A 57,671-nucleotide genomic window follows, 5' to 3' on the forward strand; every position below is an offset into this window, starting at 1 on the left:
TTGGCGTCGGACAGTTCCCGGGTGCGCTCCTCGACCGCCTGTTCGAGCAGGTTCATTTTCAGCGAGGCGTCTTCGGTCATCTGCCATTTGACCGTCAACGCACTGGCTATCTGGCGAATTTCGATCGCATCGAAGGGTTTTTTCAGAATCAGTAGCCGGTCACCGAGGTCCAGGCGCTCGGCGATGTCTTCCCAGGAGTAGTCGGAATACGCCGTGCAGAGCGCGACTTGCAGCCTGGGGTCGACCTGCCAGAGCCGCTTGATGGTTTCCAGCCCGTCCCACCCTGGCGGCATGCGCATATCGATGAAAGCCATGGCGTACGGTGCATCATTGGCCAGTGCCAACTCGACCTTGACCAGTGCTTCGAGCCCCTGAAAGGCCGAATCGAGGACAAAGCTCTGCAGGGGAACCGTCACCGGGGAGCCAAACAAGGCCTCTTCGGCTCGGCTCAGATCATCCTCATCAAGTGTTTGCGGGCTGAGGATTTTGCCAAAATCCTGGTGGATCGAAGCGGTATCATCGACGATCAGGATTCGTCGGTTTACCCGTTCCTGCGATGCTTTCATCGGTGCATACCGAGGAAAACGGCCGTCATGGGCGTTGAATTCATATGGCATCCTTTCCTGAGTGTGGGTCACGCAAATGCGGGTATTGGATCCACGCTGCTTGAGCATAGCCCGGCTCTTGACGATTCGCCGAGTGCTTGACGTCAAATCGCCATCTAACAGTGAAATCGTCTAATCTGTGGTTCAGGCTCAGGGAGTTCCGGACGTTTCCTTGATTTTGCCGGAAGAATCAATGTCCCAGTGTGAGATGAGGTAGTGCCATGGATGAGCAACCTGCGATGATTTCGGACTATAGACCCAAGGTGCTGCTCGTCGACGATGAGGAGTCCATCCTCAACAGCCTGCGCCGCTTGCTGCGCAGCCAGCCCTACGACGTACTGTCGGCCAACAGTGGCGCACAGGCCCTGGAGATGATGGCGCAGCAGTCGATTGACCTGGTCATGACCGATGCGCGCATGGCGGGTATGGATGGCGCCACCTTGCTGACGGAAATTCATCGACGTCATCCCTCGACCACGCGTATTTTGCTGACCGGCTACGCCGATCTGGCGATGATCATCAAAGCGATCAATGAAGGCCAGATCCATCGTTATATCAGCAAGCCCTGGAACGACGAAGAAATGCTGCTGACGTTGCGCCAGTCCCTGGCCCATCAGCATTCCGAGCGTGAACGCCAGCGTCTTGAACAGTTGACCCGGCAGCAGAACGAGCAACTGAAATTGCTCAATACCACGCTGGAGAAGCGCGTCCTCGCGCGAACCGCAGAACTGCAGCAAACGGCCGACATGCTCGACCTGGCCTACGAAGAGCTCAAGCACAGTTACGTCACGGGCACCGAAGTGTTCTCGCTGTTGACCAATCTGCGTTTGCCAAAGGCCAAGCAGACCAATCGGCAGATCATCGAACTGGTGCGCGTCTATTGCCAATCCCATCACCTGGACGAGGCCAGCAGTCGTGATCTGACCATGGCCGCGGCACTCTATAACATCGGCAAACTGAGCTGGAGCGACAGTATGATAACTGCGCCCGCCGACTTGCTGGATCACACCGATCGAGAGCGTTATCGAGACTATCCCAAGCAAAGCGAATCGCTGCTGATGACCCTGGAACCCATGAAGGATGCGGCCCGCTTGATCCTCCACCATCAGGAGCGCTGGGATGGCAGCGGGTTTCCCGATCACCTCAAGGGCGAGGCGATTCCTTTGGGGGCGCGGCTGCTGAAACTGGCGATCGACTTTATCGAATTGCAGCGCGGGCTGATTCTCGAGCGACAGATGAACAGCGATGAAGCGTTGGTGTTCATCCGCAAGTACGCCGGCAAACTGTACGATCCGGAAATGGTGGAGGATTTCGTGCAAGTCTGCGCAGCGTACTTGAGCGATGTCACTGTCGGCGATCCATTGGTCAAGGTCCTGGGCACCCACGATCTGGCGCCTGGAATGGTGCTGGCGCGCAACCTCAATGCCGATAACGGCATGTTGCTGCTCAATGCCGGCAAGACATTGAACGGGCCACTGGTGGATAAGTTGATTGCCTTTGAAGAGATGGAGGGTGCCAAGTACAGCGTTTTTGTGAAAGTGCCGGAGGAGGTGGAGCTTCTGGAATCGGCAAGCTGAAGGATGACAGCGACGAATGGGCACGCTCCCTCAATTGCCGGTGAACGGAAACTCATGGGATCCTTGGGCTTTTGCATTCGAGGCCATTTTCCCTCCATGATTTTTCCATCAGCCGCACCCAACCCCTCCATCATCCGCATCGCTGCCGGGCTGTTGATCGGTCCGGACGGTCGAACCCTGCTGGTGCGTAAACGCGGGACCCAGGCCTTCATGCAGCCCGGTGGCAAGATCGAAACCCATGAGCAGCCGGTCGTGGCGCTGGCTCGAGAGCTGGAAGAAGAACTCGGCTTGCGTATCGACATCGCTCAAGCGAGCTATCTTGGAATTTTCTCGGCCCCGGCCGCCAACGAACCGGGGTTTGTGGTGCAGGCTGAGTTGTTCCAGTTGAACATCGATGCACCGATGGCGCCGGCCGCGGAGATCGAAGAGGTGGTCTGGATCGATCCGGTCAGCGATGGCGGTCTGGTGCTGGCGCCGTTGACACGGGACCTGATCCTGCCGTTTTATCGAGCATCGCAAACAACGATCGCCTGATCTTCAAAGGACAAAGGACTGCTCGATGATACCCGTTCAAGATTTATTGCTGTTCGCCGCCGCCGCACTGCTGATGGTGCTGACGCCAGGGCCGAACATGATCTACCTGATTTCCCGATCGATCTGTCAGGGTCGCAAGGCCGGCGTCACCTCGTTGCTGGGTGTCGTGGCGGGTTTCTTCGTGCATCTGTTCGCCGCCGCAGCGGGTTTGACGGCGGTTTTTCTCGCCGTGCCCATGGCCTATGAAGTGCTCAAATGGGCGGGCGCGCTGTACCTGCTGTGGCTGGCCTGGCAAGCGCTGAAGCCTGGGGCTCGCTCGCCATTCGAGGCTCAACAACTGCCGCCTGACTCTTCCAGAAAACTGATCCTGATGGGCTTTCTCACCAGCGCGCTGAACCCGAAAATCGCGGTGTTTTATCTGTCGGTGTTTCCGCAGTTCATCAACCCCGAACATGGCTCGGTGTTCACCCAGAGCATCCTCCTCGGCCTGACCCAGATCGGCGTGAGCTTTTCAGTCAACCTGCTGATCGCGCTGTTCGCCGCCGGGATTGCTGCGTGGTTCGTGCATAACCCGCTGTGGCTGGCGGTTCAGCGCTATTTCATGGGCTTTGTGCTGGCCGCGCTTGCGGTGCGTCTGATGCTTGAGCAACGTCGTGGTGCTTGATCGAGAAACAGCCCGCATGAGCCATGCGCCAGCTTGAAGACGCTATGACCATTCAACGCCTCAACCCGCACCATGCCAGCCAGTATCGGGCGCTGATGCTTGAAGCCTGCGGGCTGCATCCCGAGGCGTTCACCTCCAGCGTCGCCGAGCGTGCAGGAATGCCGTTGGCCTGGTGGGAGTCACGCTTGGCCAGCCCGCTGGATCTGCTGCTCGGAGCGTTTGAGGGCGACAGCCTGGTGGGCATCGTTGGACTGGCCTTCGAACCCCGCGAAAAAGCCCGGCACAAGGCCACGCTGTTTGGCATGTACGTATCAGCCGGGTCTCGCCATGGGGGGCTGGGTTATCGACTGGTGCAAACCGCCCTCGCCGAGGCGCGGACCCATAAAGGCTTGAAGCTGATCCAGTTGACCGTCACCGCTGGCAATGACGCGGCACTTGCCCTGTATCAACGCTGCGGTTTCGTGCAGTTCGGCCTTGAACCACTGGCAGTAAGGGTAGGGGTGGAGTACCTCGACAAGATCCATATGTGGCGGGAGTTGGGGCTGGAGTAATACACCAATGTGGCGAGGGGGCTTGCCCCCTCGCCACAACTCTTCAGCGCACCGCACTCACCCCATCCAGGGTCGAGAACGAGGTGTCTTTGGCCGTCAGCAGGAAGTCGCGCATGTACGGCGCATCCAGCATGTCGGCGCGAATCCCGGCGTACAGCGTCGCAAACAAACCTTTCTCGCCCAGGCGCTTGGCCTTCACGTAACCCCGTGAACTGTATTCATGCAGCGCCCAGTGGGGCATGCCGCATACGCCACGGCCGCTGGCCACCAGTTGCATCATCATGACCGTCAGTTCCGAGGTGCGCACTTGCGCCGGTTCGATATCCGCCGGTTCCAGGAAGCGGGTGAAGATGTCCAGCCGATCCCGTTCCACCGGGTAGGTGATCAGGGTTTCGCTGAGCAAATCATCCGGCACAATGTATGGCTTGCTCGCCAGTCGATGCTGATTGGCCACCGCAAGCATCGCTTCGTACGTGAACAGCGGCACGTAAGTAATGCCCGCCAGTTCCAGCGGATCGGAGGTCACCACCAGATCCAGATCGCCCCGGGCCAGGGCCGGCAGTGGAGCGAAGGAGAATCCCGAGGCCAGGTCCAGCTCGACCTCCGGCCAGGCATCGCGGAACTGGTCGATGGTCGGCATCAGCCATTGGAAGCAGCTGTGGCACTCAATAGCCATATGCAGACGCCCGGCGGTGCCGCCGGCCAACCGCGTGATATCTCGCTCGGCGCCGCGCAGCAGCGGCAAGGTAGCGTCGGCCAGCTGTAACAGACGCAGCCCGGCGCTGGTAAAGCGCACCGGTTTGGTCTTGCGCACGAACAGTTGCATGCCCATGCGCTCTTCCAGCTCCTTGAACTGGTGGGACAATGCGGACTGGGTCAGGTGCAAGCGCTCGGCGGCTTCCACCAGGCTGTCTGCTTCGCGCAAGGCGTGCAGGGTCTTCAGGTGACGGATTTCCAGCACCGGGGGCCTCCATGAGGAAAACTTGTGATCAACACGAAAAGGTTGAGTTTGTCTCATGTAGCCTGGAGTGTCGACAATAGCGCCATCTTTTATGGAGGAATGTCGTCATGGCCCTGGCCCACAACCTTGGTTTCCCGCGTATCGGCGCCGACCGCGAACTTAAAAAAGCCCTCGAGTCCTACTGGAAAGGCGACCTTGACCAGAGCGCCCTGCAAGCCGTTGGCCGTGAATTGCGAGCCAGACACTGGCAATTGCAGAAAGACGCCGGCATCGATTTGCTGCCAGTCGGCGACTTCGCCTGGTACGACCAGGTGCTGAGCCACTCGCTGACCTTCGGTGTGATCCCCGAGCGTTTCGACAGTGCCAGGGATGCCCGTGGCCTGCCGACTCTCGACACCCTGTTCGCCATGGCTCGCGGCGCCACGGCAACCTGCTGCGGCGGCGAGCATGCCAAGGCGCAATACGCTCAGGAACTGACCAAGTGGTTCGACACCAACTACCACTACCTGGTCCCGGAATTCAGCGTTGATCAGCGATTCAAACTGAGCTGGGAACAGCTGTTCGAGGAGGTCGACGAAGCGCTGGCGCTGGGTCACAAGGTCAAACCGGTGATCATCGGTCCGCTGACCTACTTGTGGCTGGGCAAGGCCAAAGGCAACGACTTCGACAAGCTCGAACTGCTGGAACGGCTGCTGCCGATCTACGGCGAAATCCTCGGTCGCCTCGCGGCCCAAGGCGTGGAGTGGGTGCAGATCGACGAACCGATCCTCAGTCTCGACCTGCCCCAGGAATGGAAAAACGCTTTCGAACGCGCCTACCACATCCTGCAGTACTCGCCGCTGAAGAAACTCGTGGCGACCTATTTCGGCGGTCTGGAAGACAACCTCGGACTGGCTGTCGGCCTGCCGGTGGACGGCTTGCACGTCGACGCGGTGCGTGCTCCGGAGCAGCTGGCTGCGGTACTCGACCGCCTGCCGACCTACAAAGTACTCTCGGTGGGCCTGGTCAACGGCCGCAACGTCTGGCGCTGCGAACTGGAACAGGCGCTGGAACAACTGAAGACTGCGCAAGAGCGCTTCGGCGACAACCTCTGGGTCGCCGGTTCCTGCTCGCTGCTGCACAGCCCGGTGGACCTGGGCCGCGAAGACAAACTCGATGCCGAATTGAAAAGCTGGCTGGCCTTTGCCGTGCAAAAGTGTGGCGAAATCGCCGTGTTGCGTGATGCCTTGAACAATCCGCAAGCTCCAGCAGTGCAGGCGGCATTGGCTCAAAGCCGTGCAATACAGGCCAGCCGCAGCCAGTCGTCGCGGATTCACAAAGCCGATGTCCAGGCACGCATTGCCGCCATCGGCGCCGCCGACAGCCAGCGCCAATCTTCGTTCGCCCACCGCATCGAGGTGCAGCGCGCTCGTCTGCAACTGCCGGCGTTCCCGACCACCACCATCGGTTCGTTCCCGCAGACCGCGTCGATTCGTCTGGCTCGCCAGGCCTTCAAGCAGGGCAAACTGTCGGCCAACGACTACACCGACGCCATGCACAGCGAGATCCGCCACGCCGTGCAAATCCAGGAACGCCTGGGGCTGGACGTGCTGGTGCATGGTGAAGCCGAGCGCAACGACATGGTCGAGTACTTCGCCGAGCAACTCGATGGCTACCTCTTCACCCGTTTCGGCTGGGTCCAGAGTTACGGTTCGCGTTGTGTGAAACCGGCGATTATCTTCGGCGACCTGAGTCGTCCGAACGCCATGACCGTGGACTGGATTCAGTACGCCCAGAGCCTGACCGACAAGATCATGAAAGGCATGCTGACCGGCCCGGTGACCATGCTGATGTGGTCTTTCCCGCGCGAAGATGTCTCGCGCAAAGTTCAGGCGCAACAACTGGCGCTGGCATTGCGTGACGAAGTGGTCGACCTGGAACAGGCCGGAATCAAGATCGTCCAGATCGACGAAGCGGCCTTCCGCGAAGGCCTGCCGCTACGCCGCGCGCAATGGCAGGAGTACCTGGACTGGGCGGTGGAAGCGTTCCGCCTGACCGCGTCCGGGGTGCGTGATGAAACCCAGATCCACACTCACATGTGCTACAGCGAGTTCAACGACGTGATCAAGTCCATCGCGGCCATGGACGCCGATGTGATCACCATCGAAACCTCGCGTTCGGACATGGAACTGCTCGAGGCCTTCGAGGCGTTCGATTACCCGAATGACATCGGCCCGGGGGTCTACGACATCCACTCGCCACGGGTGCCGGACACCGTAGAGATGGTCAAATTGATGACCAAGGCGGTCAAACGCATCCCGGCCGAACGGCTGTGGGTCAACCCGGACTGCGGCCTGAAAACCCGGGGCTGGCCGGAAACCGAGGCGGCACTGGTGAATATGGTGGCGGCGGCGCGACAGTTGCGCAGTCAGTTGGCGTAAAGCAGCCCGAAACAACAAACCCGCCACCTTCGAGAGAGGAGGGCGGGTTTTGTTTTGGGGGCAACAGCAGGATTTGTGTTCGCCGTGATGCCCCCATCGTCGGAACGCCGCCCGGAGCAAGCTCGCGATGAACGAAAACGCGGCTCCGACCTGTTCAGCCAAATTAGCGACCACTCGGCGATCTTCATCAAACTGTCACACAACTGTGGCAGCGCGATTGCTCAAAGTTCATCAGACTCGCGCTCTACTGGGGTTCTGCGTTTCGGTGTTTCTTCATGCGGGTACGATTTTTTTCAACTGCAGTTTTTCTGGTCGTGCTGCTGTTCGGCCAATCGTCGTTTGCGGCATCGCGTTGCGATGTCAACGTGCCGACCCAGCGGGTCGATCTGGAACAGGTGAGCCTGGCTTACCAGAGCATTGGCCGTGCTTCGGACCCGGCGTTACTGCTGGTGATGGGCCTGGGCGGGCAGTTGATCCATTGGCCGGACGAGGTGGTGGTTGCGTTATGTCAGCAGGGCTTTCGGGTCATTCGCTATGACAACCGGGATGTCGGGCTCTCCACCTGGCGTCAGGCGCCCGTCGACGCCAACCTGACCTTTGAGGTGTTGCGCTACAAACTCGGTTTGCCGGTGTCGGCACCCTATACCCTGACGGACATGGCCGATGATGCCCTGGGCTTGATGGATGCCTTGCAGGTGCAACGGTTTCACGTGCTGGGCGCGAGCATGGGCGGGATGATTGCCCAGCACATGGCGGCCATGGCGCCGCAACGGGTGGAAAGCCTGACCTTGATCATGACCAGCTCCGGCGCAGAGGGCTTGCCCGCGCCGAACGCGGCATTGGTGCAATTGCTCTCACGGCGCAGTGCAGCGAATCGCGAGGTGGCGCTTGAACAGCAGGCGGATCTGCTGGCGGCGCTGGGCAGCCCGCAGGTGGTGGATGATCGTCAGGAACTGCTGCGCGAGGCGCAGGTTTCCTATGACCGGGCATTCAACCCCGAAGGCGTGAAGCGCCAGATCATGGCGATCCTCGCCGAACCGAGCCGGGTGACGCTGCTCAATCAGTTACAGGTGCCGACCCTGGTGGTGCATGGCACCGCCGACCCGCTGTTGCCGGTGATGCATGGCGTGCATCTGGCGGCGCATATCCAGGGCAGTCAGTTGAAGCTGATTCCCGGCCTGGCCCATCGCTTTCAGGAGGCGTTCAAGGCGCCGTTGCTCGGGACGGTGTTGCCGTACCTGCAGAGCCATCGCGAAGATGCTTCGCATTGGGCGCAGATTGATCCGGTGGCTGGGCCAAATCTGTTGTAAGGCCTGCGGGGATTTTGTGGCGATAGTTCCAGGTTTGTGTGGGCCTGCTCACTGCACAATCTTGTTCACATGAATCCCCAGCTTCTTCAACCGATACCAGAAGCTGCGCTCGGAGATGCCGATTCGCTGCGCAGCGGCAGCCTGGACGCCATTGCTTTGTTGCAGGGCGGCAAGGATGCAGGCCTTCTCGACTTCGGCCAGTGCGGCGTCGAGGTCCGGCGGAACGTTGCACCCTTCGCTGAGCATCGTGCTGGCGCCGCTGGCGGCGGATTGTGAGGCGAACAGATAGGCCGGCAGGTCGTTGTCTTCGATAATATCGCCAGTGGCCACGATGGTCGCGCGCTCCACGCAGTTTTGCAGTTCGCGGATGTTCCCCGGCCACGTGTAATTTGCCATCGCCTGGAGGGCCTGCGGGGTGAAGCCGGTGATGCGTTTGCCAGCGTTGGCTCCCAAGGTGTGGGCAAAACGTCGGGCCAGCGGCGCGATATCTTCGACCCGTTCACGCAGGGCGGGGAGGGGGATCGGGAACACGTTCAGACGGTAATACAGGTCTTCACGAAACTCCTTGTTGGCCACGGCTTCCAGCAGGTTCTTGTTAGTGGCAGCGATGACCCGCACATCGACCTTGCGTTCGCGCGGGTCACCCACCGGCTCGATCACCCGTTCCTGCAATGCCCGCAGAATCTTCGCCTGTAAGGCCAGTGGCATGTCGCCGACTTCATCGAGAAACAGTGTGCCCTTGTCAGCCTGCATGAAACGCCCGACCCGATCGGCCACCGCACCCGTAAAGGCGCCTTTGCGATGACCGAACATTTCGCTTTCCAGCAGGCCGTCGGGAATCGCCGCGCAGTTGACCGCCACAAAAGGTTTGTCGGCGCGATTGCCGTGTTTGTGGATAGCCCGGGCGACCATTTCCTTGCCGGTGCCGCTTTCGCCGGTGAGCAGGATGGTGGCGTTGCTTTCGCGCACTGAGTCCACCGCTTGCAGCACCCGGCGAAAGGTCGGGCTGTCACCCACCAGGCTGTCGATCTGCTGGTGTCGGTCGAGCTCGGCGCGCATGCGCTGGTTGTCTTTGAGGATGTCGCGAAACTGCAGGGCCTTGCTGACGGTGATTTCCAGTTCGTCAATATCGAACGGCTTGGCGATGTAGTCGAAGGCGCCATTGCGCATCGACTGCACGGCGTTTTTCACCGTGCTGTAGGCGGTCATGACAATCACCGGCAGCTGTGGGAAACGCACTTTTATTTCCGCCAGCAACTGCGGTCCATCCATGCCAGGCATGCGCCAGTCGCTGATCACCAGGTCGATGTCTTCTTGTTCGAGCACCGTCAGGGCGTGCAGGCCATTACCGGCAGTGAACACTTCAATGTCGCTCTGGCTCAGGGCTGAAGACAGGAGATCGCAGAGCTTGGGCTCATCGTCGACCAGCAGTACGTTATGCGTCATCTGCGCCTCCACTGTTGGCTGGAATGTATAGGTTGAAGGTGGCGCCGGCATCTTTCTCGCTGACGCATTCAATGCGTCCCTCGTGGTTCTCCATGATTGAGAAGACCTTGGCCAGGCCCAGCCCGGTACCGGTGGCCTTGGTGGTGACGAATGGGGTGAAGATGCGTTCGATCATGTCAGGTTCGATACCGTGACCAGTATCGCAAACCCTAATGATGGTGTTTTCCTGGTCTTGGGCAATACCCAGGGTCAAACGCCCTCCCTTGGGCATGGCGTCGATGGCGTTGAGGATCAGGTTCAGGCAGGCCTGCTTGAACTGCGGCGCGTCGGCGTAGACCGTCGCACCAGGAGCCTGATCGTCTATCCGCGCATCGATGTTGTGGATGGACAGTTCCGGTGCGCAGAAGCCGATGAGCTCTTCGACCAATGGCTGCACAGGGTGGGTCGAGCGTATGGGGGTGCCGGGCTTGGCAAAGACGAGGAAGTCGGTGATCAGGTCGTTGATCCGGCTGACTTCGTTGACCACGTATTCCAGGTGGCGTTTGTCGGTCTCGGGCAGGTCGGTGCGGCGGTGCAGCAACTGGGTGGCGGTTTTGATGATACCTAGCGGGTTGCGGATCTCATGGGCCAGCCCCATGGCTACCTCGCCCAGTGCATGCATGCGATCGCGACGCCGCAGTTGCGCCTCCAGATGCTGCAGCTCGCCAAGGCGTTCGGTCATATGGTTGAAGGTGCTGCTCAGCTCGGCAAGTTCGTCGCTGCCAGTGGTTGGCACTCGTTGCCGATAATCACCGGCGATCACCGCTTGCACCCCTCTTGAGAGGCCGCGCAATGGGAGGGTCAGGCGCTGTGAAACCAGCCAGCCGACGCACAGCGACAAGGCCGAACTCAGCAGGAAGATCAACAGGAACAGATTGGTCTGGTTGACCAGACCGAACAAGCTGTTATGGCGCAGTAAACCACTGAAAATGACCCCCTGTACCTCCCCGTTGCCGCTGATGATGGGTCGATAAATTCCGCTGTAGCGATTGGTGAATTGCTCGATGGGCTCTTTGGCCTGACGCAGGACCTGGGCGATTTTTCCGGGGAGTTGAACCGGATGATTTTCGAAGTTCTGGCTGGAGAAAATTTCGGAAAATGTATCGGATCTGGACAGATAAAGGCGCAGATCCAGGGAATGGACGTCCGCCACGCTGGTCAGGAAGCTCCTGTCGAGGTAGGTTGCGATCAACATTTGATAGTCGATGCCGTCCAGCGTCGTGCGGATGGTTGAAACAACCGTGCCGGTGGCTACACCTGCTACTTGAATGGTCTGAAGTGCGACCTCGGGCTTGGCGCTGATTTGTCCGACGATTTCATCGGAAGCGGTGCTGAACACGACTTTTTGATCGCTGATTCGGATCAGCGCCGCCACATCAATGTCCATGGCCTGGGCGATGTCGGCAGCCAGTTTGTCGTGCATGACGGCCGCGCGGTCGGTAGGTGCCCGGATAACGCGCAGGAGCAGCTTTGCGACCCGCGCGTTATCGCGCTGAATCTCGCTGATCTCATCTTCGACGATCCTGGTCGACTCCTGCAGCCAGATGCGCACGTTGTCATCGAAAATCTGTGACAGGGTGGCGGCCGCCAGCTTGGCGGCAATCATGGTCGGGATCACACTGACCAACCAGAATGCCAGCACTAGCTTGCGCTGCAGGCTCCAACGCGAGATGGCGAAGGGGCGAGGGGTACGGCGGTCATTTCTGATCATCTGGTTTCGCTTATAGCAGTAGCCATGGCAGGGTCGAATCGGTCTGGACGGATCAACAGTTTGAGCAGCTTCAAGGCACCGTTTACCAGACGGTTGCGATGCTGGAAGTACAGTGTATTGCCCTGAAATTCACATCCCAGACGCAGCTTGCTGGCATAACCGGCCTGGCCGCATTCGTAGCGCGGGATGCTGTGCTGGATACAGTAGTCGACGTTGGTCAGCCAGCTACGCACATACAGATTGTGCCCAAGGGTGTGTTTGACGTCATGGGCGAAGATTTTGTCGATCAATCGATGCCGGTCCACTAACAGCAGATTGAATGCCACCAACTCACCCTCGATCCAGTACAGGGTGCACACTGCACGTTCATCGAGCTGTTCGAGGATCCCGGTGAAGTAATCCGACGGTAGTCGTTCGAACTGCAAATGGCTGCGCGCCAGAGTCGCTTCGTACAGTTGCATGGCGGCCGGTAGCACATCGTCGATGGAGCGTCGCCATTCAATGTGCGGCCCCGGTGCGCGAAGTTTGCGACGCAGGTCTTTGCGAGTGGATTTGCCCAGCGATCCCAGGTAGGCATCGACCGAGCCGAACGGCAGCGGCAGGACCGCACTCGGCAAACCGGGCATGCCTTGCAACCCGGCTTCACGACAACAGTCCGCCCACTGCGAATCATCGCTGGGGACATCCTTGACCGCCAGCAGGCCGACCCCCAGGCTGTCCGCATCGCTGCGTGCCAAAACCAGTAGACGCGTGAGTATCGCCTGGCGCCGGGTGTGGCTGATATGCCTGGCGATACCGACGTGGCATTGCTCCGCCACCGGTGAGCCAATGGCGTACAGCAGCACTTCCAGCAGACCCGGAAGCCAGCGACCGAACCATTCGCTGAGGCGTTTACCAAGGCCTTGAATGGTGGTGTCGAGTCGATAGCGAGTGACGAACGCTGGCACTACGGCGATCAGGGTCGGGCCCTCGAATAACGCCAGATAGCGCCATTGGAATCCGGCAATACCGGCCCGTTCCACCGCCAGGAGATAATCCCAATCCTCCAGCTCGCCCGGAAAACAGTCATTCCAGGCACTGCGCTCGATGGCCTGAATGGTTGAAAAGGTCTGGGAGGTGATCACGTTGCGTCCTTGGGGTCATGCATGTCGTCGGTAGTCTTCACGTACGTGGATAGCCGGTGCCAGTTGCTCGATGAAGTTGGCACTTAACTCCACCACCTGGTGGTATTGCAGGTCAACGGTGATCATGTGATAACAGTTGTCCAGCAGGACTTTGCACACCGGACCGCCGAGTTTGCGTTCCACGTAGTCGGCGTTCCAGCGGCTGGTAATGTCGTCCTCGCGGGCATGCAGCACCAGCGCCGGAGTGGTCACCGATGGCATGCGCCGCTTGACCACCGCGATCAACCGATGCAGTTCGCGCACGCTGGTGCCCGACATGGTCAGCAGCCCGGCACTGGCGCTTTTTCCGGCCTTCATCTGGCGTTCGACGATCGCCCTCAAGCGCCCGTCCTTGATACCGTAAGGCGACTTTTCGTTGAAACGACACAAGTGCACGCCGAACGGAATCGCCATGACCAGATGACTCAATTTGGCGACTTTCGGCATGTTCCAGCCGTCGTAACGCAGGGTCGTGGAATACAGCAGCAAACCGGCGATTTGCCCGGGATGTTCGGCGGCCATGTGCATGGACATCACTGCACCCATGGACAGCCCGCCGACGAATACCTGAGAGTGCCGCTGACGGATGCCGACAAAGGTCTTGCGCGCGCTTTCGTACCAGTCTTGCCAGCGAGTGGCTTGCAGATCGGCATTGTCACCGCAGTGCCCGGCCAGGGTTGGTACGTACACCTTGCACCCCCTCTTGGCCAAGCCTCGGGCTACTCGACGTAACTCCGTCGGGGTGCCGGTCAGGCCGTGGATCAACAACACCGCTACCTCACCACTGCCGAGAACGAAACCGGTACGGCCTTCGCCCATGTCGATCTTGTCTGCTTTTGAAAGAGGCTCGCTCATCGTTTCATGGCTCGAGAAAGCAGGCGATCGAGCAGAGCGATAGCGAGATCGATTTCCGGGTAGCTGATTTCCAGGGACGGTGCCAGGGTGATGACGTTTTTGTAGTAACCGCCCACGTCGAGGATTAGACCCAGACGTTTGCCGTCGATGTCGATGTCGCCCTTCATGCCTTCTTCGACCATGAAGTCCAGAGTCGCCTTGTCCGGGGTGAAGCCATCCGGGCCGCAGATTTCCGCGCGCAAGGCCAGGCCCAGGCCGTCGACATCGCCGATGATCGGGTAACGTTTCTGCAGGTCCTTGAGGCCTTCGAGGAAGTACTTGCCCTTGTTCATGACCATTGCGCCGTAGTCGACTTCGCTGGTCATCTTGAACATCTCCAGACCCACGGCCGTGCCCAACGGGTTGGAGGCGAAGGTGGAGTGGGTCGAACCAGGCGGGAAGACTTTCGGGTTGATCAGTTCTTCACGGGCCCAGATGCCGCCCAGTGGGTTGAGGCCGTTGGTCAGTGCTTTGCCGAAAACGATCACGTCCGGTTTGACGTCGAAATGCTCGATCGACCACAGCTTGCCGGTGCGATAGAAACCCATCTGGATTTCGTCGACCACCATCAGAATGCCGTGCTGATCCAGCACATGCTTGAGTTCGCTGTAGAAGTTCATCGGTGGAATCACGTAGCCGCCGGTGCCCTGGATAGCTTCGACGTAAAATGCCGCGTATTCGCACTGAGCGGTTTTCGGGTCCCAGACACCGTTGTATTCAGTCTCGAACAACCGGGCGAATTGCTGCACGCAATGGCTGCCGTACTCTTCCTTGGTCATGCCTTTCGGGCCACGGAAGTGGTATGGAAACGGGATGAAATTGGCGCGCTCGCCGAAGTGGCCGTAGCGGCGGCGATAACGGTAGCTGGAGGTGATCGACGAGGCGCCGAGGGTCCGGCCGTGATAGCCGCCTTCGAAGGCGAACATCAGGCTTTTGCCGTTGGTGGCGTTGCGCACGACTTTCAGCGAGTCCTCGATGGACTGCGAGCCGCCGACATTGAAGTGCACGCGACCGTCGAGGCCGAACTTCTTCTTCGCATCGATCGCGATCATTTCCGATAGCTCGATCTTGCCTTTGTGCAGGTACTGGCTGGCGATCTGCGGCAGGGTATCGATCTGCTGTTTCAGCGCATTGTTCAGGCGCGGGTTGGCGTAACCGAAATTGACCGCCGAGTACCACATCTGCAAGTCGAGGTAGGCCTGGTCGCTGGTGTCCCAGACGTACGAGCCTTCGCAGTGACTGAAAATCCGTGGCGGTTCGATGTAGTGAACGGTATCGCCATAGGAGCAGTACTTAGCTTCTTTTTCCAGAAGGATCTGGTCTTGTGCGCTAGCGATTCGAATATCAGACATGTTGGAAGGATTCCTGTTTTTCTACAAAGTGTTCAAGCGAGAAGGGGGTCGTGTTGGCGGCGCTGCTGCTTGGCAGTTTTGCCAGCAGCGCAGGGAGTTCGCAAAAGGTGTCGAAGTGGGCGTAGGCGATCCCGTTGCGTTGGCAATGCTCGGCCAGGCGATCCCTGGCGAAGACGAAATCGGCGGTGGAAGCCACGCACATATCGGATTGACCGTCACCGATCACCAGCACGCGTTTGCCCTTGGGTGTGGACTTGCATTTGCAGTTGCCGGAAGCGGCGCGGCAGGCGTCGCTTGAATACGGGAAGTCGATGCGCCAGCTGTTGTGATCGACCTGCCGCAGGCGGTTGGCGAGGATCGGCAACAGGCTCACATAGTGGCGCGCCAGAATCCTTGCGATGCCTTGCTCGATGCCGTCGCTGACCACTTCGATGGAGGCGCCGAGGCCCACCACGTGGTCAACGAAGTCGGGGAAATCGACGTCGATGTCGACACTGTCGAAAAAGCCCAGCAGTTTGGCGGGTGAGGCCTTGACCAGCGACAACTGCCGGCTCAGGCATTCGCGGGAGCCGATATGGCCGGCCCGCCACTGCTCTTCGATGCTTTCCCAGCTCGGGTCGGCGAAGCGTTGGAGGATGCTGTCGATCACGTCGGTGCGGGAGATGGTCCCGTCGAAATCACACACGATATGCCAGTCAATCATCTGCATTTACCTATTGGGCAGGGAGCGCGCTATTGCGCATGCCAAGGTGTAGAGCAGGGACTGTGCCAAGTGACTGTGGCCCGCGGCTGACGGACTTGCGGCGGTAACGGATGTGCAGGAAGCTACAATTTTTGTAGGTCGCTACAAAGAAGATGAGTGCTTGCGCGAGCAGACACGTTCAGGGATTGATGCGCGCAGATTCAGCCAAGGAATGTGTTTCATGCGCAGATTTACAAACGCCCTGTTGACCACTGGACTGCTGTGTTTCAACACCGCAGCGGTGGCCGTGGGCATCACTGGCGAGGTCGGTCTCGGTATCAGTTATCAGCCCCATGACCCGACCGCAAGCCGTTATGAATCGGTGCCAGTGCCCTACCTCGATCTGGACTGGGGCGATGTCAGCCTCAGCACCGAGGATGGTTTGACCTGGGATGCTTTCAAGGCCAAGGGATTGAGCGCAGGTCCGTTCATCAACTATCTGCAGGGCCGAAGTAGCAAGGGCACGCTACGAGGCCTGCGGGATGTGCCGGATATGACTGAAGTGGGCGGATTCATCCAGTACAGCCCACAAGACTTCTGGCGAGTGTTTGCTCAAATCGGGCAGGCTGTCGGCGGTCGGAGTGGCCAGGGTGGGGTGCTCGGACGCCTCGGCGGTGAATTGGGTTATCCGTTGGGCGCGGGAATTATCGGTAGCAGCACCCTCACCGCACACTTCGCCGATGGTCGTCAGACCCGGACCTTCTTTGGCGTCAGCGTTCGCGAAGCACAGGCTTCGGGGATCCGTGAATACAACGCTGGCGGCGGTTTGCGAAACCTGAAGCTGACCCAAAGTTTTGAATTTCCTCTGGCGCAGCGTTGGTCACTGCTGGCCAGTGCCAGCTGGGTTCACCTGACCGGATCGGCGGCGCACAGCAGCATCGTCAAAGAGCGGGGCGATGTGAACCAGGGCGAGGTACAGACCGCGATCAGCTACAAATTCTGATGCTCCTTTTCCGGACTGATGCCCAATAGGACCGTCTTGCCCCCGGTGGAATGCTGCTTGGGCACCAGTCCAATCGAGGCCGCATAGTTTCGCCCACATTTGAACTGCTTACCGTCGCCCGGTTCAGCCGCCTGGCACTCGACTTCCTTGTCCAGCGCTTTGACCTGCCTGTCCAGGTAATTGAAGTGGTGAAAGCTTAGTGGGCGTTCACCGGGTGGGACGGGGGTAACCATTTCATTAATGACTACCTAAAACTTGCGGGGCGGGCCTGTCCGTGAAGACGACTTGATACTCAAAACGAGTCTTGGCCAGTATTCAAGTATGAAGTTCTGCTTACGCTTTTTTCCCCTCCGCCAACAACGCAATCCCGCCAATGATCACCGCCACACCCATCCAGTGCAGCAGGCTGATCTGTTCGCCCAATCCCAGCCAGGAACCGAGCAAAACCACCACAAACACCAGCGAACTCAATGGGAAAGCCAGGGACAGGCTGCTGCGACGCAGGATCAGCATCCAGACGAAGAACGCAGCGAAGTAACAGGCGATGGCCAGCAGCACACCCGGGTTGACGGCCACCGCCAGCAGCCATTGGATGCTGAACGCCATTTGCCCTAGTTGATCGCCGCCGACTTTGGTCGCGATTTGCCCGGCGCTTTCAAAACCGATCAACAACACCCAGAGCACAATAGTGCCCAGGCGTCCGTGGAGCCAATCCAGTGGGATAATACGGGTCATTGTGTTGTTCCTTTCGATCATGGATTGAGCCTCAGGCCCCGGCGATTCCGACCAGCATCACGCCCAGGGTAATCACCAGAGTGCCGAGCCAGCGACGCAGGCTGACGGTCTCCCCAAGGATCACTTTGCCGGCAAACACCACGCCGCAATAGCCCAGTGCTCCTGCCGGAAACACCAGGCTCAGCGGTGCGCGGGACAGTGCTTCGAGCCAGACGAAAAACTCGATGACATAAGCGCCGACGCCGCACCAGAGAAGCGGCGCGTTGAACACTTGGCCCCAGAAGGCATTCAGCCGGAAACCGCCTTCGAGCGCAGGCAAGCGGTCAAGGCCGAGCTTGAAGCAGAGCTGGCCGATGACATCCAGGACAATGGAAAACGCCACCAGCAAAATAACAGTCAGGGTCACGGAAACAACTCCTCGAACAGCGTGATCAATGCTTGATTGGTCACCGAGTTGCGCAGCAAATCCGCTTTGCTCCAGCGTTCGGCGGGTGGCTGATCGGACTTGGCTTCCCAGCGTTTGAAGGCATTGCTGAAGGCAGGAACCGCGAACTCGCCACAGACATCGATGCCGATGATCCTTTTACCGGCGGCCAGTGTGCGCAGGGCCTGGAGCAGGTGCGTCAGGCGCATGCCGCCCTGATCCCAGTTGGTTGCGGCGTCTTCGCTGGCGAGCACGTCTTTGTCGATGGTGATCCAGATCGCCTCGGTGGGCAGGCTATGGATCAGTTGGGCGAGGAAGTCAGTCCAATCCAGGCCAGCCAGGTTGCGCCAGTGCAGTAGGTTCTCTTGCTGCCGATGGCCGGCGCCGTCACCGACCTGGCCCCAGACTCTGGAAGGCGGGTGCTGCCAGGGGAACAGCTGCAGATCACCGCGTCTCAGCGCCCTGAGGTTGCCGCCCTTGAGCTGTGGATTTTGCAGGTCATCGCTGCATGGGCCGAGGGTTACGATGCGTTTGATGTTTGGCAGTTTCAACGCGCGGTTGACCCACGAACCGCAATGTCGACGCGGTGCGAAGTGCATCCAGTCAGGGTGGTTGTCGAAGTGAATCAGGCTTACCGCCTCCGGCACGTCCTCGAGAAAGGCCGGGGTAAGGTGGTGGTAATCGCCGGATCCGACGAAGAAAATTTTTGGCTGCGGGCTGCTGTCTTTAAGCCATAGGTACAGGCGTTCGGAAAAGTGTCGGTAGTTTTTTTCGCTGGACCACAAACGCAGCTTCTGACCGAGGTCGAGCAGGTCCAGGCGCCTGGCGCAGCCGTTTTCAAGCAAGCGCGCAATGGGCGCCTGAGCGGTCAGACTATGGTCGAGATCTAGAATATTCAAGGCTTGGATGCTCCCTTGGCAGTCCCTCCCAGACACCCGCTTCATCGATCATGAATGCAGGCCGAGGGGGCTTTGGGGAGTAAATGCAAGGGATGGGCCAGCCTGCAATCCGCAAGGAGGCGCGCTAGACTTTGCGCCACTCAGCGTTAGTGTGACGGCCAAGTCATGCGTGAAAGCGAACCCAAACCGTCACCAACACCGTCGCCGCCATCAACCACGCCACAGCGGCAACTACCAGCGACAGCTCCAGACGCAAACGGTCCACCATCACGTACAAGGTCGCCAGATAAACGAAGTAGGGAATGATCGACCACATGCCAAACACGATGGTGGTCTTCAGGTCGTCCAGCGAGCGGCCCTTGCCGACGATGTAGTGGGCGATCAGCGCAAAGGTCGGAAACAGCGGCACCAGACCGGCGATGTAATAGTTTCTGGTTTTCGCCAGGGCGGCCAGAATGACCACCACGGCGGCGCCCAATGCAGCTTTCAACAATAAATCCACACGCTTCTCGCAGGCACAGGGTTAGTGATTCAAGCCGTATTTCTTGACCTTGTCGAACAGCGTGGTTTTGGCCATGCCCAGTTCCAGGCTGGCCTGGGTCAGGTTGCCGCCACTGCGCTGCAAGGCATCGTTGAGCAGGTTGCGCTCGAATGCCTCGACCGCTTCGGCAAAACCCAAGCCCTGACTGGCATTGCTGCCGGATTTTTTGAAGGCTGGCAGGCCGAGGGCAAAACGCTCGGCGACGTTGCGCAATTCACGCACGTTGCCCGGCCAGTCATGGCTCATCAGGTTCGACAGGGTCTGGTTGTCCAGTTCCGGCGCGGTGCGGTCAAAGCGCAGGGAGGATTGCTGCAGGAAGTGTTCGAACAATTGCAGGATGTCTTCACGGCGTTCGCGCAGCGGTGGCAGTTCCAGGGTTACCACGTTCAGTCGGTAATAGAGGTCGCTGCGGAACTGGCTGGCTTTACTCAACTCATCCAGATCGGATTTGGTCGCGGCAATCACCCGGCAGTCGACGGCCACGCTCTGGTTCGAGCCGAGGCGTTCCAGGGTTCTTTCCTGCAAGACCCGCAACAGTTTGATCTGCAGGTTCAGCGGCATGCTTTCCACTTCATCGAGGAACAGCGTACCGCCATGGGCGTGTTCGATTTTGCCGACTCGTCGCTTGCCGGCACCGGTAAAGGCATTGGCTTCATGGCCGAAAATTTCGCTCTCGAACAGGTTTTCCGGCAGGCCGCCGCAGTTCAGCGCGACGAATTGCGCGGACTGACGCCGACTGAAATCATGCAGGCAACGCGCGACCAGTTCCTTGCCGGTGCCGGTCTCGCCTTCGATCAGTACGTTGGCTGAAGTGTCGGCGACGTTGGCGATCAGTTCACGCAGGTTTTGCATGGCCGGCGAGCGCCCGATGATCCGGCCTTCCAGCGAGTCGCGCTCGGCCAGCTGTCGACGCAGGGACCAGACCTCGCGGGCCAGGCTGCGTTGCTCCAGGGCGCGCCGGGCGACGTCCACCAGACGCTCGGGAGAGAAGGGTTTCTCCATGAAGTCATAGGCGCCTTTTTGCATGGCCCCGACCGCCATGGAAATATCGCCGTGGCCGGTGATCAACACCACCGGCAAGCTGCGGTCACGGGCCTTGAGGCGGGTCAACAGCTCCAGGCCATCGATGCCCGGCAAGCGAATGTCGCTGATGACGATCCCGGCGAAGTTATCGCCGACTTGCGCCAGGGCTTCCTCGGCGCTGCCGACACCCACGCAGGGGATATCTTCCAGGGTCAGGGCTTGCTGGCAGCCGAGCAGGACATGGGGATCGTCTTCGACGATCAGCACGGTGAGGTCGGTGTTCATAGCGGCTCGACTTGAGTAGGGCTTACCAACGGTAAACTGAGGACGAAGGCGGTACCACCGCTGGCCGGGTGTTCGACGCCCAGATTACCGCCAGTGGCCGCGGCCAGGCTGGCGGATAGTGTCAGGCCAAGCCCCAGCCCTTGTTCGCCGGGTTTGGTGGTGAAGAAGGGTTCGAACAAATGTTTGCGCGTCTCGGTGTCGATGCCGTGGCCGTTATCGCGCACCCGCAGGCAGTATTTGCCGTCGATGGTTTCGCCTTCCAGCCACAACTCGGGCAATGGTTGCGCCTGCATGGCGTCCAGGGCGTTGCCGATCAGGTTGACCAGAATTTGTTCCAGGCGGGTTTGATCGATCTGCACCTGCACGTCACTGAAATCGCGATGCAGTTGCAGCTGGCTACTCTCCAGGCGACTGCCGAGCAGCTGCAAGGCGGCGTCGACGGCCTTGCCGAGGCTGGCCTGGCCCTGGTCATCGCCGCGGCGGGCAAAGGAGCGCAAGCTGGCGGTGATGCGGCCCATACGATCGATCAGCTCGTTGATGGTCTTGAGGTTGGCACTGGCGGTGTCCAGCGCGCCGCGCTCAAGAAAGCGCACGGTATTGCCCGACAGCGTGCGCAGGGCCGCCAGCGGCTGGTTCAGTTCGTGGGCGATGCTGGTGGACATCTGGCCGATGGCCGCCAACTTGCCGGCCTGCACCAGTTCATCCTGGGCTCGGCGCAAGGTTTCTTCGGCTTGCCGACGTTCGCGAATCTGCCCCTTGAGCCGTTCGTTGCTGGCGCGCAGGTCGGCCGTGCGGTCGGCGATCTTGCGTTCCAGCTGATTGTTGGCTTCTTGCAGGGCTTCACGGGCGGCGAGGCGGGTGGCGATGACCTTGCGCCGTTCGTTCCAGGCAATCAGCAAAAACGCCACCAGGGCAAACGCCACTGCCACCAGGATGCCCTGATTGATGGCTTCGCGACGCAGATCCTGCAGGGGCGTCAGCAGGGTGAAGTTCCACGGTGTATCACTCAGCGGCCGGGTCTGCGACAGGTAGCTGATTGCCTGTTCGTCCGACTCCAGTTCGGTGTTGGCCGGAAAGGTCAGCTTCTCCACGCCTTCGGCCAGGTGTTCGCGGGCCAGCGGTTGCAGTTCGTTGAGTGGGAACCAGTAATACTGCAGGCTGCGCGCCAGGCGCTCCTTGGTTTCTTCGCTGAGCGGGCGGACCGCCTTGAGTCGTCGCGCCGGGTCGCTGGAAAGGATGATGATGCCGTTCTCGTCACTGACGAAGGCCTCCAGACGCGCCCGTTGCCAGCGTTCTTCCATGGCTTCGAGGCGCACTTTGACCACCGCGACGCCGATGATCTTGCCTTGTTCTTCCAGGCCGTGGGCCAGGTAGTAACCGGGTTCGCCACTGGTGCTGCCGATCCCATAGAAGCGCCCAGGCTGACCGCGCACGGCGTTCTGGAAATAGGCGCGGAAGGACAGGTCCTCACCCAGATAGCTGTCGAAGTCGCGCCAGTTACTGGTGGCCATGACCCGGCCGGTGGTATCCATCACGTAGATGGCCCGACTGCGGCTGCGCCGGTTCAGGCCTTCGAGGTAATCATTGACCGTCTGCCGGTGTTCCGGGGACGGGTCGGCCAGCAGCTTCGAGACACTGGATTCAAGTTCCAGCAGGCTGGGCAGGTAGGTGTATTTGCTGATTTCGCTTTCGACAGCGCGGGCGTGCAGTTCCAGCTGTCGCTCGCCGTTCTCGCTGAGGACGCGGATACCGTAGTGTTCACTGATCCAGAAGCCGAGATAACCCAGACCGATCATCAGCGCGATGACCAGTGGCGGCAGGAACAGATGGCGAATCAGGCGGGGTTTCACGGCAAGTGATGGCGGCGCGGCGCGATAGAGAGTGGGGTCGCATTTCATCACAGATGCCTTGGGTCAACCACAACTACAAGCTCCGGCGATCCCCTGTAGGAGCTGCCGAAGGCAGCGATCTTTTGATCTGTTCAGCAGGCAAATCGTTGCCTGAACTGGCGCTAACATCAAAAGATCGCAGCCTGCGGCAGCTCCTACAGGGGCGGCCGTGTAGCTTTTAGTGCTGCAGAATCTTCTCGAGGAAGTGCTGGGCACGTTCGGAGCGGGCGTTGATGTCACCGAAGAACTCTTCTTTCCTGCAGTCTTCGATGATTTTGCCCTGGTCCATGAAGATCACCCGATCTGCCACTTTGCGGGCAAAGCCCATTTCGTGGGTCACGCACATCATGGTCATGCCTTCGTGGGCCAGTTGCACCATCACGTCGAGTACTTCGTTGACCATTTCAGGGTCGAGCGCCGAGGTCGGTTCGTCGAACAGCATGACGATAGGGTCCATCGCCAGTGCACGGGCAATCGCCACACGCTGTTGCTGACCGCCGGAGAGTTGGCCCGGGTGCTTTTTGGCGTGGGCCGAGAGACCGACGCGTTCGAGCAATTGCAGGGCTTTCTTGTTGGCTTCTTCCTTGCTCCGACCCAGCACCTTGATCTGTGCGATGGTCAGGTTATCCATGATGCTCAGGTGCGGGAACAGTTCGAAATGCTGGAACACCATGCCAACCCGCGAACGCAGTTTCGGCAGGTCGGTCTTGGGGTCGGCGATGGAGGTGCCATCGACCACTACGTCGCCTTTCTGGAACGGTTCCAGGGCGTTGACGCACTTGATCAAGGTGGATTTGCCGGAGCCGGACGGCCCGCACACCACGATCACTTCGCCTTTTTTGACCTCGGTGCTGCAATCAGTCAGTACCTGGAAGTCGCCATACCACTTGTTGACATTCTTGATAGAGATCATACGGCAAACCTTTTTTGCAGACGCTTGACCAGCTGCGAGGCGGCAAAGCTGATTATAAAATACACCAGACCTGCGAAGACCAGGAACTCATTGGAGCGGCCGATGATGTCGCCACTGGCGCGCGAAGCATTGAGGAAATCCACCAGGCCGACCGCGTAGACCAGCGAGGTGTCCTGAAACAGGATGATGCTCTGTTGCAGCAGCAACGGGGTCATCTTGCGGAACGCTTGCGGCAGGATGATCAGTCGCATCATCTGGCCGTAGCCCATGCCCAGCGCCTGGGCTGCGCCCATCTGGCCCTTGGGGATCGACTGCACGCCGGCCCGGACAATTTCGCAGAAGTACGCCGCTTCGAACATCATGAAGGCCACGATGCATGAGGCGAACGCGCCGATCGGGGTGTCTTCGCCGGTGATCCAGCGCAGCACGAACGGCACCGCCAGGTAGAACCAGGTGATGACCAGCAGCAGCGGGATCGAGCGGAAGTAGTTAACGTAGGCGCCGGCAATGTTCGACAGCAGTTTGCTGTGGGACAGGCGCATCAGCGCCAGGATGGTGCCGAGGATGATCCCGCCGACGACGCCCAGGGCCATCAGCTTGAGGGTCATCACCATGCCGTTCCACAGGCCCGGTGTGGCCTGGACGATTCCACTGAAATCGAAGTCCATTATTTACCCCCCAGGGAAATCAGGCCGGGCACCGCGACTTTCTTCTCGACCATGCGCATCAGCAGCATCAGGCCCATGTTCAGGGTGAAGTAGATCAGGGTCGCCAGGGTGAAGGCTTCGAACAGGTTGGCGGAGAACTCGGCGGTCTGTTTGGTCTGCGCGAGCAGCTCCATCAGGCCGATCAGCGAGGCCACGGAGGAGTTCTTGAAGACGTTGAGAAATTCCGAGGTGAGCGGCGGAATGATGATCCGGTAGGCCTGGGGCAGCAGCACATTCCAGTAGACCTGTGGCAGCTTGAAACCCATGGCGCGCGCGGCTGATTCCTGGCCACGCGGCAGTGCCTGGATACCGGTACGCACTTGTTCGCAAACCCGTGCGGCGGTGAACAGGCCCAGGCAGACGACGACGCTCAGGTAGGCGGAGGTGGTCGGATTCAGGTCCTGCTTGTACCAGTCCTGCAGGTTTTGCGGCAGTAGATCCGGTACCAGGAAGTACCAGATGAACAGCTGAACCAGCAGCGGCACGTTACGGAAAAGTTCCACGTAGCAGGTTGCGATGCCCGATACGACACGATTCGGTACAGTGCGCATGACGCCCAGAATCGAGCCCAGCAGCAGGGCGATGATCCAGGCCACGATGGCGATGGCGATGGTCCAGCCCAAACCGGTGAAGAACCAGTCGAGATAGGTCTCGCTGCCCACGCCGGTGGACTTGAAGAACACGCCCCAGTCCCAGTTGTAATTCATTAGGGTCTCCCCTCAGATCGATCGATGTACAAGTGCCCGCCAGGGGAAGATCCATTCCCGCCCGACCTTTACGGTCAGGCACACACGAGCGGCTCGACAATCACCGGTTCGAGTGTTTCCAAAAATGCCAGCAGGGAGTGACCACCTCCTGAAAGGGCAGTGGCCCTCTCAGGAGATAAGGTTAGTCAGAAATCAGGATTTCTTTTCGTCAGCCGCTTTATCGGTCGGATTGGCGATCAGGGCCTTGAGCTCTTCGCTCATCGGGAACATCAGGTTCAGGTTTTTTGGCGGGATTGGCTGCATGAACCATTTTTCGTAGATCTTGTTGATTTCGCCAGACTTGTAGGTCGCGATGATGGCGTCGTCGACGGCTTTCTTGAACGGCTCGTCGCCCTTGCGGACCATGCAGCCGTAGACTTCAAAGGACTGTGGAGTACCGGTCACGACCCAGTCGGTGGGTTTCTTGGCCTTGGCCATTTCGCCGGCGAGCAATGCGTCGTCCATCATGAAGGCAACTGCACGGCCGCTTTCCAGCATCTGGAAGGATTCGCCGTGGTCCTTGGCCGAGATCACGTTCATGCCCATCTGCTTGTCGGCGTTCATCGACTTGAGGATACGCTCGGACGTGGTGCCGGCGGTGGTCACGACGTTCTTGCCTTTGAGGTCGGGGAAGTCTTTGTATGGTGAATCTTTTTTCGCCAGCAGTTTGGTACCGATTTCGAAGATGCCGACGGAGAACGCAACTTGCTGCTGACGCTCGACGTTGTTGGTGGTGGAACCGCATTCCACGTCCACGGTGCCGTTCTGCACCAGCGGGATACGGGTTTGCGAGGTGACCAGGTTGTAGTTGACCTTGAGGTCCGGCATGCCCAGGTCTTTCTTGATGGCTTCGACGATTTTCAGCTGGATATCGTGGGAGTAGCCAACCGGTTTGCCGGAAGCGTCCGCGATGTAGGAAAACGGAATAGAAGCGTCACGATGCCCGAGGGTGATGGTGCCGGACTCTTTGATCTTCTTCAGTGTGCCGGTGAGCTCGGCTGCGAAAACTGGAGTGCTGATCAGAGCAACAGCGATAGCTGCGCCCAAAAGCTGGGGAACGATGCGCATCAAATTTTCCTCGACATTGTTTTTATATGGAGCCAGTGCGTTGGCCCTTCTGTACTGCAAATGCCTTGAGGCTCCTGATGGGGTGGCGCATCAGGCATTCGTCCAAGAGTGTAGAGCATGAGTCGTGCCAGGCCAGGCGTATTTGATCAAGGCATTGATTTATAAGGGGATTAAATATTTATGGCGAAGAAATGGGTTCTGGATAATCCGGTTAACCGAATCGACCGACAAGTCGCGTTCGGAAAACCGAATGCAATGGAAGGTCGTCTTGTACATATCCCCCACATTGGATTTACGGTGTGTATTGAGAATGCAAAAAGCCCCTGGATCTCGAGATTCAGGGGCTTCGCTTTAACCGGATTCCCGATCAGGCCGCATGGATCTTGCTGCGGTTCTGTACGACCTTGGTCAGATACTGCTGCAGTTTTTCCTGCTCCGCCGGGCTGGTGAACAACCCCAGCTTGCTGCGGCGCCACAGAATGTCGTGAGCGCTCATGGCCCATTCTTCGCTGCACAGGTAATCGACCTCGCGAGTATATAGACCGCCACCGAGGTGTTCGCCCATATCGCTCAGGTTGCGCACGCCTTCGAGCATGCGCCAGGTGCGGCTGCCGTAGGTGGAGGCCCAGCGGCGAGCGATTTCAGTCGGCACCCAGTCGAATTTGTCGCGGATCAACGAGCTCAATGCTTGCGGGGTGGTCATGTCTTCGCCACCGGGCAGGGTCGATTGCGCGGTCCAGCTCGGCTTGATGTCTTTGAAGTACGGCGCCAGTTGCGCCAGGGCCGATTCGGCCAGCTTGCGATAGGTCGTCAGCTTGCCACCGAACACCGACAACAGCGGCGCTTCTGCAGCACTGCCGGACAGGGCCAGGGTGTAGTCGCGGGTTACGGCCGAAGGGTTGTCGGATTCGTCGTTGCACAGGGGGCGAACGCCGGAGTAGCTGTGCAGGATGTCCTCGCGGCTCAGCCGCTTCTTGAAGTGCGCGTTGACCACCTTGAGCAAGTAATCGGTTTCGCCTTCGGTGATCGCGACTTTGGCCGGGTCGCCGGTGTATTCACGGTCGGTGGTGCCGATCAGGGTGAACTGATTCAGGTACGGAATGGCGAATACGATGCGCTGGTCTTCGTTCTGCAGAATGAAGGCATTGGGCGCGTCGTAGAGTTTCGGCACGATCAGGTGGCTGCCCTGGATCAGGCGGATGCCGTACGGCGATTCCAGCTTCAGGTCATCGCGGATGAACTTGGCGACCCACGGACCGGCGGCGTTCACCAGAGCTTTGGCACGGATCGAGAACAGGCTGCCGTCGTTGCGCTCCAGGTTCAGCTGCCACATGCCTTTGCTGCGACGGGCGCTGACACAACGGGTCCGGGTGTGGACATGAGCGCCTTTTTCGCGGGCGGCCATGGCGTTCAGGACTACCAGGCGGGCGTCATCGACCCAGCAATCGGAGTATTCGAAACCTTTGCTGATTTCTGCCTTGAGCGGGCTGTCGGCGCCGAATTTCAGGCTTCTGGAGCCAGCGAGCTTTTCCCGTTTGCCCAAGTGGTCATAAAGGAACAGGCCGGCACGGATCATCCAGGCCGGACGCAAATGCGGGCGGTGCGGCAGCACGAAACGCATCGGTTTGACGATGTGTGGGGCTTTGGCCAACAGCACCTCGCGTTCGGCCAGGGCTTCGCGCACCAGGCGGAATTCGTAATGTTCGAGGTAGCGCAGGCCGCCGTGGATCAGCTTGCTGCTGGCCGAGGAGGTGTGGCTGGCCAGGTCGTCCTTTTCGCAAAGGAACACCGACAGACCGCGACCGGCGGCATCAGCTGCAATCCCTGCACCGTTAATCCCGCCACCGATGACGGCGATATCGTAGACCTCGGCGATAGGAGGCGTAGGCAAGGTGGAAGTGGGCATCGGCTGGCCTCGGGGTTCTTTATAATATTTGAATTCGAACATTTATGTTCATTTACGAAAATGGTAGCGCATAAAGACGGGCACGGCCAGTCAACTTCGATTGAAAATACTCATCGAAGGGCATCAAAAGGAAGATTTTCGAACATTTAAGCGGGGGAGGAGAGGCGCACGGTCTATGTGGTGAGGGGGGTTCTGGCTCCGCACATTTCCCGTAGCAGCTGGCGAAGCCTGCGTCCGGCCGCGTAGCGGTCGTAATCAGGCGTTGTGGTGTAACAGATTAGCCGTGGTTGCATGATTTGCGACTGCTGCGCAGCCGGACGCAGCCTTCGGCAGCTGCTACGGACCGCGTCGTCGCCTCAGCTCCCTTGCCACAAGGGAGCACGCCCTGCCTATAGAGGCTTAAACCACTTCCAGCCGAATCTTGTGCTGACTCAACAGTTGCGCCAGCGCCGGCACGGGTGGCTGATCGGTCACCAGGCAATCGATCAGGCTGATGGGGCCCAGTCGCACCATGGCGTTGCGACCAAACTTGCTGGAATCGGCCGCCAGGATGACTTGCCGGGCATTGGCGATGATCGCCTGGGAAACCCGCACTTCCTGATAGTCGAAATCCAGCAAGCTACCATCTTCATCAATGCCACTGATGCCGACCAGAGCGAAGTCGACCTTGAACTGGTTGATGAAGTCGACGCTGGCCTGGCCGACGACCCCGCCGTCGCGGCGCACATTGCCGCCAGCCAGCAGGACTTCGAAATCATCCTTGGCACTGAGGATCGAGGCGACGTGCAGGTTGTTGGTAATCACCTTGAGCTGGGTGTGATTGAGTAGCGCCCGGGCGATGGATTCGGTGGTGGTGCCGATATTGATGAACAGCGAGGCATGATCGGGAATCTGCGCGGCGATGGCTTCGGCGATGCGTTGTTTCTCATCGCGCATTTGATCGGCTCGCATGGCGTAGGCGGTGTTTTCTACGCTCGAATCGTAAGCTGCGCCGCCATGATAGCGACGCAACAGGTTTATTTCCGCCAATTGATTGATATCGCGGCGGATGGTCTGCGGTGTAACGACGAACAGCGTAGCCATTTCCTCGATGCTGACATAGCCGCGCTCGCGGACCAGTTCGAGGATTTGCTGCTGACGGGGAGGCAGATTCATGGGGCTTCCTTGGGGCTGCCGTGCAAAATGCGCCCATGATGCCGCAGGAATCTACTCCCGGCCAGTTACATGCAGATACGAGTCCCTGCTCTAGCTTACTTGGCCTCTTCGTGCGGCTCCCAATCGCGGGTGCGGCTCACGGCTTTTAGCCAGCCGGCGTAGAGTTTTTCCTTCTCCGCTTGCGCCAGTTGCGGCTCGAACTTGCGCTCGATTACCGCCTTGCCGCGCAGCTCATCCAGGCTGCCCCAGAAACCGCAGGCCAGGCCCGCCAGATAGGCTGCACCGAGGGCGGTGGTTTCACGCATTTTCGGACGTTCGACGTGCGTGCCGAGAATGTCCGCCTGGAACTGCATCAGGAAGTTGTTGGCCACTGCGCCACCGTCGACGCGCAGGGCTTTGAGGCGTTCGCCGGAGTCCTGTTGCATGGCGTCGAGCACGTCGCGGGTCTGGTAGGCAATCGACTCCAGGGCTGCGCGAATGATGTGATCCACGCGTACTCCGCGGGTCAGGCCAAACAGTGCGCCGCGGGCATAGGGGTCCCAGTAGGGAGCACCCAGGCCGGTGAAGGCCGGGACCAGATAAACGCCATTGCTGTCCTTGACCTTGCCGGCAAAGTATTCGGTGTCGTGAGCGTCATTGATGACTTTCAGCTCATCGCGAAGCCACTGAACGGTGGAGCCACCGTTGAATACCGCGCCTTCCAGCGCGTAAGCGACTTCGCCGCGTGGACCACAGGCAATGGTGGTGAGCATGCCATGCCTGGATTTCACTGCTTTGTCGCCGGTGTTCATCAGCAAGAAGCAGCCGGTGCCGTAGGTGTTTTTCGCCTGCCCGGGTTCGACGCACATCTGGCCGAACAATGCCGCCTGCTGGTCGCCGGCAATGCCGGCGATGGCGATGCCACTTTTGGTGTGGCCGTAGATTTCCGAGGAGGACTTCACTTCGGGAAGCATCTCGCGCGGGATGTCCAGCAACTCCAGCATCTTTGCATCCCACTCCAGGGTGTGGATGTTGAAGAGCATGGTCCGCGAGGCATTGGTGTAGTCAGTGACGTGGGTCTTGCCGCCGGTAAATTTCCAGATCAGCCAACTGTCGACGGTGCCGAACAGCAGTTCGCCGTTGCGCGCGCGTTCACGGCTGCCTTCGACGTTGTCGAGGATCCACTTGAGCTTGGTGCCGGAGAAGTACGGGTCAGTCACCAGGCCAGTGGTTTCGCTGATGTATTGCTCATGACCGTCGCGTTTGAGCTGCTGGCAGATCTCGGTGCTGCGCCGGCACTGCCAGACGATCGCGTTGTAGATCGGCCGGCCGGTGGTCTTGTCCCAGACCACGGTGGTTTCACGCTGGTTGGTAATGCCGATGGCGGCCACCTGGTCGTGATGCAGGCCGGCTTGAGCCAGGGCCTCGACCATTACCGCGCTCTGGGTGGCGAAGATTTCCATCGGGTCGTGTTCGACCCAGCCGGCTTGCGGGTAATGCTGGGCGAATTCGCGCTGAGCGGTACAGACCACGTTGGCGTCGCGGTCGAAAATGATCGCCCGGGAGCTGGTCGTACCCTGATCGAGGGCAATGATGTAGTTCTTATTCTGAGCGTCGGTCATGTCGATTGCCTTGGACTAAATAGGGTTTAAATTCAGCGAGCGTGAAGGCCGAGGAGGGCAGTGGCGTTCACGCAGCCTGTTTCAAGATGCCTGGACCTTTGCGTTGACGACGTGCTCGGCATCCTTTGTCGCGGATGTGGCGCTGGGTAGATGGCGGGCAATCAGCCCGCGATAGGCAGCAGCGCCGAGGCATGCACCCATGATCGGTGCAAATACCGGAATCAGGAAGTACGGGATATCGCGCCCGCCGGTGAAGGATATTTCACCCCAGCCGGCGACGAAGGTCATCAGTTTAGGTCCGAAATCTCGCGCCGGGTTCATCGCAAAACCGGTTAGCGGCCCCATCGAGCTACCGATAACGGCAATCAGCAGGCCGATCAGCAAGGGCGCCAGCGGGCCACGTGGCAGGCCATTGTTGTCATCGGTCAGGGACATGATCACGCCCATCAGGACCGCGGTGATGATCACTTCAACCAGGAACGCCTGGCCGGTGGACAGGGCCGGGTGCGGGTAGGTGGAGAACACCGACGCCAGTTCCAGGCTGGCCTGGGTGCCACGAATCATGTGATGAGTTTGTTCGTAGTCGAAGAACAGGTTGCTGTAAAGCGTGTAAACCAACAACGCCGAACAAAAGGCTCCGGCGATCTGGGCGAAGATGTAGAACGGCAGTTTGCGCTTTTCAAAGTCGGTAAAAATGCACAGTGCAATACTGACTGCGGGGTTGAGATGGGCGCCGGAAATGCCTGCGGTCAGGTAGATCGCCATGCTCACGCCGATTCCCCAAATGATGCTGATTTCCCATAGGCCAAAGCTGGCACCCGCGACCTTGAGCGCGGCGACGCAACCGGTACCAAAGAAAATCAATAAGGCAGTACCCAGGAATTCGGCCATGCATTGGCTCGAGAGCGAAGGTTGTTGTAGAGCAGTCGTCATTGAAAACCTCTTTTTTGTTGTTGTGTGGCGCTTCTCGAAAGGGTCGGAGCGCGATCTTCTCCGAGGCAAGGATCCCCATCCTTGTCTTGGCTTGCTGCGGACTACAAAAAACTGGAGCGGGTTAATAATATTCAGATTCGAAAAAATATAGACAAGAAACGCTGCTGTCAAAGGTCGAAAGTGAACCGCTGGTCATTTTTTAACTATTAGTCCTGTGAATGATCACGTTCCAGGCATGGGCAAAGGTCTGCGATGAGCGACGTGATAACCCATGAACTCAAGCGGCATCGCGGGTAATGACTGCGTAATAGAGCCTTTTTCCTACTGATAGCCTAGAATCCTGCATCAGCGTTTTTCTCCATTGGTCTCGGTCGGAGCCGTCATGACACCTGCATTGGATTTGTTGAAAAAAGTTCGTGCCGAACATCGAGTGCACAGTTACGAACATGATCCGAAGGCGGCTTCCTACGGTCTGGAGGCCGCGGAAAAACTAGGGCTCGATCCAGCCCAGGTGTTCAAGACTCTTCTGGCGGCCAGCGAAAAGGGTGAATTGCTGGTGGCGGTGGTGCCGGTCGTCGGAAGTCTGGATTTGAAGGCGCTGGCCCATGCGGCGGGGGTGAAGAAAGTCGAGATGGCCGACCCGGCTGCCGCGCAACGGGCGACTGGCTACCTATTGGGTGGAATCAGCCCGCTGGGGCAGAAGAAGCGCCTGCGAACTTTCGTCGATAACAGCGCGCAATCCTTTGCCAGCATTTTTGTCAGTGCCGGGCGGCGAGGCCTTGAGGTCGAACTGTCGCCGGCAGTGCTGGCCGAACATACCCAGGCCCGGTTTGCCGATGTTGGTCGGGCCTGATTGCCTGAGCTGGCACTGTATGGCGCAAATGATCCTGCTCTGTAGCTAGCCCTGATCTATATCCGGGTGCATGCTCGCTGTCGCCTATTTCAAGGAGAGGTGTGGTCATGCAACTTGAGTTTCATCAGGTCGACGCGTTCAGTGAGCGGCCATTCAGCGGCAACCCGGCGATGGTCTATCGGCTCGATGCGTGGCTCGCCGATGAGCTGATGCAGAAAATCGCCGCCGAGCACAATCTGGCCGAAACCGCCTTTGTGGTGCGCGAAAGCCAGGGCTGGCATATCCGCTGGTTCACACCCACAACTGAAGTGCCGCTCTGTGGTCATGCCACGTTGGCCAGTGCCCACGTCTTGTTCGAGGTGTATCAGGAGCAAGTCGAGCAACTGAACTTCATCAGTCAATCCGGCCCGTTGAGGGTCAGCAAGGAAGATCAGCGGCTGTGGCTGGATTTTCCGGCGATGGTGCCCCGTGAGGTGGGCGTGACCCTGGACGTGGAGCGGGCGCTGGGTCTGGAAGTGGTGGATGTATTAGGTTCCAACGAGTTGTTCGTGGTCCTCGAGTCGGAGCAGGCGGTGCTTGATTGCAAGCCGGACATGGCCGCGTTGGCGAAGTTGCCTTGGCCGGGTGCGATCGTTACGGCGCGGGGGAGTCGGCATGATTTTGTCTCGCGCTATTTCGCCCCGGCGATCGGGATCAATGAAGACCCGGTGACCGGCTCGACCCATTGCAGCCTGATCCCTTATTGGTCGCAGCGCTTGGGCAAGACGAACCTGACGGCGTATCAGTGTTCGGCACGGGGCGGGGAGTTGTTCTGCCGGCTGGAGGGGGATCGAGTGAAGATCGGCGGTTATGCGACGCTGGTGGCCAGCGGGAAGTTGATGCTGGGTTGACAGGCTCACCACATTTCAGCTGGCAGCGCTATGCCGCCGAACACCCGACTCCACCGCTGGAATCTGCGCCGCCGTGCTGCCGGACGCCTGGAACAACACCAGATGCTCGGCCGCCACGCGAATACCGACATCGGCGCCCACCAGATGATCGGCATGGCTCGGGAAGATCGACTCCAGCAGGCTGCCGGTGGGTAACTGCAGGCGATACAAGGTCGAAGCGCCAAGGAAGGTCTTGCCGATGATCCGTGCTTTCAACTCGCTGTCCGGCGCATAGACGATATCGTCCGGGCGCAGCAGCACGTCGACAGCGCAACCCGTCGGCCAGGTGTAGGCGCGATTGCCGCGCAATACACCCAGTTCGGTTTGTACCGATTCCGGGCTGAGCAGCTGGCCGCGAATGAAATAACCCTGGCCGATAAAGCTCGCGACAAAGGGTGTAAACGGCTCGTGGTAGAGGTTGTAGGGGGTGTCCCACTGCTCCAGTCGACCTTCCTTGAACACGCCGACATGGTCGCTGACCGCGAAGGCTTCTTCCTGATCGTGGGTCACCAGGATCGCGCTGGTGCCACGCAGCTTGAGAATGTCCCGCACTTCATGGCTGAGCTTGCGGCGCAGTTCGCCATCGAGGTTGGAGAAAGGTTCGTCGAGCAACAGCAATTGCGGTTCCGGCGCCAGTGCCCGAGCCAGTGCCACACGCTGCTGCTGGCCGCCCGATAGCTCGTGAGGAAAGCGCTTGCCGAGGCTTTTCAGGTTGACCAGCTCGAGCAACTCTTCGGTCACGCGGTCCTTTTGCGGATGCTTGCGGATTCCGAAGGCGATGTTCTCGGCCACGCTCAGGTGCGGAAACAGCGCATAGTCCTGAAACACCATGCCGATCCGCCGCTTCTCCGGCGCCAGGGTGAAACCGGCACTGGAAATGACTTCACCGGCCAGTGTGATTTCCCCTTCGTGCACCGGCTCGAAACCGGCAATCGCCCGCAAGGTGGTGGTCTTGCCGCAACCGGACGAGCCGAGCAGGCAGCCGATATCCCCGGCGTTGAGGTGCAGATTGAGGTTCTGTACGACTCGTTGGTTGTGGTAACCGCAGGCCAGGTTGCGCAGGTTGAGCAGTAATGTCTGGCTCATGCGTGGTGGTACGCCGGCTCGACCAGAAACTCGAGCAGGGCCTTCTGCGCGTGAAGACGGTTTTCCGCCTGGTCCCAGGCCACGGAGCGCTGGTCGTCGAGCAGGTCCAGGCTGATTTCTTCACCCCGGTGGGCCGGCAGGCAGTGCATGAACAGCACGTCTGGCGCGGCCAGGTCGAGCAGGGCGCGGTTGACTTGAAACGGCGCGAACAGCTTGAGGCGCTTGGCGGTTTCCTCTTCCTGGCCCATGGAGGTCCAGACGTCGGTGCTCACCAGGTGGGCGCCGCGCACGGCATCCTGCGGATCGCGGACGATAGTCACCCGATCGCCGGCCTTGGCCACGAACTCAGGGTTGGGCTCGAAGCCTTCCGGGCAGGCAACGCGCAACTGGAAGTCGAACTGAATCGCCGCTTCTATATAGCTGTTGCACATGTTGTTGCCGTCGCCGATCCAGGCCACGGTCTTGCCTTGAATCGAGCCGCGATGTTCGAGGAAAGTTTGCATGTCGGCCAGCAACTGGCACGGATGCAGGTCATCGGACAGGCCATTGATCACGGGCACGCGGGAGTTGGCAGCGAATTCGGTCAGGGTGCTGTGGGCAAAGGTACGGATCATCACCGCGTCGAGCATGCTCGACATGACGATGGCGCAGTCGCCGATCGGCTCGCCACGGCCCAACTGGGTATCGCGGGGCGAAAGGAAGATCGCCTGGCCACCCAGCTGGATCATGCCGGCTTCGAACGAGATCCGGGTGCGGGTCGAGGACTTCTCGAAAATCATCCCCAGGACGCGGTTTTTCAAAGGCTCGAACAGTACGCCGCGGTTACGCAGGTCCTTGAGCTCAACGCCTCGACGGATCACGCTGACCAGCTCTTCGGGCGTGCAATCCATCAGGGAGAGAAAGTGCCTTGCGCTCATCATTGACTACCTTTTTGCAACAGACCGCAGATACTCAAAGCCTTGTTTAACTGAAAAACGGGCGAGACCTGCGGCGTAAGCCGCACGGGGCGACGAAATAGGGGAAGGCGCGATATTGACATTAAATGTCGCGTCTTTCCAATAGGGCTACGGTTCTTAGGGGAGTTCAGAGGGGCTACGAGGATGTCGTGGTAGCGCTTTTGAAGCCTGTTTCCTTACAGTAGCCCGTCATTTGTACACTGCCCTCGCGCGCCTTGGCAATCGAACGGCACGGACAAAGCAGCCAAACGGTCGGTTTTGGGCTCGTCAGCCAAGACTTTTGCGAGCAGGATTCATACGGCTGACCCAACGCGAACATCGCCTGATGCAAGGTGTTGGACTATAAAGGTCTCACGAGCGAAACAGGGCGTTTCTGCAATGGAAGCAAAAGGTCGACATCGGTTGGCCTGATGCCCGTTGATTCACGGGACGAACATCGCTGGCGCAGAGGCCGGTCTGGCGCCATAGTTTTGTTCCCGCAGCCTCGCTGGCTGCCCCGAATAAAATAGAGACTGGCCATGACCAAGACTCTCCACCACCGTGCCTGCCACCTGTGTGAAGCCATCTGCGGCTTGACCATCGAAACCACCGCGGTCGACGGCGCCGGCGTGCAGATCACCTCGATCAAGGGTGATCCGCAGGACAGCTTCAGCCGCGGTCATATCTGTCCCAAGGCGGTCGCGCTGCAGGATATCCAGAACGATCCGGACCGTCTGCGCCAGCCCATGCTCAGGGTTGGCAGCGAGTGGCAGGCGATCGAGTGGGATGCGGCGTTTGCCTTGGTCGCCGAGCGCCTTGGGGCGATTCAGGCGCGTCATGGACAGAATGCCGTGGCGGTCTATCAGGGCAACCCCAGCGTGCATAACTATGGGCTGATGACTCACAGCAATTACTTTCTCGGGCTGCTGAAAACCCGCAACCGTTTTTCCGCCACGTCGGTCGACCAGCTGCCTCATCACCTGACCAGTTACCTGATGTACGGCCACGGCTTGTTGCTGCCGATTCCGGACATCGATCACACCGACTTCATGCTGATCCTGGGCGGCAATCCGCTGGCTTCAAATGGCAGCATCATGACGGTGCCGGATGTGGAAAAACGCTTGAAGGCGATCCAGGCGCGGGGTGGCAAGGTGGTCGTCGTCGATCCACGGCGCAGCGAAACGGCGGCGATTGCCGATCAGCACCTGTTTGTTCGTCCGGGTGGCGATGCGGCGCTATTGTTCGGGTTGCTCAACACCTTGTTCGCTGAAGGTCTGACTCGTGAGAGTCATTTGCCGGTAGATGGCCTTGATCAGGTTCGTCTGGCGATCGCAGCGTTCAGCGCCGAGGCGATGAGCCCGCTCTGCGCCGTGCCGGCCGAGCAGATTCGTCAGTTGGCGCGGGATTTCGCGGCGGCGGACAAAGCCGTCTGCTATGGACGGATGGGCGTTTCTACCCAGGCGTTCGGCACCTTGTGCCATTGGCTGGTGCAGCTGATCAATCTGCTGACCGGCAATCTCGACCGGGTAGGCGGCGCCTTGTGCACGGAACCTGCGGTGGACCTGGTGGCGTCCACCTCGGGCGGACATTTCAATCTCTGGCAAAGCCGGGTCTCGGGGCGTCCGGAGTATGGCGGCGAGTTGCCGGCGTCGGCCCTTGCCGAAGAAATGCTGACCGAAGGCGAGGGGCAGGTCCGCGCACTGATCACCGTGGCCGGCAACCCGGTGCTGTCGACCCCCAATGGCCGGCAACTGGAGCAGGCGCTGGACGGGCTGGAGTTCATGCTCAGCATCGACTTGTACATCAATGAAACCACCCGTTACGCCGACCTTATCCTGCCGTCGACCTCGGCGCTGGAGAACGATCACTACGACACCACCTTCAATATGTTCGCGGTGCGTAATGTCACTCGCTTCAATCGGGCGATTCTGGCCAGGCCTGAAGGTGCGTTGCACGACTGGGAGATCTTTGTCGGTCTCGCACAGGCCTTCGCCGAGAAGACCGGCAAAGAGCTCAAGCCGACCATTGCCCCGGCGCAAATGATCGATCGCGGGCTTCGCGCGGGCCTCTATGGCGATGCTTCGGTACATAAACTGTCGGTCGCGACCTTGTTCGACCATCCTCATGGAATCGATCTGGGGCCGCTCAAGGCGAACCTCGGGCCGCGTTTGAAAACTGCCAATCAGCGCATTCAGGCGGCACCCGAGGCGATCCTGGCGGACCTGGCACGGTTTGCTGCGTTGCAGGCTCCGGTGACTGACGAGTTGCTGATGATCGGCCGTCGACATGTGCGCAGTAATAACTCCTGGATGCACAACTATCATCGCCTGGTGAAAGGCAAGCCACGCCATCAGTTGCTGATGCACCCCGATGATCTGGCCCGCCGCGGTCTCAGCGATGGGCAGCGGGTGCGTGTCAGCTCGCGAGTCGGCGCGATCGAGGTCGAGGTGCTGGCCAGTGTCGAGATGATGCCGGGAGTGGTCAGCCTGCCGCATGGCTGGGGGCATGCGCGGCCAGGCGTGCAGATGGGAATCGCCAGCGGACAGCCGGGTGCCAGTGCCAATGATCTGACAGATGAGCTGCAACTCGATGAGCTGTCGGGTAATGCGGCGTTGAATGGGGTGCCGGTCAAGGTAGCGTCGGCCTGATCGCCAAGGGGTAAAATACGCGGTAGTGCGTCTCTGTCGGTGAGGTCGAGCATGGCGCTCGGCTTTCCGTTACAATGCGCCACCGTGCCGACAACTGAGTCGGAAAGTTCAGCCGAGGTGTTCCATGGATATCATCGAAACTATTAAAGAGCAGATTGCCAACAACACCATTCTGCTTTACATGAAAGGCTCGCCGAATGCCCCGCAGTGTGGTTTCTCCGCGAAAGCCGCTCAAGCCGTCATGGCCTGTGGTGAGAAGTTCGCTTATGTGGACATCTTGCAGAACCCGGAAATCCGCGCCAACTTGCCAAAGTACGCCAACTGGCCAACCTTCCCGCAGCTGTGGGTCGGTGGTGAGCTGGTCGGCGGTAGCGACATCATGACTGAAATGGCCGCCGACGGTTCATTGCAGGCCACGATCAAGGCTGCTGTCGAAAAAGCCGCAGCGAACAAGACTGAAGCCTGATTCACATCGTTGCCGCAGCTTCTTTGGTGGTAGGAGCTGCCGCAGGCTGCGATCTTTTGATCTTGACGATGTAAAAAAAGCCCCGCCTCTCGAAAGAAGGCGGGGCTTTTTGTTGCATTCGAAACTTTTGTTGCCTCGAGATCAGGGCGCCAGCTTATTCGCCCATCTGCGATTGCAGGTAGTTCTCAAGACCGACTTTATCGATCAGGCCCAGCTGGGTTTCCAGCCAGTCGATATGTTCTTCTTCGGATTCGAGAATATCTTCGAGCAGTTCACGGCTGCCGAAATCGCCCGTCGTTTCGCAATGCGCGATGGCCGCTTTCAGATCGGCGTGGCCGGTCTTCTCGATGCGCAGGTCGCACTCGAGCATTTCCTTGGTGTGTTCACCGATCTGCAGCTTGCCGAGGTCTTGTACGTTCGGCAGGCCTTCGAGAAACAGGATGCGCTTGATCAGCTTGTCGGCATGCTTCATTTCATCGATGGATTCGTGATATTCGTGCTTGCCGAGCTTGTCCAAGCCCCAATTTTCATACATGCGTGCATGCAGGAAGTATTGATTGATCGCGACCAGCTCATTGGCAAGGATCTTGTTGAGATGCTGGATGACTGTAACGTCGCCTTTCATGATGGGAATCCTGCCCTATATTCGCGGTATATGAATATAGTTTGAGCTGCGCAACTACTAGTGTCAAACCTAAGTTATTGAATAATATATGAAAATTAATCGGAATAAGAATGTTTTTGTTCCGCATCGCGGTGCTAAGCGATTGATTTCCAGACATAAAAAAACCGGACACTAAGTCCGGTTCTTTAGAATTCGTTGTTCAAGCGGCGGAAAATTCTGCGGGGTAGGGGATCGATGCCTGGCTGCTTTGCAGTTTGGTCAGGGTTTCGCGTACCACTTGCTTGGCAAGGCAGGCGCATTTACCGCATTGGCTGGCAACGCCGGTGGCTTGGCGAACCTCGCGGTAGCTGCAGCAACCTTCATAGATTGCTTCGCGGATTTGCCCGTCGGTGACGCCTGTGCAGAGGCATACATACATAAGTGAGAACCGTCGCTGGTTGTGGCTCATTTGCGATGGATCTTAATGTTAACGAGAATTATTGTCAAAGTGGTTTCGGGAAGCCTGGGGTTAGAAGGGCAGGTGACTGACGAACGGTTTTCCCTTCAAACTGTGAGGAAAATAGAGTGCGGCCTTTTTACCAGCCTCGAAAAAACCGCTAAGGACCAAGTCAAAAACGCGGTGTATGATGGCCGGTCCTTGCGAAGCGGGTTCGTGTCACAGGGCTGTCGCCTGAGGGTGGCAGGCTGGTGCGAACCCTGTTCTTCACGTTATTACCCCTGGAGATATTCAATGAGCGTACTCGTAGGCAAACAAGCCCCAGACTTCACCGTATCGGCCGTACTCGGCAATGGCGAGATCGTAGACAGCTACACCCTGTCCTCGGCCATCAAAGGCAAATACGGCCTGGTGTTCTTCTACCCACTGGACTTCACCTTCGTTTGCCCGTCCGAGCTGATCGCTCTGGACAATCGCATGGCTGACTTCAAGGCACGCAACGTTGAAGTGGTCGCGGTGTCGATCGACTCGCACTTCACCCACAACGCATGGCGCAACACTCCAGTGAACAATGGCGGCATCGGCCAGGTTCAATACACCATGGCTGCCGACATCAAGCACGAAATCGTCAAGGCCTATGACATTGAGTCCGAAGGCGGCGTGGCATTCCGTGGCGCGTTCCTGATCGACGACAAAGGCGTTGTCCGCTCGCAGATCGTCAACGACCTGCCGCTGGGCCGTAACATGGAAGAGCTGGTCCGTCTGGTCGACGCTCTGCAATTCCACGAAGAGCACGGCGAAGTTTGCCCTGCAAACTGGAAAAAAGGCGACAAAGGCATGACTGCTTCGACCGAAGGCGTCGCAGCTTACCTGACTGAAAACGCTGGCAAGCTGTAAGCCACGCGTCAGGCATAAAAAAACCGGCCGTTGAGGCCGGTTTTTTTATGGGCGCGATTGCTTCAGGTGACCTGATCAGTCGTGGAAATCTTCCCAGCCACCCATTTGTTTCCAGCGATTGACGATGCCGCAGAACAGCTCGGCAGTCTTCTCGGTGTCGTAGCGCGCCGAGTGGGCCTCACGGCCGTCAAAATCGATATCGGCCGTCTGGCAGGCCTTGGCCAGCACGGTTTGACCGTAAGCCAGGCCAGCCAGGGTAGCGGTGTCGAAGCTCGAGAACGGGTGAAACGGATTGCGCTTCATGTCCAGGCGCGCGACAGCGGCGTTGAGGAAGCCCAGGTCGAAGCTGCTGTTATGCCCCACCAGAATCGCCCGTTTGCAGCCGTTGGCTTTCAGAGCCTTGCGTACACCGCGGAAGATATCGGTCAGGGCCGTCTCTTCGCTGACTGCCATGCGCAGCGGATGATCGAGCTTGATCCCGGTGAACTCCAGGGCTGCCGCTTCGATGTTCGCGCCTTCGAAAGGCTCGACCCGGAAAAAATAGGTGTGTTCAGGGTACACAAAGCCTTTTTCGTCCATGCCGATGGTGACGGCGGCAATTTCCAGCAAGGCATCGGTGGCACAGTTGAAACCACCGGTTTCAACATCGACGACTACCGGCAGGTAACCACGAAACCGGGCTGCCATCGGATGGCGCGAACCGCCACCACCGTTTTGGCCGTCTTGTTCGTCGTCGAAATGGTCTTCACTCACGAGTGTTTCTCCAGCAGACGCCAGCGCAGTTTTTCACCGGCGCGCAGCGGGATTACAGACAGCTCGCCGAAGGGCAGGCTGGTAGGGGCGGTCCACTCTTCGCGAACCAGGGTAATGCGATCGGTGTTTACCGGCAGGCCATAGAAGCGCGGGCCATGCAGGCTGGCAAAGCCTTCGAGTTTATCCAGCGCATTGCGCTGTTCGAAGGCTTCGGCATACATCTCGATCGCCGCATAAGCGGTGTAGCAACCCGCACAGCCACAGGCCGCTTCTTTGGCGTGTTGGGCGTGCGGGGCCGAATCGGTGCCAAGGAAAAACTTCTCGCTGCCGCTGGTGGCGGCGTCGAGCAGTGCTTCCTGGTGAATATTGCGTTTGAGAATCGGCAAGCAATAGAAGTGCGGACGAATCCCGCCAACCAGCATGTGGTTGCGATTGTACAGCAGGTGGTGCGCAGTGATGGTCGCGCCAACGTTGGCCGGGGCCTCATTGACGAACTGCACCGCTTCACGGGTGGTGATGTGTTCGAACACCACCTTGAGTGCCGGGAAGTGTTCCACCACCCGACGCAGGTGTTCGTCGATGAACAGCTTTTCACGGTCGAAGACATCGACATCGCCACGGGTGACTTCCCCGTGAATCAGCAAGGGCAAGCCGACTTCGGCCATGGCCGCAAGTGCCGGGAAGATCTTGTCGATGCTGGTGACACCGGAGTCCGAGTTGGTGGTGGCTCCGGCCGGATAGAGCTTGGCGGCATGCACGAATCCACTGGCCTTGGCCTCGCGAATCTCTGCAGCGGTAGTGCGATCGGTCAGGTACAGCACCATCAGCGGTTCGAAATGGCTGCCGGCCGGACGTGCAGCGAGGATACGCTGACGGTAGGCGTCGGCTTCAGCGGCATTGCGCACCGGTGGTACCAGGTTGGGCATGATGATGGCGCGGCCAAAGGTGCGCGCAACATCCGCAACAGTATTGGGTAGCACGGCACCATCGCGAAGATGTATATGCCAGTCGTCGGGACGCAGCAGGGTCAGGCGGTCGGACATAGGGAATTCCAGGCGGGTCAAACTGAGGCGAATGCTACCGGAAAAGACTCTCTCAGGCACTCGCTATCAAGTTTTGCAGCAAGCAGCCGATATCCCTTGGGTATTCGATAAACAAGTGTCATGCCGCAAACATGTGTGTCGGTCTTTTGTGTAGAAGCCAGTGGAGCCCCCCGTGCGCCAGCGTTATTTAGCCTTGCTCAGTGTGTTTGCCTGCCTGCCCGCGATGGCTCTGACTTACCAGACACGTCTGGAGAGCATCGAGTGGACGGTCGAAGGTGACAAATTCGAGTGCCGTCTGATCCAGCCCATCACCGATTTCGGTTCGGGGGAGTTCGTGCGGCGCGCCGGTGAGCAGGCGACTTTTCGCTTGAAGGCTTATAACAACTCACTCGGCGGCGGTTCGGCCACCCTGTTGGCGGCGGCTGCGCCTTGGCAGCCGGGGCGGGGGGACATCAATCTGGGGGCGGTGCAAGCCGGCAGCGGCGATGTACTGTTCAACAGTTCCCAGGCTCAGGCCGGCCGACTGTTCAGTGGTTTGCTGGACGGTCGAAGCCCGTTGATACGCCATTATTCCCGTGATGGCGGTGTCTCTGAGGTCCGTTTGTTACCGGTCAGATTCAGCAAGGCCTATGGCGACTATCAAGCCTGCACCGCCAAGCTGTTGCCGATGAACTTCGAGCAAGTGAAACAAGCCCGGGTGGGGTTTCCTGGCGGAGGTATCGAACTGGATGCGCAGGCCAAGGCCAGGTTGCAGAGCGTGCTGGAGTTCCTCAAGGCTGATCCGACGGTCAATCATATTCAGCTCGACGGCCACTCGGACAACAGCGGTAACCGCCTGACCAATCGCGATCTGTCGCGACGCAGGGCCTTGGCAGTCATGGAATTCTTCAAAGCCAACGGCGTCCCCGAAGCGCAGATCACCTTGCGTTTCCATGGCGAGCGCTACCCATTGGCGCCCAATATCAATTCCTCCAACAGGGCGAAGAACCGCCGGGTCAATGTTCATCTGGAGCGTGTGGCGCCCAGCGAAAAGCCGGCGCCGCAGGTCAGTTCGGCGAGCAATAGCGCGGCGACTTCCTGAAACGGCTGTAGTGGTCGCGCACTCGACATAATCTGTCGCTTCGTCGTCATAAGCTGTCGCGCCTCTGTAAATTATACTGTTTGAACGGTAGACTTGGCGGCTTTCCGAAAACCCCGTGGAGTGATGGCATGGCGGACGTAAACAAGGTCGTTTTGGCATATTCCGGCGGCCTGGACACTTCGGTGATCCTCAAGTGGCTGCAGGATACTTATAACTGTGAAGTGGTGACCTTCACCGCTGACCTGGGTCAGGGCGAAGAAGTCGAACCTGCACGCGCCAAGGCACAAGCCATGGGCGTCAAAGAAATCTACATAGACGATTTGCGTGAAGAATTCGTACGCGACTTCGTTTTCCCGATGTTCCGCGCCAACACCGTTTACGAAGGTGAGTACCTGCTGGGTACCTCCATCGCTCGCCCGTTGATCGCCAAGCGTTTGATCGAAATCGCCAACGAAACCGGCGCCGATGCCATTTCCCATGGTGCAACCGGCAAAGGCAACGACCAGGTCCGTTTCGAGCTGGGCGCTTATGCATTGAAGCCAGGGGTGAAAGTGATCGCTCCGTGGCGCGAATGGGACCTGCTCTCCCGTGAAAAGCTGATGGATTACGCTGAAAAGCACAATATTCCGATCGAGCGCCACGGCAAGAAGAAGTCCCCGTACTCGATGGATGCCAACCTGCTGCACATCTCCTATGAAGGCGGCGTGCTGGAAGACACCTGGACCGAGCACGAAGAGGACATGTGGCGTTGGACCAAGTCGCCGGAAGACGCGCCAAACGTTGCAACTTATCTGGAACTGACCTATCGCAATGGCGATATCGTTGCGCTGGACGGCGTTGAGATGACTCCAGCCACAGTGCTGGCGACGCTGAACCGCATTGGTGGCGAAAACGGCATCGGTCGTCTGGATATCGTTGAGAACCGTTACGTCGGCATGAAGTCTCGCGGCTGCTACGAAACCCCAGGCGGCACCATCATGCTGCGTGCTCACCGGGCAATCGAGTCGATCACCCTGGACCGCGAAGTGGCTCACCTCAAAGACGAGCTGATGCCTAAATACGCCAGCCTGATCTACACCGGTTACTGGTGGAGCCCTGAGCGTCTGATGTTGCAGCAGATGATCGACGCTTCTCAGGCGCACGTGAACGGCGTGGTTCGTCTGAAACTGTACAAAGGCAATGTCATTGTCACCGGCCGCAAGTCCGATGAGTCATTGTTCGATGCAAACATTGCGACGTTTGAAGAAGATGGCGGCGCTTATAATCAGGCGGATGCGGCTGGCTTCATCAAGCTCAATGCGTTACGCATGCGTATTGCCGCAAACAAAGGTCGGAAACTGTTCTGATTGATTGAATGCGACTCAAGAAATGGCCCTGCATAAAAGCAGGGCCATTTTTTTTGTTTGAAGTATCGAGTGCTCATTGTCGTATTCGGTGTGAATGTTTGATCGACATACGTGTTGATTTTTCTGACGCTGCTCACACAGGTTTGTTGTTTCGTAGGTATCAGCTATGCAGTGGTTGGCAGTGTCAGGGTCAGCGTACTCAGGTTGTAAATGATGTAATAATGTCGCTTTAATTTACCATTGCTCAGTTGGTCAAGTTCGTTTTGGTTTATAAGTTTTACCGATTTCTGGTTGGCAAGAAAAACAATAAGGTCATGTGTGTCAGGCTGGTTGTCGAGTGTTTCATCTATTTCGTTAACTAAAATCTCCAAGCCTCTTTTTGTCTCGATTCGTCGAGTGTCGATGATGTGCAGGTGGTGCAGTCTATGCTGTAGCTGAACGCTGTCCTGTACGGTTTTATTCGTAAATAGATTAATGATTACCGGTGGCGCCTGTGCGTTGCAGGGTGCAGCGTAGCGCATCGGTGAAAGGCGAATAAAGCTCTGCGGCTGGCATTTTCGTATTTTTTCAGGTGGGCGCGAGTTTTTCTCCTGGGCAAGGTTCTCATGGTTTTGATGTTCAGGGGCGGGAGGCGCACCCTTGGCTTCTTTCATAAGTACGGCTTCGTGGATGATTTTCAGGAAGTGCTTTGCTTTTCCGAAGTCGGAAGGCGAATACAGTGCTTTGTAGTTGAAGTTTAGCGTGACAAAAAACAGCAGTATCAGGCAGAACGGGAAACTGATTAGAAACCAGATGTAGATATCCCGGTCGTCGTTGTCAAGGAACGGTAGCGATACGGCTGCCGAGGCTTCTGTTATGGCAGCGAAAATCGCAATGATGGTCATTGGGTTGGTTATCTTTTTGGGGCGTCTATTCATTGATTTTTACCTTGACGTAGTGCGTTTATATCCTTGGCGCCGTTGTTGTGAATTTGTTGAGTGAATTGCACCTGATCAGATGACGACGGACAGATGATATGGGTGTTTTTAATGATTCTAGACTCGGAAAAGCACTGTCGGAATTTTTTTGAAGGGCGGAGTAACCAGGTTGCAACCTGGCGGTGCGCTGAATCATAAGAGTGTTCTGGATCTTTTGTAGTCGTTTTCTGCCTGGTACTGTGCGTAGTGTGGAGAGGGTATGTAATGGCCGCTATTGCTTTAGCGGTAAGGGCGATGAATTCGGCAGGTTGTTAGTGGGTAATCAATTATTTCACTGTGTTTCTTACAGGTAATACATTGCAAGGTAAATTGCTGTGAACAATTGCTGGGTAAAAAGCGCTCGACAATCCACCAGGTAGGGGCGGGGTTATTCCAGGGTGAATGTTCCGTGGGAAAAGAACGTTGACCAAAGGTAGCCCGCCTGTCGATTCAGCTTGAATACACATCCTTTTATAGTGTTTTTTTGTAGGCCTAATCCGTGTTGTTTGTAGGGATGGTCTCTGGGTGCTGATGAGCGGGGGGGGCACGATGCCAAGGGGGAAATGACTAGGCTATTGTGCTGACTCTAAAAATTCGAACAGCGAAAATTGGACTGCCCATGAATAAAGTGCTGATCGTGGATGATCATCATATCCGTTTGTCGATTGGCGCTATTTTTAGGTTGCGATTCTGCTTCTGCCCGCTAGAGTGAATTGATGCAAATGGAGCGTGAGATTATGGGTTATTCGTTCCAGGTTGTTTATACGGACCCAAATATCCTTCGAGATTCTGGCTATGGAAAAGTGTCAGATATCCCTTGCATATTCGATAGTAGGCCAGGCTTTCACCGGGCGGGAAGTCAATTTCTTCAAGAACGCGGGTTAGGGGTTTGGAAGCCATTAAAATGTCGAAAGAAAGGCAGAGTATTTTTATTATCGGCAATATCGGTTAAGAACTATGCTAATCGGTTAGCCAACTTTCTTGAGTGGTGCGATGTTAATGGCAGGGACCCTGCGACCTGTCCGTCCGAAATAGACATCATTATAGATTATAAATCAGATATGTCTGGCGGCGCTTGGGCCGTTAAGGGTAAACGATTGTCAGTGGCTACGGTTAATGTTCGTGCAGATACCGCAATGGAGTATTTTGAGTGGCTAACTCATAAAAAGCTGAGATATGAAGAGGCTAGGCTTGTCATAAACTCTGAGCTTCGATCTGGAGGTGAATCCGCAGGGCGAGCGGGTAAGAGCGGTGTAACAAGAGCAACGCCGAGCAAGCGAATGATTACATTCCCGCCTCAGAGTATGCTAGCTGCTTGGTACAAACGTGTTGAGACAAGGGCGGTGAGAGGGGCGGTTGAAGCATTGATAGTTGACCTTATGATGGAAACCGCGATTCGCCTCAATGAGGCAGCTTGTTTCAGGGTTGATACTATACCAATTAAAATAGATGATTGGGTAATCGCAAATCCACATGTATCAGACGAGCTCAAAACTGTTTTAGTAGAGATTAAGTATGGAACAAAAGGACCTGATTTTGGTATTGATCATGGCGACAAAATTGGCCCGGTTGGGACCATAAGAGTTCCCTATAAGCTCGCATTGAGATTGCATGATTACCGGCGCACGCTTAGGTTGAAAGCGTTGAGTATACGAGTGTTTGAAGGCCGCAGCGCTAGAGAACAAATCAAAATTCGCAATGAATGCGTGCATCTTTTTTTAAATCCAATCAGTGGTCGCCGCTACACTGCGGATAATATTTATGAACTTTGGAGATTGGCAGACCCACCCAAGGGATGGAGCCCTCATCGATGCAGAGATTATTGGGCCTGTACCGTGCTGTGGGAACGGCTTGAGCAGCAAAGGTTGTTGCTGGAAAAGGCGTTAGGAACTGACAGCGTGGATGAAATTCGGAGGGCTGTAGTTATGAGTGCTGAAACTTGTATTCAGTTGGAAATCCAACCTCAACTACGGCACCGCTCATCAGATACTACTGTTATTTATCTGCAGTGGCTATCAGACCGAATTGGTTCAAATGTAAATTTTCAATTAAATTGGATTGATGAAATTACTGAGGGCTAGCAGTTCATGGTCCGGGAATATTTAAAGAAACAGGAAGAAAGCGACGAAATATTACTTAGCAGAGTCTCAACGATTTCAAGTATTATCAATTCAGAAACTGAGCTGACATTCTGGACTTGCCATGAAACTAGGCAAACATTTGTTGATCTCACCGAGTTTAAAGAAGGTTATATAGGCAAAAGAAAGTCATCAGGTTCATTTTTGGGGCGGCCTGAGTTGATCCTTCAGCTTGCACCTTCGATTAAGAAGGTTATGAAAGATTACAGCTCGTTTTCGGTAGATTCCGCACTGATGTGCCTGAGATCCTGGTATCGGATATTCGACACGGTGGAGGCCTTGCTGTCGATATCTTCAGATGAGCCAATCAGGCCATTGCGAGATATCAGTGAACTGAATGTAGTTCATTATGATGCCGCATATCGTACGTTAAGCCCTGATACTTTCCGTTGGTTTTTGAGAGTTGTGAATAATACTTTAGAAGCTTCTGGCCGGGCTAAGCTATATTGGGATACACCTCCTGAAAAAGATGTCGTTAGATCTTTGCCTGATGAAAAGAAGATTTTTCTGCTGCGAATAGCTTTGAAACAAGAGTGGGCAAAAGTTGAAGTACGTTGGGCTGATCAAGATCAGGTTAAACTTGATGGGTTTCGACCTACCACTCCTGCCCAGGCTGATGGACTCGCCGCATTCGTTTTTATGAGCCAAGCACAACGACTCACAGGGGATTATGTGCCCGACTCACCTCATGTTCAAAGTGTACTGCCTTGGCTAATTAGGGATAACCGGGTTTCCGACGGTCTCCACATGCGCAAATTGTGGGAGCTAAATTTTCCCAATCATTGGGATATATTAACGGCATTTCACATGTGTCTTGCAACAACGGGGTGGAATGTGAGTGTTTTAAACAGTTTAGATTCCAGTAAAGAAAGTGATTGGCTTTATGATCATCCTTCTGATCCTAATAGATATGTGCTTGTTGGTCATAAAGTTCGATCCAATGAAAAAGCGATGCCTGTGATCGGTCTCTGGAAGACGAGCTTTGGGCCCGGTGCTGTGATAAAGAAAGTCATTGGCCAAACCCGGCCTCTTCGAGATCAGTTGAAATTATCCTTGATTTCAGCTGAGAAAAAGTTAACCAGTATGGTGATGTCTAAGCAAGCTCACAGTTCGGTTGACCTCAAAGATCAATACGAATTAGTACAGAAATTGACCGAAGGCACCCGTTCTGTATGGTTATATGTTAATAAATTGGGTGCGATATCTTGGCCTTCCAGAAATTCTACTACGGCAATGAGCGCTCTTGCTAAGTCTAAAGTCAATTATTTGGATGTGTTAATACCGAAAATAAATACGGAGCTGTTATTGGGCGGCCACGACTCCATACCTCGAGTCGTGGCTAGCGATTTTCGCGACATGTTTGCGCAGTATGTTTGGGAAAGTAGTGGTGGGAATATTCTGCCCGTGATGAGGGCGTTGGTTCATAAAAGATTATCAACAACCCAGAGATATATCGATAATAATATTTCAAATGTCGAAAGGGATGCTCAGCTTCTGTCGTTTTTGAATACTTTTTTCGTTCAACTAAGCGAAGGGCGTATCGACACTACGCTTTTGGCGTATCAGAATAGGTTTGGTGCAGTTCCTGAGGCGGAAGTTGAAATTCTCAAACAGTTTCGAAGTTTAGAGCGTAGTCGATTGAGTGTTGCATGTAAAGATCCTAAGTCTCCGCCAATTAGTACTCAGACCGTAGGCAAATCAAGGTGTAGTTCGCAAAGATGTCTTATATGTCCAGAAAACGCAATAATATTACCTGAGTCTTTGCATGGGATCGCGATGCGTGCAGAGGAATTAGTAGCTATAAAACTAACGATTCCGTATGAGGCTTGGTCAACTTCAAATTTTGACATCGAAATGGAAAATGTTGAACTCGCTTTGTCTATATTTAACGTTGCCGATGTTTTGAGTTCACGTAATTACTGGCAAGAAAAGATTGCCGCAGGACAACACATAGTACCTGGGTTATAGGGGTGAATATGCGCTCTGTTAAATATCAGGGATTTAGCGATAATGAATTTATTGGGCATTCAAAAGCTAAAGTTTTGAGCGAATATAGTGTTGATAAAATACAGTATTTTGATAAAGCGACAGTCATTAAATGTCAAGAGGCACTCGGGCATGGCTCGGTATATGGCATTTGGAGAACCGGCCCAGAGCTAACGGGCAGGAATATTACTCCGTCCCTTGAAGCTGTCAATTTTCGATACGAAATACAATCTAAGATGGGGGCGTATTTACAAACTCCTCTATTTTTCGAGTTGCTTGATCAGTCTGAGCTTTGGTTAGCCAGATATGCGCTGCTATTACGTATTGGTCCATCTTCCTTAAGGTTTGTAAGTGGTTGCCTTGATATTACAACCATCTCAAAAACACTTAGGGATCATATTGCTCGCCTAATAGCAACTGCAATTAAGTGTAAGCTAGTGGCCGAAACTTCACCCATTAGCTTGTTCTTAATATTGACAACTGATGATGTTCAGAAGCTTAAAAACAACCATCGGTCCATAAGCGCAGAGCTGGCAAGGATGAAAAAATTCCATGAAATGGGTTTGTTGTCAGATATCTTCTGTGACGCTTCGGTTGAAACAGAATTTAACCCTCGTGGTGATAAAGTTGAACCACAAAAGGAACGGGTTCGTGAACCATGGTTACCACTACCTGATTGGTTTATGTCTGAAATAGGTCCCAAGGTTTTAAGGCTAGTTAAAACGATTGGGCCGAAAATTATAGATCTCGGGAACGAGCTTGTACAGATCGCGAAGGATAGCGATGCCTCACTATTTCCAACTTTAGTACAAAAGTTTACAGCAAATTATTTTTGTGAATTTAAGGAGCGTGAAGGGGCGGACGTATTGGATTACTCATTGTACGTTGGTCCGGCCCGAATAAACGGTAAAATGACTGAATACTTATCTTGGGGGTATTGGCCTCCCAAAGACTTTGTTCAGTTTAAGGCTGCTTGCGCTGCTTTGCAGGGAGCGCATTTATGGCTTGTAATGCTTGCTGTTGCGGGTAGAAGTCAAGAAATTCTATCTATACCTAGGAAATGTTTCGTAGAGTCCTCTGAGGGGCCACTCACCATCAATGGCAAAACTTATAAGCTAAGTAAGTTTTTCGCTGGCGAAAACCGTGATTGGGTTGTTCCACCACTTATTATTGACGTTTTAAAACAACAAACCGAACTGGCGGACTTATGTGAGAGTTTAGCTGATCAAAGGGGACGGGAGAGTAGCCATAGGGATAATCCGCCTTTGTGGATAAGACTTGACGCTAGGGGTAAAGGGGGAAGGGTAGGTGACCAACTAATCGATCTCAATAACGCATTGATGTACCTATGTGTCCGTTTGGGTGTAACGTCCAAGCCAGAAGGAGTTAGAGTCCATTCGCATCGGTTTCGTAAGACAATTGCTAGACTCGCAGCGCTAGCCATAACAGAAAGTCCTAGGGTGCTAATGCAGTTGTTCGGTCACAAGGATGTTGGTATGACTTTATCTTACATTTTAACTGACAAAACTTTGCAAGCTGAAATATCACAGATTTCTCGAGAGATGCGTATCATGCGCTGTAGGGATATTGTTGAGCGAGTGCATGACAATTTAACTACTGAACGCTCTCCTTTTGAAAAGTATGGGGGGTATGGTGGAGGTGCAATGCCGGGAGTACTCTCAGCTGTTAAAGCGCGTGAGAGTCTCCTACTACAGTCAGATAAAACTTGGGGTGTTAATACGGCATATGAGTTAGGCAGTTTACTCAGCTTAAATGGCGAGGGATATCGATTGATACGCCCTGGGGTGATATGTACTAAGCCTTTGAAGGATTTTATGCCTTGCGTATGCGGTTCAGACTGTGTAAATCGTATCGAGGATCGTACACTGAGGCGTGACACGGCGAAGGTGTTGGAAGTTTTGATGGGCGACGGTATAAGAGCTAGGTCAGAAAACAATCTACTGTTGTTAGAGTGCATCGTTGGACAAATTAGCACTGAGGCTTCAAGGTTTCCCGACATTGAAAAGACACTGCTCGACGACCCTGATTATTGTGCGCTTAAATTGGCTCTTGAGGGCGGTTATGAATAATTATAAGCAGGCTGCTATTCGAAACGGATCTGCACGTACTCAACTTATTTTTACAAAAGTTAAAAATATGCTTGATGATATGCGTGAGGAGATTCAATTGAATGGGGGGGTTTACCCTTATAATGGAGGTAAAATATCTAAAAATGAGGTATGCAGAAGAGCCGGTATTGGAAAGACGACGATATTTTCCGATAAGCAGCGCGAGCTAAACTCTCATGTTGACGCGTGGTTGGATCAGTTCCTGCCGAAGAAAAACTATAATTCTCAACGGAAATCTAAAACAGAATTAGCGGCTCAATGGAAGAGCAAGTTTCTAGCACTTTCGGAAAGTCATCATGTGACCGAACTTGATCTCCAAGCGTTACGTTCTGATTATGATAAGATCCTCGAAAAAAATGTTGCGTTGCAATGCAAGCTTGATGCGCTTATGGAAAGTCTAAAGTCTCAAAAGGTCAAAATTATTTTTCCAATTAAATAGAAGCGTGAACCGTTCAGTACATTGCATCTCGTTGTGTTTACTTGTAGTTGAGCCACTAATGTGGCTAATCTCACAGCCGCACGCGACGCAACTTTGGCAAACAAAGCGCTAGCAAATGGGCGGCCTTTTTGCATGTGCTTGTTACGCATGAATATCAATTCTGCAACAGACAAAGAAAGCTCCGAGCTCAAAAGATATCTCAAAGTTATCATGCGTTACTCCTAGTTTGCCCTCGCTGTCTACGGGCATTTTTCTAACCGGTCATACCCCTATCTACCTGAGGCCTCGGTTGGTTATAGATAGAAATCGGCCTGTCGCGACCTCTTACCGTGATCGGCATCATGAAAAATTGCGAGCATTTTGACGTGTCCCCGTAATGCGGAGTTAGATCATCAGTGAAACTCAGAGCTGGCAGCCAAATGCCATGACTCCACAGATGAAAGTGGCGACATAATCTTCGATCTACCACCAGAACTGCTTACGAGCTTGGCTTGGTCCTTGATGACGAACTGACAATCGAGATCTTGACGGTGACATAGTCCTGAAGCTGATCCGCCGGCGAAGTGTGCGGAGTTGAAGGGGATATTTCAGTCTGCATCAGGGTCAACGTTCGCTTTGCGCCAATGTCGGTCCACAGTCGTTGTTCCAACACCGAGCTTACGAGATATCTCTATTTTGCTAAGCCCTTCGGATTGGAGTTTCTGAATGGCGATGCGATTGTTCTCAGCACGCTTTCCTCGCACCCCTTGAATAGCTCCCGCACCAATTTCGCTGCGTAACTTTCCAGCCTTGAGATATTCATCGAGCTCGCTGCTTTGTCTTGCCTGGTACTCCCCTAAACTCAACGATGCCAAGCGGGCCTCTACGGTGAAAAGCACGATGCTCGGCGTAACTCCCAGGCATTCGCATAAGGACCAAAACTTTGCGATCGAAATGCTTTGACGGCCCCGCTCTACGCTGGCGAGGTATTCGCGACTCAGCGCCCTCGAACAGTCCTCCCGTCTAAGTCCGGCGTCTACTCGAATTTCTCTCAGAGTTTGCCCAAGAGCCTCCAGATATCCCATTGCTCTTCCGTACAGCCGCAAAAGAGACAATGAGGCCATGCTTTGACACCCCACATCGCGGGGCTATAACATGTATATACGGGGTGTTGATATCGTTCCCCTAGCGTTGCACCACCTTCATAGATCGCAGGTCCTTCTGATGCTGCGGTAACCAAGCCCTGCAGTGGCAACTGACCAAAACCCAGGCCGCATCAGGCGGAGCCTGCTTATTCGCAATGGAGCAACTAGTGATTTACGTGCTTGACCCCAGGAGCCGCGCAGTTCATGCAAGGTCGCACTGTGAAGTGGAAGGCTTCTGCTTTCTGATAACCATCACCTCAATCCAAACGGGCAAACGAGACCGTGCTGCTATAGTCCGTTGCACCTATGAGCTCCAGAACTATCTGAGTTTTGCCAGGGATGTCCTCATCGAAGGCGTACAAATGCTTTGTCCACCCAGTGTGAACGGTCGGGAATTTTGGAGCTTGGAGGACGTAATTCAGATTGTCTGCTTTAGAGGTACCGAAGCTGACGAATCAGCGGTGGTCTACAGGACAGCGACAGGTACCTACAAGCTTGGGGAACTCGATCTCCGCCGAAAAAAAACTCGCCATGTCTGGTATTCGGAACATCGTCTCCATGCTCACACTCCTCAAGTCTCCAGCCGTGTGCTGAATGAAAGCGAGCTGTTCCTTTATGCGGCCGTTCCGTGACGCGGCTTGTCATCACCGGCAGAGAGCGGCATGTCGGCGTCCGCGCCTAACTGATCCAATTGCCAAGATATCACTGACGCAGCCTGACGCCTCGCGAACCCGAAGTTTACTGGATTTGTTCTGATTTGAAGGTGGATTAGTCTTGCGTCAACACGTCGACAAATTCGGTGTTGGCTCAAAACCGTGATTAACCTAATCGCCGTTTCATGGACCATCGGCGAACTGGAACGCCTAAGTCAAAGGTGGAAGAAGTGCGGTCCACTCCGTTACAGGTAAAACGTATGCAGGGTACAAAGCGCTGGTGCGCCACCGGTCGACGCGGTGCCTCCGACGACGATCCGGCTGCGGCCTCAAGAAAAAACACAGCAGCGATTGGCGACTGAGGCATACGCGACCATCGCGCCTCGTCGTGTGGAGTTGAGGGGGAGGACTGACACAAGGAACGAATCGCAGGGTGGCCACTACCATTCTCCGAATGAAATGGTGGCGCTCCGTCTGTGGATATAACTAACGTATCGCAGGAATCGTTATGAAAGGTAAACGCAAAGTCAAAACGCTCAAGTGGCAGAACGCAGCGCCCCTCAGGGCGCAGGCTCGCTGCCGACTCGAACGGCGCACGTCGCGGGCCTCGCGATTCTTGGATGTTGCCCTGTCGCTCGGTAAGGAGTTCGAACCGGTTGGACTGCTAGCGGGTAGCGGCAACCCATGTTCGCTGAAATTATGAGCGCACCGGCTTATCGCGCTTACCGGCTACGACTGGAAGCGTCGTTGCGCATTCCATCCGACGCTGCAGATCAAGAGATTCATGAAATCATCGCGGCTGGGTTTGCGTCTACGAGGGTAAATAACTGGTGCGAGCAGAGTATCTTCAGCGCTGATGCGCTCAGCCAGGTAATTCCGATGAGCACTGTCCGTCGCCGATTAGCTCGCGGACAGCGCTTTACCGTGGGCGAGAGTGATCGATTGTTTCGACTTGCGCATGTGACGGCCATGGCCGAGACGGTGTTTGGGGACAAAGAAAAAGCCCAGCGTTGGCTGTGCAAACCGAAACAGCGTTTTGCGGGCACTCCCCCCATTGCGCTGCTTTCTACCTGCCAAGGCACTCGCTTGATTGAAGAGTTGCTCATTGAGCTTGCAGAGGGATTGGCGTTTTGAGTGGTCAAGACGTCAAAGGCTCAGGGTTCGGATCCACGAGGGTCCTGGTTAGACATGGCTGTCATCCCGCTGCTATTCAAGTACTTTGTGAGCAGATGGGCTGATGCATTCACGTAATCAATGATTTTCATCCATGGACCGTTATGGCTATTCCAAATCTTTCAAAGCTTCTCGCTCAAGTCACCGATATCGTCGAGCGTGCAGGCGTCTTGCTTTCCGAGGAGTGGAGTCGTGCGGAAGGACCTCGCGGGCAGGGTGATAAAGCCGTGGTTGATGTGGAAATTGAAAATATTTTGAGGCCTGAACTTCTCAACTTGCTAAGTTGTGATTTCTGGGGTGAAGAGACGGAGCGCTTATTCACAGGGCATGCTTGGTGTTGGGTTGTAGACCCAAACGATGGCACAAGCGATTTTTTGAAGGGTTTGAAGGGGTCTGCTATATCGGTCGGGCTACTGTGTGAATCGATCCCGGTACTGGGGGTTGTCTGTGCACCTATAACTCCTGAGGGGCTTGCTGACTGTATCGGTTGGGCGGAGGGAATTCCCCATTTGATTCGCAACGGCCAATCAGTAAATGTGCGTCTTGCTGATAAGCAGCTTTCGAGCGGCAGCACAATAATGGTCAGTGCCGCGGCGGTGAATAAACCGGAGCTCAATCGTGATCTGTGCGCGCCAGGGCGTTTTCATGCAATGCCATCAATCGCATACAGGTTGGCAAGAGTTGCCGCCGACGATGGTGTATGCGGTATCTCGCTCTACCCGGTCTCAGCCCATGACGTTGTAGCTGGCCATGCACTGTTGAGAGGTGCAGGAGGTGTGTTGCTGGATGAAAATGGAGTCACCATCCGCTATTCGTCAGAGGCCAATATGGCGAATGTGTCGAAACGCTGCTTTGGTGGATCACCTTCCGCATGTTACGAATTGGCCGCGCGTGAATGGGATCGGGTGCTCTATACCTAACGCCACGAATAACAAATACGCGAATCAATATTAGAATGCTTCCGGACCAGATTCGACGCCTGTGAACGTGACCTCTACTGGTTCGCCTTGCTGGGTATGTACAAACTGCGAAATTGCACCCTACTTGACCACCCGTTTGCGTTGCATGTGACCACCTATTTGCATCGGACCTGACCAACTGTTTGCATGGGACTTGACCAGATGCTTTGAATTAAATCCTCAGAGCATGAGAGTGTTGCTTTCGACCATTTTCAGATCACAGTTGGGTAATTGCACGGGTATGGCCCCGCTTGCCTTAACCTGATCAGTCATATGCTCCATGTTTGACCAGCAAGATTCGTGGAGTCATTAGCAGCAGAGAACGGCCAAAAGCTGTCTGTGGTAACGGGCAGAAAACGACCCATTGCGGCCAGTCGCTGCAGGCGATAATCAGCAATGTGTCTACGAAATCCGGGCTATGAAGTCTCAACAGCTATGGTTTTGCGGCGTGACCATCATCCGTTGGTTTTTTCTCCGGAACAATAAAACTCACTATCGTACTGGTCAGGATTTTGTGAGTCGGGTCGGCCACTTCAAGAAGAACCTTGTGAGTGCCAGGCGTCAGCCCAACCAAGATAATCGGGTCTTCACTGGTGTGCGCCCATGTACCTTTCCAGTCGTCGACGGTCACGTGAAGGTGACCGAGACGTGGTGATACTTCAGCAGCTGCTTTGCCGAATACCGGCATGATCCTGGCGTGCTCTGTTCGATACTGGATAATGACAACACCCCGGGCGAGCGGCTCGGCAAGCGGCGGAAAGGCAGAGAGTTTTGGCAGCGTCTCAGATTCCAATGGGAGTATTGCCGGTGGGTGATTGCTGTCTGCTTCTCCTTGACCGAATGCTGCTATGCAAAAAAAGCCCAAGGCAAAGGCAAACAGATTTCTGAGAGCGAGGGACATGGAGTTTTCCTCCCGCGTGGTTTCGATTATTTCGATCGGCAGTGGCAGTGCGCTTACTATTTCTCGCTTGTAACCAGATTAAGGCAGTTCTAGTACAAGCCTCTCTACACTGACAGGTATGAAATGGGATGCATTGATGCGCTCGTTGAGTCTATTCAAAAACGCCTCGGCCTCTGCATGACTGCGAAATTTGACGCACCAGGTGTCCATCCAAACAACCCAGCCTTCAGCGGCGCTCGCTTTCTCGATTTTGAGCAGCATTCCTGAATTCCTCCGTACTCCGTTTCAGTTCGACTTCGAGTGCAGACGAAACACTAGGATGTGGGACGCGATCCCTTCTCGACACGAATGATAAGCCTAGCAGCGGCGAGAAATATT

The 57,671-nt window shown here is 56.4% G+C and carries 52 protein-coding genes and 2 pseudogenes (1 of these 54 cut by a window edge); 20 read left to right on the forward strand and 34 right to left on the reverse strand.

The annotated features are described in order from the left end of the window. Positions 1-566 carry the 5' end (the start) of a putative bifunctional diguanylate cyclase/phosphodiesterase gene (locus AC3IUA_RS05970; RefSeq protein ID WP_489359586.1) on the reverse strand. The gene continues 1,738 nt to the left of window position 1, outside the view, so only the first 566 of its 2,304 coding nucleotides appear in the window; the start codon lies at positions 564-566; its stop codon lies beyond the left edge, outside the window. Positions 567-826: 260 nt separating this feature from the next. Here AC3IUA_RS05970 and nosR point away from each other — a divergent pair, with 260 nt between their 5' ends. The 4 genes from nosR to AC3IUA_RS05990 all read left to right on the forward strand — a co-directional run bounded on the left by nosR (position 827) and on the right by AC3IUA_RS05990 (position 3,931). Then, positions 827-2,182, forward strand: coding sequence for a response regulator c-di-GMP phosphodiesterase, NosR family (gene nosR, locus AC3IUA_RS05975; protein ID WP_489359587.1), 1,356 nt, complete (start codon positions 827-829; stop codon positions 2,180-2,182). A gap of 96 nt (positions 2,183-2,278) precedes the next feature. Further along, positions 2,279-2,716 carry an NUDIX hydrolase gene (locus AC3IUA_RS05980; RefSeq protein ID WP_489359588.1) on the forward strand — a complete coding sequence of 146 codons (438 nt, stop codon included), beginning with the start codon at positions 2,279-2,281 and terminating at the stop codon, positions 2,714-2,716. 25 nt (positions 2,717-2,741) lie between these two features. Continuing rightward, complete coding sequence (locus AC3IUA_RS05985) at positions 2,742-3,380, forward strand: LysE family translocator (protein WP_489359589.1); 639 nt, start codon at positions 2,742-2,744, stop codon at positions 3,378-3,380. 44 nt (positions 3,381-3,424) lie between these two features. After that, positions 3,425-3,931: a GNAT family N-acetyltransferase gene (locus AC3IUA_RS05990; protein WP_489359590.1), complete on the forward strand. Its 507-nt coding sequence runs from the start codon at positions 3,425-3,427 to the stop codon at positions 3,929-3,931. A gap of 43 nt (positions 3,932-3,974) precedes the next feature. Here the strand turns inward: AC3IUA_RS05990 and metR are convergent, their stop codons facing one another. Further along, entirely contained in the window at positions 3,975-4,892 is a 918-nt protein-coding gene (gene metR, locus AC3IUA_RS05995; protein ID WP_489359591.1) for a transcriptional regulator MetR, read from the reverse strand. 107 nt (positions 4,893-4,999) lie between these two features. Between metR and metE the strand changes: the two genes are divergently transcribed. After that, positions 5,000-7,312, forward strand: coding sequence for a 5-methyltetrahydropteroyltriglutamate--homocysteine S-methyltransferase (metE, locus tag AC3IUA_RS06000; protein WP_489359592.1), 2,313 nt, complete (start codon positions 5,000-5,002; stop codon positions 7,310-7,312). A 275-nt stretch (positions 7,313-7,587) separates the two neighbouring features. Beyond that, a complete protein-coding gene (locus AC3IUA_RS06005; RefSeq protein ID WP_489359593.1) occupies positions 7,588-8,622 on the forward strand; it encodes an alpha/beta fold hydrolase in 1,035 nt (344 codons plus the stop codon). Positions 8,623-8,670: 48 nt separating this feature from the next. Here AC3IUA_RS06005 and AC3IUA_RS06010 read toward each other — a convergent pair whose 3' ends face one another. Genes AC3IUA_RS06010 through AC3IUA_RS06035 form a run of 6 tightly spaced genes read right to left on the reverse strand, consistent with a single transcriptional unit; the run spans position 8,671 to position 15,930 of the window. Further along, positions 8,671-10,068, reverse strand: coding sequence for a sigma-54-dependent transcriptional regulator (locus AC3IUA_RS06010; RefSeq protein WP_489359594.1), 1,398 nt, complete (start codon positions 10,066-10,068; stop codon positions 8,671-8,673). Continuing rightward, complete coding sequence (locus tag AC3IUA_RS06015; protein ID WP_489359595.1) at positions 10,058-11,818, reverse strand: sensor histidine kinase; 1,761 nt, start codon at positions 11,816-11,818, stop codon at positions 10,058-10,060. The genes AC3IUA_RS06010 and AC3IUA_RS06015 overlap by 11 nt, the downstream gene beginning before the upstream one ends. After that, on the reverse strand, positions 11,815-12,942 hold the full coding sequence (locus AC3IUA_RS06020) for a GNAT family N-acetyltransferase (RefSeq protein WP_489359596.1): 1,128 nt from the start codon (positions 12,940-12,942) through the stop codon (positions 11,815-11,817). Before AC3IUA_RS06020 ends, AC3IUA_RS06015 begins: the two co-directional genes overlap by 4 nt. A 15-nt stretch (positions 12,943-12,957) precedes the next feature. Next, a complete protein-coding gene (locus AC3IUA_RS06025) occupies positions 12,958-13,836 on the reverse strand; it encodes an alpha/beta hydrolase (RefSeq protein WP_489359597.1) in 879 nt (292 codons plus the stop codon). Then, a complete protein-coding gene (locus AC3IUA_RS06030) occupies positions 13,833-15,227 on the reverse strand; it encodes an aspartate aminotransferase family protein (protein ID WP_489359598.1) in 1,395 nt (464 codons plus the stop codon). Before AC3IUA_RS06030 ends, AC3IUA_RS06025 begins: the two co-directional genes overlap by 4 nt. Continuing rightward, a complete protein-coding gene (locus AC3IUA_RS06035; protein WP_489359599.1) occupies positions 15,220-15,930 on the reverse strand; it encodes an HAD-IB family phosphatase in 711 nt (236 codons plus the stop codon). Before AC3IUA_RS06035 ends, AC3IUA_RS06030 begins: the two co-directional genes overlap by 8 nt. A 220-nt stretch (positions 15,931-16,150) precedes the next feature. Here AC3IUA_RS06035 and AC3IUA_RS06040 point away from each other — a divergent pair, with 220 nt between their 5' ends. Next, on the forward strand, positions 16,151-16,912 hold the full coding sequence (locus tag AC3IUA_RS06040; protein ID WP_489359600.1) for a MipA/OmpV family protein: 762 nt from the start codon (positions 16,151-16,153) through the stop codon (positions 16,910-16,912). 14 nt (positions 16,913-16,926) lie between these two features. Here the strand turns inward: AC3IUA_RS06040 and AC3IUA_RS06045 are convergent. The 15 genes and pseudogenes from AC3IUA_RS06045 to AC3IUA_RS06115 form a co-directional block, all read right to left on the reverse strand. After that, positions 16,927-17,040, reverse strand: a pseudogene (locus tag AC3IUA_RS06045) (IS110 family transposase); the annotation flags it as partial. 205 nt (positions 17,041-17,245) lie between these two features. Then, a complete protein-coding gene (locus AC3IUA_RS06050) occupies positions 17,246-17,647 on the reverse strand; it encodes an EamA family transporter (protein ID WP_489359601.1) in 402 nt (133 codons plus the stop codon). 31 nt (positions 17,648-17,678) lie between these two features. Next, positions 17,679-18,053 carry an EamA family transporter gene (locus AC3IUA_RS06055; protein WP_489359602.1) on the reverse strand — a complete coding sequence of 125 codons (375 nt, stop codon included), beginning with the start codon at positions 18,051-18,053 and terminating at the stop codon, positions 17,679-17,681. Continuing rightward, positions 18,050-18,970 (reverse strand): arginase family protein, encoded by a 921-nt coding sequence (locus AC3IUA_RS06060; RefSeq protein WP_489359603.1) that lies wholly within the window; start codon positions 18,968-18,970, stop codon positions 18,050-18,052. Before AC3IUA_RS06060 ends, AC3IUA_RS06055 begins: the two co-directional genes overlap by 4 nt. 163 nt (positions 18,971-19,133) lie before the next feature. Further along, positions 19,134-19,463: a GlpM family protein gene (locus AC3IUA_RS06065; protein WP_489362248.1), complete on the reverse strand. Its 330-nt coding sequence runs from the start codon at positions 19,461-19,463 to the stop codon at positions 19,134-19,136. A 30-nt stretch (positions 19,464-19,493) separates the two neighbouring features. Next, positions 19,494-20,819 carry a two-component response regulator AauR gene (aauR, locus tag AC3IUA_RS06070; RefSeq protein ID WP_489359604.1) on the reverse strand — a complete coding sequence of 442 codons (1,326 nt, stop codon included), beginning with the start codon at positions 20,817-20,819 and terminating at the stop codon, positions 19,494-19,496. Further along, a complete protein-coding gene (gene aauS, locus AC3IUA_RS06075) occupies positions 20,816-22,717 on the reverse strand; it encodes a two-component sensor histidine kinase AauS (protein WP_489359605.1) in 1,902 nt (633 codons plus the stop codon). The genes aauR and aauS overlap by 4 nt, the downstream gene beginning before the upstream one ends. A 169-nt stretch (positions 22,718-22,886) precedes the next feature. After that, a complete protein-coding gene (locus AC3IUA_RS06080; RefSeq protein WP_489359606.1) occupies positions 22,887-23,621 on the reverse strand; it encodes an amino acid ABC transporter ATP-binding protein in 735 nt (244 codons plus the stop codon). Next, positions 23,618-24,289: an amino acid ABC transporter permease gene (locus AC3IUA_RS06085; RefSeq protein WP_489359607.1), complete on the reverse strand. Its 672-nt coding sequence runs from the start codon at positions 24,287-24,289 to the stop codon at positions 23,618-23,620. Before AC3IUA_RS06085 ends, AC3IUA_RS06080 begins: the two co-directional genes overlap by 4 nt. Beyond that, the gene (locus AC3IUA_RS06090; RefSeq protein ID WP_489359608.1) at positions 24,289-25,035 is read right to left on the reverse strand and encodes an amino acid ABC transporter permease; all 747 of its coding nucleotides are present in this window, start codon (positions 25,033-25,035) and stop codon (positions 24,289-24,291) included. The genes AC3IUA_RS06085 and AC3IUA_RS06090 overlap by 1 nt, the downstream gene beginning before the upstream one ends. Before the next feature lie 192 nt (positions 25,036-25,227). Further along, complete coding sequence (locus AC3IUA_RS06095) at positions 25,228-26,142, reverse strand: glutamate/aspartate ABC transporter substrate-binding protein (RefSeq protein ID WP_489359609.1); 915 nt, start codon at positions 26,140-26,142, stop codon at positions 25,228-25,230. Positions 26,143-26,509: 367 nt separating this feature from the next. Next, positions 26,510-28,048, reverse strand: a complete 1,539-nt coding sequence (gene glpD, locus AC3IUA_RS06100; RefSeq protein ID WP_489359610.1) for a glycerol-3-phosphate dehydrogenase — start codon at positions 28,046-28,048, stop codon at positions 26,510-26,512. 399 nt (positions 28,049-28,447) lie between these two features. Continuing rightward, positions 28,448-29,203: a DeoR/GlpR family transcriptional regulator gene (locus AC3IUA_RS06105; protein ID WP_489359611.1), complete on the reverse strand. Its 756-nt coding sequence runs from the start codon at positions 29,201-29,203 to the stop codon at positions 28,448-28,450. Positions 29,204-29,298: 95 nt separating this feature from the next. Next, on the reverse strand, positions 29,299-30,804 hold the full coding sequence (glpK, locus tag AC3IUA_RS06110; protein WP_489359612.1) for a glycerol kinase GlpK: 1,506 nt from the start codon (positions 30,802-30,804) through the stop codon (positions 29,299-29,301). Between the two features lie 81 nt (positions 30,805-30,885). Further along, a complete protein-coding gene (locus AC3IUA_RS06115) occupies positions 30,886-31,737 on the reverse strand; it encodes an MIP/aquaporin family protein (protein ID WP_489359613.1) in 852 nt (283 codons plus the stop codon). Between the two features lie 382 nt (positions 31,738-32,119). Between AC3IUA_RS06115 and ybaK the strand changes: the two genes are divergently transcribed. Then, positions 32,120-32,590: a Cys-tRNA(Pro) deacylase gene (gene ybaK, locus AC3IUA_RS06120; protein WP_489359614.1), complete on the forward strand. Its 471-nt coding sequence runs from the start codon at positions 32,120-32,122 to the stop codon at positions 32,588-32,590. Between the two features lie 107 nt (positions 32,591-32,697). Then, the gene (locus AC3IUA_RS06125) at positions 32,698-33,480 is read left to right on the forward strand and encodes a PhzF family phenazine biosynthesis protein (protein WP_489359615.1); all 783 of its coding nucleotides are present in this window, start codon (positions 32,698-32,700) and stop codon (positions 33,478-33,480) included. Positions 33,481-33,495: 15 nt separating this feature from the next. On the opposite strand, the gene AC3IUA_RS06130 is transcribed toward AC3IUA_RS06125, so the two are convergent. After that, complete coding sequence (locus tag AC3IUA_RS06130; protein WP_489359616.1) at positions 33,496-34,605, reverse strand: ABC transporter ATP-binding protein; 1,110 nt, start codon at positions 34,603-34,605, stop codon at positions 33,496-33,498. Further along, positions 34,602-35,522: an ornithine carbamoyltransferase gene (gene argF, locus AC3IUA_RS06135; protein WP_489359617.1), complete on the reverse strand. Its 921-nt coding sequence runs from the start codon at positions 35,520-35,522 to the stop codon at positions 34,602-34,604. Before argF ends, AC3IUA_RS06130 begins: the two co-directional genes overlap by 4 nt. A gap of 557 nt (positions 35,523-36,079) precedes the next feature. Between argF and AC3IUA_RS06140 the strand changes: the two genes are divergently transcribed. Further along, positions 36,080-38,188 carry a molybdopterin oxidoreductase family protein gene (locus tag AC3IUA_RS06140; protein WP_489359618.1) on the forward strand — a complete coding sequence of 703 codons (2,109 nt, stop codon included), beginning with the start codon at positions 36,080-36,082 and terminating at the stop codon, positions 38,186-38,188. A gap of 124 nt (positions 38,189-38,312) precedes the next feature. Then, entirely contained in the window at positions 38,313-38,654 is a 342-nt protein-coding gene (gene grxD / locus AC3IUA_RS06145) for a Grx4 family monothiol glutaredoxin (protein ID WP_116641440.1), read from the forward strand. Positions 38,655-38,808: 154 nt separating this feature from the next. On the opposite strand, the gene bfr is transcribed toward grxD, so the two are convergent. Both bfr and AC3IUA_RS06155 read right to left on the reverse strand, forming a co-directional pair. Beyond that, on the reverse strand, positions 38,809-39,279 hold the full coding sequence (bfr, locus tag AC3IUA_RS06150) for a bacterioferritin (RefSeq protein ID WP_489359619.1): 471 nt from the start codon (positions 39,277-39,279) through the stop codon (positions 38,809-38,811). A gap of 199 nt (positions 39,280-39,478) precedes the next feature. Further along, positions 39,479-39,697 (reverse strand): bacterioferritin-associated ferredoxin, encoded by a 219-nt coding sequence (locus tag AC3IUA_RS06155; RefSeq protein ID WP_489362249.1) that lies wholly within the window; start codon positions 39,695-39,697, stop codon positions 39,479-39,481. Positions 39,698-40,009: 312 nt separating this feature from the next. Between AC3IUA_RS06155 and AC3IUA_RS06160 the strand changes: the two genes are divergently transcribed. Continuing rightward, positions 40,010-40,612 (forward strand): peroxiredoxin, encoded by a 603-nt coding sequence (locus AC3IUA_RS06160; RefSeq protein WP_489359620.1) that lies wholly within the window; start codon positions 40,010-40,012, stop codon positions 40,610-40,612. A gap of 75 nt (positions 40,613-40,687) precedes the next feature. Here the strand turns inward: AC3IUA_RS06160 and rnt are convergent, their stop codons facing one another. Next, positions 40,688-41,365: a ribonuclease T gene (gene rnt / locus AC3IUA_RS06165; RefSeq protein ID WP_150643661.1), complete on the reverse strand. Its 678-nt coding sequence runs from the start codon at positions 41,363-41,365 to the stop codon at positions 40,688-40,690. Continuing rightward, a complete protein-coding gene (pyrC, locus tag AC3IUA_RS06170; protein WP_489359621.1) occupies positions 41,362-42,408 on the reverse strand; it encodes a dihydroorotase in 1,047 nt (348 codons plus the stop codon). Before pyrC ends, rnt begins: the two co-directional genes overlap by 4 nt. A 172-nt stretch (positions 42,409-42,580) precedes the next feature. On the opposite strand from pyrC, the gene AC3IUA_RS06175 reads away from it, so the two are divergent. Beyond that, positions 42,581-43,489, forward strand: a complete 909-nt coding sequence (locus AC3IUA_RS06175; protein ID WP_489359622.1) for a flagellar protein MotY — start codon at positions 42,581-42,583, stop codon at positions 43,487-43,489. A 128-nt stretch (positions 43,490-43,617) separates the two neighbouring features. Next, positions 43,618-44,835: an argininosuccinate synthase gene (locus tag AC3IUA_RS06180; protein ID WP_480413230.1), complete on the forward strand. Its 1,218-nt coding sequence runs from the start codon at positions 43,618-43,620 to the stop codon at positions 44,833-44,835. A gap of 164 nt (positions 44,836-44,999) precedes the next feature. On the opposite strand, the gene AC3IUA_RS06185 is transcribed toward AC3IUA_RS06180, so the two are convergent. Further along, complete coding sequence (locus tag AC3IUA_RS06185; RefSeq protein ID WP_489359623.1) at positions 45,000-45,752, reverse strand: hypothetical protein; 753 nt, start codon at positions 45,750-45,752, stop codon at positions 45,000-45,002. Between the two features lie 755 nt (positions 45,753-46,507). On the opposite strand from AC3IUA_RS06185, the gene AC3IUA_RS06190 reads away from it, so the two are divergent. The 4 genes from AC3IUA_RS06190 to AC3IUA_RS06205 are packed head-to-tail and all read left to right on the forward strand — an operon-like array spanning position 46,508 to position 52,483. Continuing rightward, a complete protein-coding gene (locus tag AC3IUA_RS06190; RefSeq protein ID WP_489359624.1) occupies positions 46,508-47,872 on the forward strand; it encodes a hypothetical protein in 1,365 nt (454 codons plus the stop codon). A gap of 6 nt (positions 47,873-47,878) precedes the next feature. Then, a complete protein-coding gene (locus tag AC3IUA_RS06195) occupies positions 47,879-49,897 on the forward strand; it encodes a hypothetical protein (RefSeq protein WP_168758927.1) in 2,019 nt (672 codons plus the stop codon). Positions 49,898-49,905: 8 nt separating this feature from the next. Then, positions 49,906-52,005, forward strand: coding sequence for a site-specific integrase (locus AC3IUA_RS06200; RefSeq protein WP_168758926.1), 2,100 nt, complete (start codon positions 49,906-49,908; stop codon positions 52,003-52,005). Further along, positions 51,998-52,483 (forward strand): hypothetical protein, encoded by a 486-nt coding sequence (locus AC3IUA_RS06205; protein ID WP_168758925.1) that lies wholly within the window; start codon positions 51,998-52,000, stop codon positions 52,481-52,483. Before AC3IUA_RS06200 ends, AC3IUA_RS06205 begins: the two co-directional genes overlap by 8 nt. Positions 52,484-53,070: 587 nt before the next feature. Here the strand turns inward: AC3IUA_RS06205 and AC3IUA_RS06210 are convergent. Further along, the gene (locus tag AC3IUA_RS06210; RefSeq protein WP_489362537.1) at positions 53,071-53,337 is read right to left on the reverse strand and encodes a hypothetical protein; all 267 of its coding nucleotides are present in this window, start codon (positions 53,335-53,337) and stop codon (positions 53,071-53,073) included. A gap of 87 nt (positions 53,338-53,424) precedes the next feature. Further along, positions 53,425-53,586 (reverse strand): annotated as a pseudogene (locus AC3IUA_RS06215) (hypothetical protein); the annotation flags it as partial. A 1,358-nt stretch (positions 53,587-54,944) separates the two neighbouring features. On the opposite strand from AC3IUA_RS06215, the gene AC3IUA_RS06220 reads away from it, so the two are divergent. Both AC3IUA_RS06220 and AC3IUA_RS06225 read left to right on the forward strand, forming a co-directional pair. After that, positions 54,945-55,394, forward strand: coding sequence for an Xre family toxin-antitoxin system antitoxin (locus tag AC3IUA_RS06220; RefSeq protein ID WP_168758924.1), 450 nt, complete (start codon positions 54,945-54,947; stop codon positions 55,392-55,394). A 143-nt stretch (positions 55,395-55,537) separates the two neighbouring features. Continuing rightward, positions 55,538-56,353 (forward strand): inositol monophosphatase family protein, encoded by an 816-nt coding sequence (locus AC3IUA_RS06225; RefSeq protein ID WP_168758923.1) that lies wholly within the window; start codon positions 55,538-55,540, stop codon positions 56,351-56,353. Between the two features lie 472 nt (positions 56,354-56,825). Here the strand turns inward: AC3IUA_RS06225 and AC3IUA_RS06230 are convergent, their stop codons facing one another. Continuing rightward, entirely contained in the window at positions 56,826-57,293 is a 468-nt protein-coding gene (locus AC3IUA_RS06230) for a DUF6130 family protein (RefSeq protein WP_168758831.1), read from the reverse strand. Positions 57,294-57,371: 78 nt separating this feature from the next. Beyond that, a complete protein-coding gene (locus tag AC3IUA_RS06235) occupies positions 57,372-57,554 on the reverse strand; it encodes a hypothetical protein (RefSeq protein WP_168758922.1) in 183 nt (60 codons plus the stop codon). Positions 57,555-57,671: the final 117 nt, after the last annotated feature.

The sequence above is a fragment of the Pseudomonas sp. KH_050 genome (genome assembly GCF_057838875.1).

Coding starts and splice junctions, on each gene's coding strand:
- nosR (WP_489359587.1), top strand. CDS start 827: ATGGATGAGCAACCTGCGATGATTTCGGACTATAGACCCAAGGTGCTG.
- AC3IUA_RS05980 (WP_489359588.1), top strand. CDS start 2,279: ATGATTTTTCCATCAGCCGCACCCAACCCCTCCATCATCCGCATCGCT.
- AC3IUA_RS05985 (WP_489359589.1), top strand. CDS start 2,742: ATGATACCCGTTCAAGATTTATTGCTGTTCGCCGCCGCCGCACTGCTG.
- AC3IUA_RS05990 (WP_489359590.1), top strand. CDS start 3,425: ATGACCATTCAACGCCTCAACCCGCACCATGCCAGCCAGTATCGGGCG.
- metE (WP_489359592.1), top strand. CDS start 5,000: ATGGCCCTGGCCCACAACCTTGGTTTCCCGCGTATCGGCGCCGACCGC.
- AC3IUA_RS06005 (WP_489359593.1), top strand. CDS start 7,588: ATGCGGGTACGATTTTTTTCAACTGCAGTTTTTCTGGTCGTGCTGCTG.
- AC3IUA_RS06010 (WP_489359594.1), bottom strand. CDS start 10,068: ATGACGCATAACGTACTGCTGGTCGACGATGAGCCCAAGCTCTGCGAT.
- AC3IUA_RS06015 (WP_489359595.1), bottom strand. CDS start 11,818: ATGATCAGAAATGACCGCCGTACCCCTCGCCCCTTCGCCATCTCGCGT.
- AC3IUA_RS06025 (WP_489359597.1), bottom strand. CDS start 13,836: ATGAGCGAGCCTCTTTCAAAAGCAGACAAGATCGACATGGGCGAAGGC.
- AC3IUA_RS06030 (WP_489359598.1), bottom strand. CDS start 15,227: ATGTCTGATATTCGAATCGCTAGCGCACAAGACCAGATCCTTCTGGAA.
- AC3IUA_RS06035 (WP_489359599.1), bottom strand. CDS start 15,930: ATGATTGACTGGCATATCGTGTGTGATTTCGACGGGACCATCTCCCGC.
- AC3IUA_RS06040 (WP_489359600.1), top strand. CDS start 16,151: ATGCGCAGATTTACAAACGCCCTGTTGACCACTGGACTGCTGTGTTTC.
- AC3IUA_RS06050 (WP_489359601.1), bottom strand. CDS start 17,647: ATGACCCGTATTATCCCACTGGATTGGCTCCACGGACGCCTGGGCACT.
- aauR (WP_489359604.1), bottom strand. CDS start 20,819: ATGAACACCGACCTCACCGTGCTGATCGTCGAAGACGATCCCCATGTC.
- aauS (WP_489359605.1), bottom strand. CDS start 22,717: ATGAAATGCGACCCCACTCTCTATCGCGCCGCGCCGCCATCACTTGCC.
- AC3IUA_RS06080 (WP_489359606.1), bottom strand. CDS start 23,621: ATGATCTCTATCAAGAATGTCAACAAGTGGTATGGCGACTTCCAGGTA.
- AC3IUA_RS06085 (WP_489359607.1), bottom strand. CDS start 24,289: ATGGACTTCGATTTCAGTGGAATCGTCCAGGCCACACCGGGCCTGTGG.
- AC3IUA_RS06090 (WP_489359608.1), bottom strand. CDS start 25,035: ATGAATTACAACTGGGACTGGGGCGTGTTCTTCAAGTCCACCGGCGTG.
- AC3IUA_RS06095 (WP_489359609.1), bottom strand. CDS start 26,142: ATGCGCATCGTTCCCCAGCTTTTGGGCGCAGCTATCGCTGTTGCTCTG.
- glpD (WP_489359610.1), bottom strand. CDS start 28,048: ATGCCCACTTCCACCTTGCCTACGCCTCCTATCGCCGAGGTCTACGAT.
- AC3IUA_RS06105 (WP_489359611.1), bottom strand. CDS start 29,203: ATGAATCTGCCTCCCCGTCAGCAGCAAATCCTCGAACTGGTCCGCGAG.
- glpK (WP_489359612.1), bottom strand. CDS start 30,804: ATGACCGACGCTCAGAATAAGAACTACATCATTGCCCTCGATCAGGGT.
- AC3IUA_RS06115 (WP_489359613.1), bottom strand. CDS start 31,737: ATGACGACTGCTCTACAACAACCTTCGCTCTCGAGCCAATGCATGGCC.
- ybaK (WP_489359614.1), top strand. CDS start 32,120: ATGACACCTGCATTGGATTTGTTGAAAAAAGTTCGTGCCGAACATCGA.
- AC3IUA_RS06125 (WP_489359615.1), top strand. CDS start 32,698: ATGCAACTTGAGTTTCATCAGGTCGACGCGTTCAGTGAGCGGCCATTC.
- AC3IUA_RS06130 (WP_489359616.1), bottom strand. CDS start 34,605: ATGAGCCAGACATTACTGCTCAACCTGCGCAACCTGGCCTGCGGTTAC.
- argF (WP_489359617.1), bottom strand. CDS start 35,522: ATGAGCGCAAGGCACTTTCTCTCCCTGATGGATTGCACGCCCGAAGAG.
- AC3IUA_RS06140 (WP_489359618.1), top strand. CDS start 36,080: ATGACCAAGACTCTCCACCACCGTGCCTGCCACCTGTGTGAAGCCATC.
- grxD (WP_116641440.1), top strand. CDS start 38,313: ATGGATATCATCGAAACTATTAAAGAGCAGATTGCCAACAACACCATT.
- bfr (WP_489359619.1), bottom strand. CDS start 39,279: ATGAAAGGCGACGTTACAGTCATCCAGCATCTCAACAAGATCCTTGCC.
- AC3IUA_RS06155 (WP_489362249.1), bottom strand. CDS start 39,697: ATGTATGTATGCCTCTGCACAGGCGTCACCGACGGGCAAATCCGCGAA.
- AC3IUA_RS06160 (WP_489359620.1), top strand. CDS start 40,010: ATGAGCGTACTCGTAGGCAAACAAGCCCCAGACTTCACCGTATCGGCC.
- pyrC (WP_489359621.1), bottom strand. CDS start 42,408: ATGTCCGACCGCCTGACCCTGCTGCGTCCCGACGACTGGCATATACAT.
- AC3IUA_RS06180 (WP_480413230.1), top strand. CDS start 43,618: ATGGCGGACGTAAACAAGGTCGTTTTGGCATATTCCGGCGGCCTGGAC.
- AC3IUA_RS06185 (WP_489359623.1), bottom strand. CDS start 45,752: ATGAATAGACGCCCCAAAAAGATAACCAACCCAATGACCATCATTGCG.
- AC3IUA_RS06190 (WP_489359624.1), top strand. CDS start 46,508: ATGCAAATGGAGCGTGAGATTATGGGTTATTCGTTCCAGGTTGTTTAT.
- AC3IUA_RS06195 (WP_168758927.1), top strand. CDS start 47,879: ATGGTCCGGGAATATTTAAAGAAACAGGAAGAAAGCGACGAAATATTA.
- AC3IUA_RS06200 (WP_168758926.1), top strand. CDS start 49,906: ATGCGCTCTGTTAAATATCAGGGATTTAGCGATAATGAATTTATTGGG.
- AC3IUA_RS06205 (WP_168758925.1), top strand. CDS start 51,998: ATGAATAATTATAAGCAGGCTGCTATTCGAAACGGATCTGCACGTACT.
- AC3IUA_RS06220 (WP_168758924.1), top strand. CDS start 54,945: ATGTTCGCTGAAATTATGAGCGCACCGGCTTATCGCGCTTACCGGCTA.
- AC3IUA_RS06225 (WP_168758923.1), top strand. CDS start 55,538: ATGGCTATTCCAAATCTTTCAAAGCTTCTCGCTCAAGTCACCGATATC.
- AC3IUA_RS06230 (WP_168758831.1), bottom strand. CDS start 57,293: ATGTCCCTCGCTCTCAGAAATCTGTTTGCCTTTGCCTTGGGCTTTTTT.
- AC3IUA_RS06235 (WP_168758922.1), bottom strand. CDS start 57,554: ATGCTGCTCAAAATCGAGAAAGCGAGCGCCGCTGAAGGCTGGGTTGTT.